The 56,332-nt window shown below is 63.9% G+C and carries 54 protein-coding genes and 2 pseudogenes (1 of these 56 cut by a window edge); 29 read left to right on the plus strand and 27 right to left on the minus strand.

Annotated elements, in window-relative coordinates; translation table 11 throughout:
• The coding region (locus ACFRAH_RS16015) for a DUF5996 family protein (RefSeq protein WP_377991891.1) at positions 1-873 on the plus strand (873 nt) is incomplete at its 5' end.
• A 69-nt stretch (positions 874-942) separates the two neighbouring features.
• Positions 943-1,290: a UBP-type zinc finger domain-containing protein gene (locus ACFRAH_RS16020; protein WP_377991892.1), complete on the plus strand. Its 348-nt coding sequence runs from the start codon at positions 943-945 to the stop codon at positions 1,288-1,290.
• 36 nt (positions 1,291-1,326) lie between these two features.
• On the opposite strand, the gene ACFRAH_RS16025 is transcribed toward ACFRAH_RS16020, so the two are convergent.
• The 3 genes and pseudogenes from ACFRAH_RS16025 to ACFRAH_RS16035 form a co-directional block, all read right to left on the minus strand.
• Positions 1,327-2,559: a low temperature requirement protein A gene (locus tag ACFRAH_RS16025; RefSeq protein ID WP_377991893.1), complete on the minus strand. Its 1,233-nt coding sequence runs from the start codon at positions 2,557-2,559 to the stop codon at positions 1,327-1,329.
• A 70-nt stretch (positions 2,560-2,629) separates the two neighbouring features.
• Positions 2,630-2,917, minus strand: a pseudogene (locus ACFRAH_RS16030) (alpha/beta fold hydrolase); the annotation flags it as partial.
• Positions 2,918-3,443: 526 nt separating this feature from the next.
• A complete protein-coding gene (locus ACFRAH_RS16035) occupies positions 3,444-3,611 on the minus strand; it encodes a hypothetical protein (RefSeq protein WP_377991894.1) in 168 nt (55 codons plus the stop codon).
• 207 nt (positions 3,612-3,818) lie between these two features.
• Between ACFRAH_RS16035 and ACFRAH_RS16040 the strand changes: the two genes are divergently transcribed.
• Positions 3,819-5,696: a glycoside hydrolase family 15 protein gene (locus ACFRAH_RS16040; protein ID WP_377991895.1), complete on the plus strand. Its 1,878-nt coding sequence runs from the start codon at positions 3,819-3,821 to the stop codon at positions 5,694-5,696.
• 427 nt (positions 5,697-6,123) lie between these two features.
• Here ACFRAH_RS16040 and ACFRAH_RS16045 read toward each other — a convergent pair whose 3' ends face one another.
• From ACFRAH_RS16045 to ACFRAH_RS16055, 3 genes are all read right to left on the minus strand, one after another.
• Entirely contained in the window at positions 6,124-6,336 is a 213-nt protein-coding gene (locus ACFRAH_RS16045) for a hypothetical protein (protein ID WP_377991896.1), read from the minus strand.
• An 89-nt stretch (positions 6,337-6,425) separates the two neighbouring features.
• Positions 6,426-7,013: an alpha/beta fold hydrolase gene (locus ACFRAH_RS16050; RefSeq protein ID WP_377991897.1), complete on the minus strand. Its 588-nt coding sequence runs from the start codon at positions 7,011-7,013 to the stop codon at positions 6,426-6,428.
• 159 nt (positions 7,014-7,172) lie between these two features.
• Positions 7,173-7,619, minus strand: coding sequence for a hypothetical protein (locus ACFRAH_RS16055; RefSeq protein ID WP_377991898.1), 447 nt, complete (start codon positions 7,617-7,619; stop codon positions 7,173-7,175).
• A 158-nt stretch (positions 7,620-7,777) separates the two neighbouring features.
• Here ACFRAH_RS16055 and ACFRAH_RS16060 point away from each other — a divergent pair, with 158 nt between their 5' ends.
• Positions 7,778-8,341 (plus strand): TetR/AcrR family transcriptional regulator, encoded by a 564-nt coding sequence (locus ACFRAH_RS16060; RefSeq protein WP_377991899.1) that lies wholly within the window; start codon positions 7,778-7,780, stop codon positions 8,339-8,341.
• Between the two features lie 3 nt (positions 8,342-8,344).
• Here the strand turns inward: ACFRAH_RS16060 and ACFRAH_RS16065 are convergent, their stop codons facing one another.
• The 3 genes from ACFRAH_RS16065 to ACFRAH_RS16075 form a co-directional block, all read right to left on the minus strand.
• Complete coding sequence (locus tag ACFRAH_RS16065; protein ID WP_377991900.1) at positions 8,345-9,532, minus strand: FAD-dependent oxidoreductase; 1,188 nt, start codon at positions 9,530-9,532, stop codon at positions 8,345-8,347.
• A gap of 70 nt (positions 9,533-9,602) precedes the next feature.
• Positions 9,603-9,962, minus strand: coding sequence for a UBP-type zinc finger domain-containing protein (locus ACFRAH_RS16070; protein ID WP_377991901.1), 360 nt, complete (start codon positions 9,960-9,962; stop codon positions 9,603-9,605).
• 46 nt (positions 9,963-10,008) lie between these two features.
• Complete coding sequence (locus tag ACFRAH_RS16075) at positions 10,009-10,890, minus strand: MBL fold metallo-hydrolase (RefSeq protein ID WP_377991902.1); 882 nt, start codon at positions 10,888-10,890, stop codon at positions 10,009-10,011.
• Between the two features lie 809 nt (positions 10,891-11,699).
• Here ACFRAH_RS16075 and ACFRAH_RS16080 point away from each other — a divergent pair.
• Positions 11,700-11,882, plus strand: a pseudogene (locus ACFRAH_RS16080) (hypothetical protein); the annotation flags it as partial.
• Between the two features lie 444 nt (positions 11,883-12,326).
• On the opposite strand, the gene ACFRAH_RS16085 reads toward ACFRAH_RS16080, so the two are convergent.
• Together ACFRAH_RS16085 and ACFRAH_RS16090 are read right to left on the minus strand one after the other, a co-directional pair.
• Entirely contained in the window at positions 12,327-12,671 is a 345-nt protein-coding gene (locus tag ACFRAH_RS16085) for a hypothetical protein (RefSeq protein ID WP_377991903.1), read from the minus strand.
• Positions 12,672-14,273: 1,602 nt separating this feature from the next.
• The gene (locus ACFRAH_RS16090) at positions 14,274-15,137 is read right to left on the minus strand and encodes a sugar phosphate isomerase/epimerase family protein (RefSeq protein WP_377991904.1); all 864 of its coding nucleotides are present in this window, start codon (positions 15,135-15,137) and stop codon (positions 14,274-14,276) included.
• Between the two features lie 248 nt (positions 15,138-15,385).
• On the opposite strand from ACFRAH_RS16090, the gene ACFRAH_RS16095 reads away from it, so the two are divergent.
• From ACFRAH_RS16095 to ACFRAH_RS16165, 15 genes are all read left to right on the plus strand, one after another.
• Positions 15,386-16,381 (plus strand): substrate-binding domain-containing protein, encoded by a 996-nt coding sequence (locus ACFRAH_RS16095; protein ID WP_377991905.1) that lies wholly within the window; start codon positions 15,386-15,388, stop codon positions 16,379-16,381.
• Positions 16,382-16,453: 72 nt separating this feature from the next.
• Positions 16,454-17,503 carry an ABC transporter permease gene (locus ACFRAH_RS16100; RefSeq protein ID WP_377991906.1) on the plus strand — a complete coding sequence of 350 codons (1,050 nt, stop codon included), beginning with the start codon at positions 16,454-16,456 and terminating at the stop codon, positions 17,501-17,503.
• A 12-nt stretch (positions 17,504-17,515) separates the two neighbouring features.
• Complete coding sequence (locus ACFRAH_RS16105) at positions 17,516-18,451, plus strand: ATP-binding cassette domain-containing protein (RefSeq protein WP_377991907.1); 936 nt, start codon at positions 17,516-17,518, stop codon at positions 18,449-18,451.
• A gap of 31 nt (positions 18,452-18,482) precedes the next feature.
• Positions 18,483-19,913: an aldehyde dehydrogenase family protein gene (locus ACFRAH_RS16110; protein WP_377991908.1), complete on the plus strand. Its 1,431-nt coding sequence runs from the start codon at positions 18,483-18,485 to the stop codon at positions 19,911-19,913.
• A gap of 24 nt (positions 19,914-19,937) precedes the next feature.
• Positions 19,938-21,887, plus strand: a complete 1,950-nt coding sequence (gene iolD / locus ACFRAH_RS16115; protein ID WP_377991909.1) for a 3D-(3,5/4)-trihydroxycyclohexane-1,2-dione acylhydrolase (decyclizing) — start codon at positions 19,938-19,940, stop codon at positions 21,885-21,887.
• Positions 21,884-22,672 carry an HpcH/HpaI aldolase/citrate lyase family protein gene (locus ACFRAH_RS16120; RefSeq protein ID WP_377991910.1) on the plus strand — a complete coding sequence of 263 codons (789 nt, stop codon included), beginning with the start codon at positions 21,884-21,886 and terminating at the stop codon, positions 22,670-22,672. Before iolD ends, ACFRAH_RS16120 begins: the two co-directional genes overlap by 4 nt.
• Positions 22,673-22,698: 26 nt before the next feature.
• Positions 22,699-23,910, plus strand: a complete 1,212-nt coding sequence (locus ACFRAH_RS16125; protein ID WP_377991911.1) for a Gfo/Idh/MocA family protein — start codon at positions 22,699-22,701, stop codon at positions 23,908-23,910.
• Between the two features lie 2 nt (positions 23,911-23,912).
• Positions 23,913-24,938, plus strand: coding sequence for a LacI family DNA-binding transcriptional regulator (locus tag ACFRAH_RS16130; protein ID WP_377991912.1), 1,026 nt, complete (start codon positions 23,913-23,915; stop codon positions 24,936-24,938).
• 76 nt (positions 24,939-25,014) lie between these two features.
• Complete coding sequence (locus tag ACFRAH_RS16135; RefSeq protein ID WP_377991913.1) at positions 25,015-25,947, plus strand: NAD(P)-dependent oxidoreductase; 933 nt, start codon at positions 25,015-25,017, stop codon at positions 25,945-25,947.
• 84 nt (positions 25,948-26,031) lie between these two features.
• A complete protein-coding gene (iolG, locus tag ACFRAH_RS16140; protein WP_377991914.1) occupies positions 26,032-27,045 on the plus strand; it encodes an inositol 2-dehydrogenase in 1,014 nt (337 codons plus the stop codon).
• A gap of 3 nt (positions 27,046-27,048) precedes the next feature.
• A complete protein-coding gene (locus ACFRAH_RS16145) occupies positions 27,049-27,834 on the plus strand; it encodes an SDR family oxidoreductase (protein WP_377991915.1) in 786 nt (261 codons plus the stop codon).
• Positions 27,831-28,718 (plus strand): sugar phosphate isomerase/epimerase family protein, encoded by an 888-nt coding sequence (locus ACFRAH_RS16150; RefSeq protein WP_377991916.1) that lies wholly within the window; start codon positions 27,831-27,833, stop codon positions 28,716-28,718. The genes ACFRAH_RS16145 and ACFRAH_RS16150 overlap by 4 nt, the downstream gene beginning before the upstream one ends.
• Positions 28,715-29,740: a Gfo/Idh/MocA family protein gene (locus tag ACFRAH_RS16155; RefSeq protein ID WP_377991917.1), complete on the plus strand. Its 1,026-nt coding sequence runs from the start codon at positions 28,715-28,717 to the stop codon at positions 29,738-29,740. The genes ACFRAH_RS16150 and ACFRAH_RS16155 overlap by 4 nt, the downstream gene beginning before the upstream one ends.
• Positions 29,741-29,742: 2 nt before the next feature.
• Complete coding sequence (locus tag ACFRAH_RS16160) at positions 29,743-31,236, plus strand: CoA-acylating methylmalonate-semialdehyde dehydrogenase (RefSeq protein ID WP_377991918.1); 1,494 nt, start codon at positions 29,743-29,745, stop codon at positions 31,234-31,236.
• A 292-nt stretch (positions 31,237-31,528) separates the two neighbouring features.
• Positions 31,529-31,786: a hypothetical protein gene (locus tag ACFRAH_RS16165; protein ID WP_377991919.1), complete on the plus strand. Its 258-nt coding sequence runs from the start codon at positions 31,529-31,531 to the stop codon at positions 31,784-31,786.
• A 952-nt stretch (positions 31,787-32,738) separates the two neighbouring features.
• Here ACFRAH_RS16165 and ACFRAH_RS16170 read toward each other — a convergent pair.
• From ACFRAH_RS16170 to ACFRAH_RS16200, 7 genes are all read right to left on the minus strand, one after another.
• Positions 32,739-33,779 (minus strand): SIS domain-containing protein, encoded by a 1,041-nt coding sequence (locus tag ACFRAH_RS16170; RefSeq protein WP_377991920.1) that lies wholly within the window; start codon positions 33,777-33,779, stop codon positions 32,739-32,741.
• Positions 33,780-33,811: 32 nt separating this feature from the next.
• Entirely contained in the window at positions 33,812-34,594 is a 783-nt protein-coding gene (locus tag ACFRAH_RS16175; protein WP_377991921.1) for an ATP-binding cassette domain-containing protein, read from the minus strand.
• A 24-nt stretch (positions 34,595-34,618) separates the two neighbouring features.
• On the minus strand, positions 34,619-35,824 hold the full coding sequence (locus tag ACFRAH_RS16180) for an alanine racemase (RefSeq protein WP_377991922.1): 1,206 nt from the start codon (positions 35,822-35,824) through the stop codon (positions 34,619-34,621).
• Between the two features lie 13 nt (positions 35,825-35,837).
• Positions 35,838-36,812 carry an ABC transporter permease gene (locus tag ACFRAH_RS16185; protein WP_377991923.1) on the minus strand — a complete coding sequence of 325 codons (975 nt, stop codon included), beginning with the start codon at positions 36,810-36,812 and terminating at the stop codon, positions 35,838-35,840.
• Positions 36,809-37,810, minus strand: coding sequence for an ROK family protein (locus ACFRAH_RS16190; RefSeq protein WP_377991924.1), 1,002 nt, complete (start codon positions 37,808-37,810; stop codon positions 36,809-36,811). The genes ACFRAH_RS16185 and ACFRAH_RS16190 overlap by 4 nt, the downstream gene beginning before the upstream one ends.
• The gene (locus ACFRAH_RS16195; protein WP_377991925.1) at positions 37,807-38,880 is read right to left on the minus strand and encodes a phosphotriesterase; all 1,074 of its coding nucleotides are present in this window, start codon (positions 38,878-38,880) and stop codon (positions 37,807-37,809) included. Before ACFRAH_RS16195 ends, ACFRAH_RS16190 begins: the two co-directional genes overlap by 4 nt.
• Positions 38,881-39,007: 127 nt before the next feature.
• A complete protein-coding gene (locus tag ACFRAH_RS16200; RefSeq protein WP_377991926.1) occupies positions 39,008-40,147 on the minus strand; it encodes a substrate-binding domain-containing protein in 1,140 nt (379 codons plus the stop codon).
• Between the two features lie 226 nt (positions 40,148-40,373).
• On the opposite strand from ACFRAH_RS16200, the gene ACFRAH_RS16205 reads away from it, so the two are divergent.
• Entirely contained in the window at positions 40,374-41,597 is a 1,224-nt protein-coding gene (locus ACFRAH_RS16205; protein WP_377991927.1) for an ROK family transcriptional regulator, read from the plus strand.
• 734 nt (positions 41,598-42,331) lie between these two features.
• Here the strand turns inward: ACFRAH_RS16205 and ACFRAH_RS16210 are convergent.
• Positions 42,332-42,490, minus strand: a complete 159-nt coding sequence (locus tag ACFRAH_RS16210; RefSeq protein WP_377991928.1) for a hypothetical protein — start codon at positions 42,488-42,490, stop codon at positions 42,332-42,334.
• A 351-nt stretch (positions 42,491-42,841) separates the two neighbouring features.
• Between ACFRAH_RS16210 and ACFRAH_RS16215 the strand changes: the two genes are divergently transcribed.
• Positions 42,842-43,348 carry a ribbon-helix-helix domain-containing protein gene (locus ACFRAH_RS16215; protein WP_377991929.1) on the plus strand — a complete coding sequence of 169 codons (507 nt, stop codon included), beginning with the start codon at positions 42,842-42,844 and terminating at the stop codon, positions 43,346-43,348.
• A gap of 178 nt (positions 43,349-43,526) precedes the next feature.
• On the opposite strand, the gene ACFRAH_RS16220 is transcribed toward ACFRAH_RS16215, so the two are convergent.
• From ACFRAH_RS16220 to ACFRAH_RS16230, 3 genes are all read right to left on the minus strand, one after another.
• On the minus strand, positions 43,527-43,868 hold the full coding sequence (locus tag ACFRAH_RS16220; protein ID WP_377991930.1) for an EthD domain-containing protein: 342 nt from the start codon (positions 43,866-43,868) through the stop codon (positions 43,527-43,529).
• 9 nt (positions 43,869-43,877) lie between these two features.
• Positions 43,878-44,576 carry an arginase family protein gene (locus ACFRAH_RS16225; protein WP_377991931.1) on the minus strand — a complete coding sequence of 233 codons (699 nt, stop codon included), beginning with the start codon at positions 44,574-44,576 and terminating at the stop codon, positions 43,878-43,880.
• 191 nt (positions 44,577-44,767) lie between these two features.
• The gene (locus ACFRAH_RS16230) at positions 44,768-46,237 is read right to left on the minus strand and encodes a purine-cytosine permease family protein (RefSeq protein WP_377991932.1); all 1,470 of its coding nucleotides are present in this window, start codon (positions 46,235-46,237) and stop codon (positions 44,768-44,770) included.
• A gap of 231 nt (positions 46,238-46,468) precedes the next feature.
• On the opposite strand from ACFRAH_RS16230, the gene ACFRAH_RS16235 reads away from it, so the two are divergent.
• The 5 genes from ACFRAH_RS16235 to ACFRAH_RS16255 all read left to right on the plus strand — a co-directional run bounded on the left by ACFRAH_RS16235 (position 46,469) and on the right by ACFRAH_RS16255 (position 50,899).
• Positions 46,469-47,428, plus strand: a complete 960-nt coding sequence (locus ACFRAH_RS16235) for a helix-turn-helix domain-containing protein (protein WP_377991933.1) — start codon at positions 46,469-46,471, stop codon at positions 47,426-47,428.
• Positions 47,429-47,550: 122 nt separating this feature from the next.
• Positions 47,551-48,297: an SDR family NAD(P)-dependent oxidoreductase gene (locus tag ACFRAH_RS16240; RefSeq protein WP_377991934.1), complete on the plus strand. Its 747-nt coding sequence runs from the start codon at positions 47,551-47,553 to the stop codon at positions 48,295-48,297.
• A gap of 5 nt (positions 48,298-48,302) precedes the next feature.
• Positions 48,303-49,343 carry an NADH:flavin oxidoreductase/NADH oxidase gene (locus ACFRAH_RS16245; protein WP_377991935.1) on the plus strand — a complete coding sequence of 347 codons (1,041 nt, stop codon included), beginning with the start codon at positions 48,303-48,305 and terminating at the stop codon, positions 49,341-49,343.
• Between the two features lie 329 nt (positions 49,344-49,672).
• The gene (locus ACFRAH_RS16250; protein WP_377992000.1) at positions 49,673-50,200 is read left to right on the plus strand and encodes a nuclear transport factor 2 family protein; all 528 of its coding nucleotides are present in this window, start codon (positions 49,673-49,675) and stop codon (positions 50,198-50,200) included.
• A gap of 48 nt (positions 50,201-50,248) precedes the next feature.
• Positions 50,249-50,899 carry an NAD(P)-dependent oxidoreductase gene (locus ACFRAH_RS16255; protein WP_377991936.1) on the plus strand — a complete coding sequence of 217 codons (651 nt, stop codon included), beginning with the start codon at positions 50,249-50,251 and terminating at the stop codon, positions 50,897-50,899.
• A gap of 64 nt (positions 50,900-50,963) precedes the next feature.
• On the opposite strand, the gene ACFRAH_RS16260 is transcribed toward ACFRAH_RS16255, so the two are convergent.
• Positions 50,964-51,902: a helix-turn-helix domain-containing protein gene (locus ACFRAH_RS16260; protein WP_377991937.1), complete on the minus strand. Its 939-nt coding sequence runs from the start codon at positions 51,900-51,902 to the stop codon at positions 50,964-50,966.
• Positions 51,903-52,064: 162 nt separating this feature from the next.
• Here ACFRAH_RS16260 and ACFRAH_RS16265 point away from each other — a divergent pair, with 162 nt between their 5' ends.
• Entirely contained in the window at positions 52,065-52,394 is a 330-nt protein-coding gene (locus ACFRAH_RS16265; RefSeq protein ID WP_377991938.1) for a hypothetical protein, read from the plus strand.
• 2 nt (positions 52,395-52,396) lie between these two features.
• Here ACFRAH_RS16265 and ACFRAH_RS16270 read toward each other — a convergent pair whose 3' ends face one another.
• The 4 genes from ACFRAH_RS16270 to ACFRAH_RS16285 all read right to left on the minus strand — a co-directional run bounded on the left by ACFRAH_RS16270 (position 52,397) and on the right by ACFRAH_RS16285 (position 55,749).
• Complete coding sequence (locus ACFRAH_RS16270; RefSeq protein WP_377991939.1) at positions 52,397-52,933, minus strand: MarR family winged helix-turn-helix transcriptional regulator; 537 nt, start codon at positions 52,931-52,933, stop codon at positions 52,397-52,399.
• A 326-nt stretch (positions 52,934-53,259) separates the two neighbouring features.
• Complete coding sequence (locus tag ACFRAH_RS16275) at positions 53,260-53,928, minus strand: NAD(P)-dependent oxidoreductase (protein ID WP_377991940.1); 669 nt, start codon at positions 53,926-53,928, stop codon at positions 53,260-53,262.
• Entirely contained in the window at positions 53,915-55,036 is a 1,122-nt protein-coding gene (locus ACFRAH_RS16280; RefSeq protein ID WP_377991941.1) for an NADH:flavin oxidoreductase/NADH oxidase, read from the minus strand. The genes ACFRAH_RS16275 and ACFRAH_RS16280 overlap by 14 nt, the downstream gene beginning before the upstream one ends.
• 170 nt (positions 55,037-55,206) lie before the next feature.
• A complete protein-coding gene (locus tag ACFRAH_RS16285) occupies positions 55,207-55,749 on the minus strand; it encodes a MarR family winged helix-turn-helix transcriptional regulator (protein ID WP_377991942.1) in 543 nt (180 codons plus the stop codon).
• A gap of 193 nt (positions 55,750-55,942) precedes the next feature.
• Here ACFRAH_RS16285 and ACFRAH_RS16290 point away from each other — a divergent pair, with 193 nt between their 5' ends.
• Positions 55,943-56,332, plus strand: the 5' portion of a protein-coding gene (locus tag ACFRAH_RS16290) for a nuclear transport factor 2 family protein (RefSeq protein ID WP_377991943.1). 120 nt of this gene lie beyond the right edge of the window; 390 of the gene's 510 nt are visible here — the first part of the coding sequence; its start codon is at positions 55,943-55,945; the stop codon falls past the right edge of the window.

A 56,332-nucleotide genomic window follows, 5' to 3' on the forward strand; every position in this document is an offset into this window, starting at 1 on the left:
ATCGTTGGCAAGATCCGCATGGCTCATGCGCCGATGCTCAACCATTGGTGGCATGTGACGCTGTACGTCAGCCCGCGCGGGCTGACGACGTCCACCATTCCCTACAGCAATGGTGCTTTCGACATGGAGTTCGATTTCCACGAGCACGTCCTGCGGATCCGGACCAGCAACGGCAGTGGTGCCGGCATCAGACTGGGCCCGAAGCCGGTGGCTGAATTCCATGCCGAGACCTTCGATGCCCTGGACCGGCTCGGGATTGCCACCGTCATCCGGGCGGTGCCTAACGAGGTCGATTCGGCCATACCGTTCGCCGAGGATTACCTGCACGCCTCCTACGACCAAGAAGCGGTGCGCCTCTACTGGGGCCAACTGATCCAGGCGGACCGCCTGATCAACGTGTTCAGGTCATCCTTCCGGGGCAAGGTGAGTCCCGTGCAGTTCTTCTGGGGAGGAATGGACCTGGCCTGCGCGAGATTCTCCGGCCGCCCGGTCCCCAGGCACCCCGGAGGGATCCCGAACTGTGCCGACTGGGTCATGGCGGAGGGCTACTCCCACGAGGTCAGCAGTTGCGGTTTTTGGCCCGGCGGCGGCGACGAAGGCGCATTCTATTCCTACGCCTACCCCGAGCCCGAGGGGTTTACCGGATCAACGGTCGAACCCTCGGACGCAGCCTACGACCATGATTTGGGGCTCTATCTGCTGCCCTATGAGGCGGTGCGCCGCGCACCCGACCCCGACCGGCACGTGCTGCGGTTCCTGCAGTCCACCTACACCGCCGCGGCGGTGGCGGGGCGATGGGAACGTACCGCGCTGGAGACCGATCCAGCCAGGCTGCGGCATCGAGCGAACCGGGATCCTGAGCCCCCGTTGTAGCTCCCCGGGCCTGTCCGGCCGGGCGTAAAGTTAGCCTTGTTCCGCGCGTATCCGAGCGAGGAGGCGGTCATGGCCGAGACCCCAGGGATCGATGTTTCGGTGCCGCCCAGCGGTCCGGGCTGTGTTGAATGCGACGCCGCCGGCGGCTGGTGGCTGCACCTGCGCCGCTGTGCCCAGTGCGGCCACATCGGCTGCTGTGACAATTCCCCCGCCCGGCACGCCACCGCCCACGCCGACTCCACCGGGCACCCGTTCATCCGCAGCTTCGAACCGGGCGAGGACTGGTTCTGGGACTACCGCAGCTCCACCTACTTCCGCGGCCCGGAACTGCCGCCTCCGGCACATCACCCTAAAGACCAGCCCGTTCCCGGCCCGGCCTCACGCGTCCCCGACGACTGGGAACAACGCCTGCAATGACACCCGCCCCGGGACCTTGCATCCGCCCGATCCGTCTCAGGCTCCGGCCTGTTTCAGGGCCTGTTCCGCGTGCCGGTAGCCCACCGTTTCGTATTCGACGATGACGAGGGCGGGCGAGGCGGCGACGATGAGCAGTGTGGTGCCCACGCTCGCACCCAGACCCACCGCGACCACGGCGAACGCAAGGACGACTCCGGCCCCGCTGAACACCCAGATATGCAAGCGGTCGGCATTGCGCAGCAGGTAGGAGTAGATCGTCACGAGCGCCAGCTCGAAGAGAAACACCGGGATAACAACCGTGAGCACCGTCGCCGTGGCGCCGATGTGGCTCTCGCCGGAAATGAACACGGCCGCGGCATGAAGGCCGGCGCCGGTGGCGACGACCGTTGCGAAGACAATGATGTGTCCGTAGCTCCAACCGAACGTGCGGCGGCGGTGAACCGCCAGCACACGCCCGGCCGGAACGGTGAAGTACAGCCACCACATCGCGAAGGCCAGGGCAGTGCCGCCCGAAGCGACGAGCACAACCTCCGCCGACCATCCCGAGCGATCAACGACAGCCGTAATGGCCAGGACCGTACCGAGGATCACCTCGCCGAGGGTGATGATCACGAGCAGCGAGTACCGTTCGGCGATGTGGTGCGGATGCCAGGGAGTGCCTCCCTCCTTGCGTTCGGCGAGGACGGGGCCCGCCAGTTCGACCCCGGTGAAGGCCGCGATGATCCATGCCGTTGCCCCGATCGGGAGCGAGGCGAGGATGAGCAGCACCCATCCGATCTGCGCCACCGAGATGGTGACTGCGTAGGCCAGGCAGGCCCGTCGGTGCTCGGGATCGTGCCGTGCCGCGCGGAGCCAGAGGGCGACCGCGGCGACGCGCATGATCACATACCCGCTCACCATGATGCCGTTGTCGACATGACGGCCCTCGTCGATAGAGCGGAAGAAGGGAGGCAGGCCCAGGGCTATCACCAGCACCCCAATCATCTCGATGAGTGTGGCGATGCGGAAGAAGACGTCGTCGTTGTCGTACGCGGAGGCCAGCCATGCGTAGTTCACCCACGGCCAGCCGATCGCGAAAACTCCAAGGCCGAACCCGGTGACCGCCGCAGGCCAGTGCCCGAGCTCCAGGAGCAGCGCCGTCTGCGTAGAGACCGCGCTGAAGCCCACGACAAACGTCAGGTCGAAGAGCAGCTCGAGCGGGGTTGAGGCGCGGTGTTGCTCGGACGGATCACGCCCCGACATGCGTGCGAGCCGATGGGGAAGGCTCATGTACGAAGGCTACTCCGAGATGAACCAGCCCGGGAGGCGGGATACGGCAGCCGCCCGCCTCCCGGTGACGCTAGCCGCGCGCCGTGGCCGCCTCCTTGATCAGCGCGGCCACGGCCTCGGGCTGTGAGACGTACACGGCATGGCTCGCGGCGACTTCAGTGACCGTTGAACCGGCCCGTTGGGACATCGCCTGCTGCGCGGGCGGAGGGATCATCCGGTCATCGGTGGCGATCAGATACCAGCTGGGCACGTCCTGCCAGTCGGGTTTGGTGACTGTCCCTTGCGGGCGGGGACGCCCCATGGGACCTGCGAATCGGCCATGAACGCCGCCTGTTGCGGTGGCACGTCGGCGGCGAAGAAATCGGCGACCTTTCCCGGTCCAGGAACAGGAAACGGTCCCAGGCCGGCAGGATCGGCGGGCCCCGGGGCGCCAGGGCGCGGATCGGCGATGAGGCTGTTCACGCGCATGCTAGACCCGGAAGCCTGCACGCCGCCAGTGCTAAAAAGCTTTACCCGCTGCCGCTGCCGCTGCCGCTGTCGTGGTCCGGCGATGTGCCCTGGCACCACGGCACCGCTAGTGCAGGCCTTCCTTTCGTGATCACGGTGTCGGAGGTCTTTCTACCGCCCCTGGCCGGGTGCGTCGGGTGGCGTCAGCCGAAGGTGCAGTCGACGCTGACTTTCCTGAGGGCGGTCTCGAGAACCCAGTTCCTGATCGTCGAGACGCTCCACGGACAGCCTCGACACTCCACGGACATGGACCGGGACCGCTTCCTCAAGCCGCGCGACACCGGCGCCGGTCAACGCGACAACCACGCCGGGCCCGTCGCCGGCGACCTTCGCCCGACGTACCAGGCCCTCATCAACCAGCCCCGCGACGCGGCGCGTCAATCCCGAGCGCGAAATGAGGACGCGGTCACAGCGAGGTCAGTCATTTGGAGCTCGCCGCCCGCTGCGGTCAGCTGCGCCAGGACATCGAAGTCTGCCAGGCGCAGCCCGGAAGACTCCCTGAGGTCGATGTCGAGCTGGCGCATGAGGGTCGCGTGGGCACGCAATAACGCGCCCCATGCCGTCACCCCCTGCTGGCCCGGAAGCGACTCTTCCGAAGGGAACGAGGCTGCTCCCCTGTATTCCACGCCTGGCGGATCAGGTTCTGGGTTGCTGCGGGCAGGGAGTCAGGACTCCCTCCCACCGGGGAGCATACTGGTGTGGTGAGGATCGACTCCGGGTCCGGGGCTCAGAGGCGGCGGGTGGGGGCAGGAGTGAGTCCGTACCCGCCGATAGCTGACTATGCGTTCCTGTCCGACTGTGAAGCAAACTGCCTGATCGCACCCAGCGGTCAGGTGGAGTGGATGTGCGTGCCGCGTCATGACTCGCCGAGCGTGTTCTCCGCCATGCTTGACCGCACCGCAGGCGCCTTCAAGGTGGCGCCCTACGGCGTGCGGGTGCCCACTGCGCGCCGATATCTGCCCGGCAGCCTGATCCTTGAGACCACGTGGCAGACAAGGACGGGCTGGCTGATCGTGAGGGACGCCCTCGTGATGGGCCCGTGGCACCATACCGAAGAGAGAGCCGGCCGATACCGGCGCCCGCCGACGAACTTTGAGGCTGAGCATTGCCTGCTGCGCACCGTCCGGTGCGTCAACGGTACCGTGGAACTGGCTGTGATGTGCGATCCGGTTTTCGGCTACGGCCGGCGCAGGGCCCGGTGGGAGTTCGCCGGTCCCGGTTACGGGGAGGTTCTGACCGTCAGCCGGGACGACGCAGATCCTGTGCTCCGGCTGACCACCGACCGCCGGCTGGGTATCGAGGACTCCACCGCGGTGATCCGCACCCGGATGACCGAAGGCGAACAGGCGTTTATCGCGCTCTCCTGGGGGTCGCTGCCCCCGCCGCGGGCATGGGAGCAGGCTACGCAGCGGCAGTGGCAGACCACCGAGTTCTGGAGGCAGTGGATCACCGGCGGCGAGTTTCCGGACCACCCGTGGCGGGAGGAGCTGCAGCGCAGTGCTTTGACGTTGAAAGGCCTCACCTACGCGCCGACCGGCGCCCTGGTTGCAGCGCCGACCACATCACTCCCCGAGACGCCCGGGGGGGAGCGGAACTGGGACTACCGGTACACCTGGGTTCGCGATTCCACGTTCGCACTGTGGGCGCTCTACACCCTCGGACTGGACCGCGAGGCCGACGACTTCTTCGCATTTATCCGCGACGTCGCCGCAGAGGACGACCTGCAGATCATGTACGGAATCGACGGCGAGCGGGACCTTCCCGAGGCCATACTCGAGGAGCTCAACGGCTACGACGGCGCCCGGCCCGTGCGGACCGGCAACGCCGCCGTCCACCAACGGCAACTCGATGTCTGGGGTGCCATGCTGGACTCGGTGTACATTCACGCCAAGTCCAGGGACCAGCTTCCCGAGCCGCTCTGGCCAGTCCTGCTCCGGCAGGTGGAGCAGGCCGCCGTCCACTGGCGGGACCCGGACCACGGCATCTGGGAGGTCCGTGGCGAACCAAAGCACTTCACCTCCTCAAAGCTCATGTGCTGGGTCGCCCTCGACCGTGGCGCCCGGCTTGCCCGGCTGCACGGCCAGCCTGATTACGCGCGGAAGTGGGACACCGTCGCGGAGGAGATCCACGAGGACATTTGCCGCAACGGTGTTGACGACCGAGGTGTGTTCGTCCAGTCCTACGGCACGATGAACCTTGATGCCTCCCTGCTCCTTATTCCCCTGGTTCGGTTCCTGCCGGCGAACGATCCGCGCGTGCGCGCGACAGTCCTTGCCATCGCCGATGAGCTCACCCGGGACGGGCTGGTCCTGCGCTACCGCCCCGAGCAGACCGATGACGGGCTCACGGGTGACGAGGGGACGTTCACGACGTGCTCGTTCTGGCTCGTCTCGGCCCTGGTGGAGATCGGAGAAGTGGTACGCGCCAAGGCGCTGTGCGAGCATCTGCTGTCCCTGGCCAGCCCCTTGGGACTTTACGCCGAGGAGTTGGATCCTGTGAACGGCCGCCACCTCGGCAACTTCCCCCAGGCGTTCACCCACCTGGCCCTCATTAACGCGCTCGTGCACCTTATCCGCGCCGAAGAAAGGAACCGCGCGGCGCAGTTCGCCCCGGCACACCGCCACACCTGAAAGCCGCCCCAGTCTCTCTGTTGGGCTGGGCGTAAGTGGAGCCTGCTTCTATCGCCGTGGGTTAACGCCGGTGATAGAGACCCCGTCAAGCTCGACGCAGTTGTCAGGTTGGGGTGTCGCTCATTTGGCGAGCTGCCTCCCGGGACTGATGCATTGTGAGCGGCTCCATAGCTGGACCTGTGAGGGGCCGCTTTCTAGAAGATGAATTCCTCTTGGTGTAGTTGGCGGGCGGGAGTCCTGCCTCTGTGAGTGCTGTTCTGACGGCTGCCGAGAATTTGGGGGAGGCGCAGATGTTGACGTCCCGGGTTGTCAGGTCTGGAACCATGTGGGCAGTTTCGGGCTGTCACGGCGTTCGCCGGGTCCGAGGACGGTCCCACAAGGAAGATGGGCAGGTCGCTGATGTCACTGTTAATGCGGATGCTCCCCTTCACCGTGCCTGCGGTGGCGGCGGTGTCTCGAACACGAAGCGGTCATCAAGCGGCCCCGTCATCTGGATCACCTGGCCCGAAGCGGGGTGGGTCTCCTGGAGCCGGGGCAGCTCAGGTTTCCCTGAGGCGGTCGAAAGCTCCGGGAAGGAGGTCTGGAGGAGGAGGACGGGGCCGACCCGGAAGAGGTAATAAGGAACTTGCACGGCAGGCACGCCACGGAGTCCATGAAAAAGCATGACCCGCATGCCTACGTGCAGATAGCAGACCCCGAAAGGCACTTTTCTACTGTGGGGGCGGAGATTCAGGACCGGATGCCCCACTCGCAGACAGCGGCGTATTGGTGGTTGCGCGTCCCCTGGGCATCCCGGTCTTCCGTGCGCGCATACATGCGGCCGAGAGCCTGCATGCCGGCGGTCTTGCTTGTTTCCGAAGGGGCGAAGAACACTTCGACGTACTCCTCGGGCGTCGTGTTCGGAGTTCCGACGCCACCAATCACGTCAGGCGCCCACCCGTGCACCCCTGCAGCGCCGCGCGGTGCGGAGCTGGCCAGGACAACTCGGCCCAGGCTGTCGGGAACGGTGACGAGGAACTCTTGAGCGAGGAAGCTGCCGATCGAAAATCCAAGCACGTCCAAGTGGTCCAACCCCATCGCGTCGATGGTCGAAGGGGTGACGCCGTCGGATCCGCCCACGCCGGCGTTGTCGAACGCAATCACCCGCCGTCCATTGGCGAGGGCGTCGGCGAGGGCGGGATCCCAGTTGTCCAGGTTGCCGCGGAAGTGCTGCAGCAGGAGCAGAGGGCCGCCGGCTGGGTCGCCAACCTCACGGTAGGCGAACGTCCGGCCGTCGGCGAGCGTGACTTTCAAGTTCGGGGCGTCTCCGTATCCCATGGTGTTCCTCGATTGGGTTCGGTTCTGATCAGGGATCTACGGGGTCACCGATGAGGGCACCCCGGTTGAGTTCGAAGGCGAGCGGGTCCGCCGCGGTGCGCTGGCCGATGCTCGCCTTGCGGTCGGTGTCAGCGGCGACGCGCGAACCTGCTCACCGTATTAGGCCTCTCCGGCTGCTTTGGCTTGCAGCGAGGCGATCTCGGAACGCGCGGCGGTGACGAGCTCCTCATTCGTCTGCGCGTGCCCCCAAAGGCCCCAGCCGCCGCCCGTCGCCTCGGTCAGCAGCACCCAGGTGCGGGCACGCAGCGCCTCGTTCCTGGACGCGGTGACCACGAGGTCGGTCAGCTGCGCGACCACGGCGAGCTGCTTGTCGCGATCCAGGGCGCCGGCGTTGGTGATCACCTGCACGCGGACATGGTCGCTCGCGCCTTCTGCGTCGGCGATGTTGGATGCCGGCAGCTCGTGAACGAACCCGGCGGTGTTCTGCCTGAACATCGGGATGTCGGGCACGGCCTCGGCGGTCTTGACGATGATGGCCGCGTCCTGGGCGACCTGGTGCGGGTCGGCGAACGTTCCGGCCGGTGCGTAGATGTCAATCATCGGCATGGTGAAGCTCCTTTGGGTTCCCCAGGGGCCGGGGCGGTCCCCCGGGCCAGTATCCACTATGCCATCCCTCATATTCAAGAGGATGCCGCATCGGCCTGACTGTTCCGGTATGATTCCGAGCATAAACATAGAGCCCGGCCGGAGCTAGGAGGTGCCCGATGGCTCGCGCCACACGCGAAAAGATGATCGAGGGAGCGGTGGAGCTCCTCGCCACGAAGGGTCTCCACGGGACGTCGCTGGGGGATGTGATCGACGCGACGGGCGCGCCGCGTGGATCCATCTACCATCACTTTCCTGGCGGAAAGGACGAGCTGATCGCCGCCGCGGTGGACGCGACCGGAGACGAGTACGTGCGGTGGATGGAGAAGTTCGTCGGCGCGTCGCCCGATATGGTCGCTGGCGGATTCCTGCAGTTCTGGCGGCACACGCTGTTGCGTTCAGACATGAAGGCTGGGTGCCCAGTGCTCGCCGTAACGGTGTCGACCGACGTTGACGATCTCATCGATCATGCGCGGGATGTCTTTCGCAACTCGCGCGCCAAGCTCGCGGAGCTGATGGCGGCCGCTGGTGTCGAGGAGGAGGCCGCTGCGCGGTTCGCGACGATCGCCGTCGCTGGAGCGGAGGGTGCAGTCGTGTTGGCGCGCGCGGAGCGGAGCATCACGCCGTTCGACGAAGTCGCGGATAACCTCGTGTCCCAGGTCGCAGCGTTGCCGCGAGCCTGATCACTATTCACCGGCGAGGAAGCGGTGCACGTAGCTGACAGCGAGAGCGCCTTCGCCGACTGCCGATGCTACGCGTTTGATCGATCCGTGCCGGACGTCGCCGACCGCGAAGAACCCGGGAATGCTGGTCTCGAGGGTGAAGGGGCGACGCTCGCGTGTCCAGACGCCGTCGAGCATCTGGTCGGTGAGGTCGGGTCCAGTCAGCAGCAGACCGTGGTTGTCGCGGGCGAGGTCCGTGCCGGCTGCCCATTCCGTGTTGGCATCTCCGCCGATGCAGATGAACACGCGGGTGGCGAACAGGGAGTTGTCGTCCCCCGCGTCGGTTCGGGTCTCCACCCCGGTGATCCGTTCGTCGCCGAGCAGTCGGGTGACCTGGGTGTTCGGCAGGATGGTGACCGCCGGATGGTGGGTAAGCCGGTCCACGAGATAGGCGGACATGTTCTTTGACAGTGACGGGCTGCGTACGAGGACGGTGACCGACGCGGCGTGCTGAGCGAGATTCATCGCTGCCTGCCCCGCAGAGTTCGCGCCGCCAACGACGACTACGTGCTCGCCGGCGCATTGAGGCGCTTCCCCGGCGCCGGCACCATAGTAGAGCCCGGCGCCGAAGTATCGTTCCTCCTCGTGGAGGCCAAGCCGCCGCCATCGGACTCCGGTGGCGCAGATGTTGGCGCGTGAGGTCATCAGCGACCCGTTGGACAGGGCGACGCGCAAGTGTCCGTCGACCATGCCGCCGTCGCCACCTTCACGCATGAGCAGCAGCTCGGCACCGAACTTCACCGCCTGTTGTCGTGCGCGTTCGGCAAGCTCGGCTCCTGGGATCCCCTGTGGGAAGCCGAGGTAGTTCTCGATGAGACTGCTCGAGCCCGCTTGTCCGCCCACCGCGTCGCGTTCGATCACCGCGACCCGCACGCCCTCGGACGCCGCGTAGACCGCAGCGGACAGCCCGGCAGGCCCGGCGCCGTAGATCGACAAGTCGTAGACACGGGCCGACGCCTCGGCGACCCAGCCCAGGCGGCGGGCAAGCGTCGTCGGGTCTGGCGCCTCGAGCAGGTCCCCGTCTGGGAGTATGACGATCGGGAACTGGAGGGCGGACAACGGTCGCCCCAGAGCGCGGATGCTCGCGTCGTCGTCGGCAAGTTCCGTCCACGAATACTGGGCGACTGTGCGGCTCAGGAAGTCGCGCAACACATAAGCGGCCGGTCCATCCCGCGCCCGTACATGCGCAGGATGCCGGTACCCGGGACCGGAGGGACGATGCTCATCGCCGGTACGCGAGCTGGCTCTGCCAATCCGCGGGTACCCGACCCGTGGGGCCAGGGACGGTCTGGGACAGCGGGTGATGGGCCGGGGGCGGAAGCGGTATTCCGGTGACCGGCTTTTCGTCGCGGTAGTCCCAGAACCAGTCCTCCCCGGGCTCGAAACTGCGGATGTACCGGTGCCCAGTGGCCTCGAAGTGTCGCCGTGCGTGCTGTTCGAGAGAGTCGTCGCAGCAGCCGATGTGCCCGCACTGAATGCACCGGCGCAGATGGAACCACCACCCGCCGGTCTCATCGCACTCGACGCAACCTGTACCGGAGGGAGGGGGTGCCGTGAACCGGCGTGGTGCTTCGTCGACCATGAGTCTATTCTATGAGGATCCACATAATGTTGCACAACGCCGGTCGCTACGACATCAACGTGTAGGCAGCGAGCCAGACCGTATACGGGTTTCCGAACTCCGGGTATGCGGCCTCCATCCGGGCGACGAGTTCCGGAGGAGTCGTGCTGGCTGCCAAAGCGGCTTCAAAGTCGAGGATGTACTGGCGCGACTCGTCGATCTGTCGATTCGCGTCATCGTCCGGGGCCTGCGGGTGGCGGTGCCCGGCAATCAGAGTCGTCGCCCCGATCGTCTGCACGGCGTCGAGGGCCCGCAGCCATTCGGCTCTCGATTCAGGCGTCGACTGGAACATCCACATGTGCACCCGGTTGTAGACGACGTCTCCCGGCACAGCGAGACCCAGCTCGGGTACAAACACCACGCTCGAATGCACGGTGTCGCTTCCACCGACGGGCACCAGTTGCGCAGAGGCGTCGCCAATCCCGATCTCGGTGCCCACGAGCGGGTCGGGGATCACAGGCCGGTCGGTGAGCTGACCGGGAAAGAAGCTGCCCCAGACCTCGAGGAAAGCGGGGTCCGTCTGACCTCGCATGTCCTCGATGGAGTCCGCCAGGGCGACCGCTCGCGCGTCCGGGTACGCATCCAGGATCGCCGGCAGGCCCAGCAAGTGGTCGCCGTGAGGGTGCGTGATGTACACGTTCGTCAATGGGCCGCTGTGGCCCTTGACCCAGCTGGCGAGGCGGCCCGCCTCGGGCAGAGTGATCAGCGTGTCGACGAGGAGCCCTCCACGATCGTCCCAGATATAGGTGGACGTGGAGGGCGGCCACGTAGCGGAACCGTGTGCTTCCTCGAACCCCGGGATCTGGCTCGGGATCGGCTTCGGGTCCACCTGGAAGAAGTCGAATTGCAGCGACATCGCGGCCTCCGATCGGGTTATGTCGATCACCATAGCCCTATACCACACGTCACCACAAGGCACGCATATTCGGCCGATCACCATGCGAGAAGTGGTAAGCAAGGGCCGGTGCCGGAACGTGCAATATCGTCGTGTCCTTTGTGTCGGTCCAACCAACCTCGAGCGCCTCCAACACGTGTCCTTCCAAGTGGATGCGGTTCTCGTGCAAGGGTGCCGCTTCCACCTGTGCCGTTGGAATCTGTCCGGGAAAGAGCCGATCCCAGGCCTGGGCACGCCGGGCGACCTGACGGAGCGTCAGCTTGATCGTTCCCGGAGTCGCGACAACTCGGGCGCCGATTGCGAGACGCGAACCAGTGGTCGCCGCGCCCATAGGCGACACAGATGTGCGTCAGATTTCTGCCACTGCTCTCGATCCAGTTCTGCACCTAACGGGCCTGGTCACTTGTGAACGGAGGATCTACAAGGACGGCGTCTGCCGCTCCGTAGATGAGGACGCTGAGCTGCGGCGACCACATGAAGCGGTCACCGTTTAGAACCCGCGTCTTTGACATCTTGCGGGATGGGACCACTAATGAAGACCACGTATCCAAGCCCGCCGTCCACGATGTTCCCCACGAACTCGCGGCTGCTTGCGGTCATGGCTGCTGCAGGTCCACCTGCGGACCATGACTACCCAGTGCTCGATGCAGCGCCCATCGGCGACACGGAACAGGTCATGGAAGATGTACGGCTAACCGGTTCGTGGACATCGTCGCGCAACTCCAGGCGCCGCGTAGTGTCCTCTCGAATCGACTGACGCGGCTCCTCGACCCGGGGCTCGTTGGAACCACCGATACAGCGCCCGGCCGCCACGAGACGACTACCTCCTGACTGACGCGGGGCGCGGTCTCGCGCCCACACTGCTTGCTCTCAAGCAGTGGGCGATCGTTGGTGCCGTGACGGAGTTAAGACCGCAGAGTTCGCGCACAGTTGCGGAGCTCAACTCCAAGTCGACAGCGTATGCCGTTCCTGCGGCGAGGTCGTAAGGTTCCGAGACCTCGAGGTCAGCGGTGGGACCACCCCTCCACACATCGTCCGCGACGGTGATGGCTGACGCGTGGCGCTGACACCAGCACGACGGACAATCGGCACCTCCGAGCCCATCCAGGCTTCCGGCGTCCTCAGAGCATGCCGGACAAGGCGTCGTTCATGATCTGCGCGGTAACAGAATCAACCATCTCGGCAGACAACGTAGCTGGCGCCGGTGACCTGCTCGTTCGCGTGGCCAAGTAGTCGTGATGCGAGGTGATCCCAGCCCTCTGCTCAACGAGTGTGGCCGCAGTTGCGACGGAATATGTGCGTCGTGAACTCCCCTGCGTCAATGCCGGCCGTTCGCAGCTGCCGCTCATAGTTGCTGACACTCAACGGCCTCTACTTCTTACTCGTCCTACTTAAGCGCCGATAATGGAGATTCGGTCAAGCTGGTTTGCTTATTCGGAACCTTCAGTGACGGCTGCGGAGCGCCTTCGATCTGCGGTGTTCAAGGCTGGCCAATGAGCCTTGTCTTCGTCTAAGTGGAATTCATGTGCATTCAGGTTCAGTGAGGCCAACTCTTCCAGCGCTAACGATCCAGCCTTTACTTTGGCATCATCCCAGCTGTCGATCTTGTCTCCCGGGGCCGTCCGTTTCACCCCGTTGAGTTCCATCCACGGTACGAAGCCGGCATTGTCATGGTCTGCATCCCACTGAAGAACGTCCCCGCAGGCAGTGCTGACGTAGCGTTCAACGGCGTCGTCCCCGCTAAAGCTAGAAACACGAGGGTTGCTGCCAGCCATGCCAACGACGGATGCTTGAACACTGGGGTTCCGGTCCACTACAGTTACGGGAGGTTAGGCACATTGCCAGCAAAGAAGTGTCGAGCTGCGAGATCTGTGGCGGGGAATGAGTATCCGAAGAGGGTCACACTCGAAGCATTTCGTAGGGCCTCCCTGGCTTTCCGCATTGTGCCCGCAGGCCCGAACTGGAGTAGTAGAGATTTTTCGTCCCGGTCGGGGGCACGATCATCGGTTTCAAGTCATCATATAAACCCTCGTGTCGGGGCAACGAAGTCCTTATCTGGTTGGGCTCGGACCATCGCACGTCGCTGTCCATGAGGTAATTGGCGTCTCCGGTCGTGGTGTTCATCCCGGCATAATCCCAGTTCGTTGATCCGTGCAGCTTGAGCAACCTCAGGACAGACCCTGGGGGAGTGGCGCGTGCGAACATTCCGCCTGAGCGGAAGCTGGTAGATCTGTCTGCCAATGGCATCCGGTAGAGGTCGGCCCATGAGTGGGTCATCCCGAGTTCCGTGGTGATCCGTTCGATGAGAAGGTCGTAGTTGAACGTGACAACTGTGGCTCCCTCTGCGCACCAACGAGATGACGAGGCGCTTTAGCCAGGCCGGATACGGTCGGGCCAGCCCTCCCGTCTCCGACTGATCGATAGCCCCTTTGACGGCTGAACTCGCGCGCAGGAAAAGGGATCTGTTGTTGAGGTTCTCAAAGTCATCAAGCCATGGCTGGTCCGTGGACAGAAAGGAGAGCCACTGTTCGAGGTCGCCGGCGAAGGGTTGGAGGACGTTGGGATCCAGCTGTAGTCGCTGAAGAACCATGCTTGAGAGTTCGGCCAATGTGGGCATTCCCGAAAACACCCCTTTTGAAAAGCCGGAGCCCAACAGCACAAATGGCTTAGAGCTTGGAACCGACGAGCATGTGTGGCCATAAGACAAAGGTAGCCAAGACCAGCCTCCGATCTGAACAGCGAGTGGCCGGAGCCGACACCAACCCGGCGTCAGGTTGGGGTGTACTTCAATGGGGATTGAAGCAGAGTCGGGCCTGTCTGCTGACGACCCATGCCCTTGCGTATGGGTGAGCGGAGCAAGCTGTCATGACATCCCCCGGCCGGTGCTTGCGTTTAGGGCTTTTTCTTGTTCAGTTCGTCGTTGCACTGGCTAACACTTATGGCCTTTGCTCGTGGTTGAGGCCCTTCGTGACTTCGTAGTGGAAGCCCGCGCGATCCTCTGTTGCCCATGCCTCATAAGACTCGGCTTTCTCGAACAGTCTTCGGTTCTGCGCTATCGGTCGCAGCCACAGGATGGTTCCGTCGTCAGTGACGGCATCAACCTGTCCGGTGCAGACAGGACTACCCTGCTGCCGGATCTCGATTCTGGCCCCGGTGAGTAGTGTCCAGTCTGTGATGCGTCTCAGGTCCACGGTTCCGTCGTCCTTTCGGATTGGAGGGGTTGACGTCTCTTGGCTGTCTGCGCACGCGGGTTGAGGGCGGGGGAGACGGCATTTTGCTGGATCTATCCAGACGGTCCATCCCCCAGCCGGCAAGAGTTTCTCCTCTGTGCCGGCCACGGTTTCAGCTTCTCAGGTGGGATTCTTGGAAGCATGGATCTAGTCCGTCGGGAAGCAGTCCGATGTTGTGAAATGGGCCGTCAGCAGGGCCTCCTTGACGGGAAGCGCGCGGTGTTCGTTGGACAGGATTTCCACGCCCCAGGGACCATTGAAGCCGAGGGTTTTCAGGGCGCGGATGAACCCGGTGACGTTTTGGTCGCCTTGTCCGCACAGGCGGCGGTTGTCCCGTGTGTCTTCGAAGAGAGTGCCCTGGACTTCCGCCGCCGCGTCATTGAGTTCGACGCCGAAAATCTGCTCTGCCTCGAGGCTTGCTGACAGTTCGTCCAGCGTTGTTCCTGCTCGGAAGACGTGCCAGTAGTCCACCACCAGCCCGCACCCGGGCATGTCCACCTTCCGCATGAGGTCGGCGGCATCCGGCACGCTGCCGACCATCGAAAACGGCATCGGCTCAAGAGCAATGCGCGTACCACGCAGTGCGGCCTCCGCCGTCAGGCCCCGGAGGGGTTCCACCAGGAAGTCGAGGTCGTCCAATGGTTCGCCGATGGATGTTCCCACCTTGATGAACCGTGCACCGAGCGTCTCCGCTGCCTCGAGGAGCAGATCGAACTTAGGGCGCCAGTCCGGGGCGAGGCTCTCGTCCCACCAGTCGGTAAGAAGCTCAACTTCTACGTAGCGCAGGCCGGCGTCGTCAATGAGGCCCCGCAATGCCGGAAAGCCCAGGGTAGCCCGGGCCTCGGCCAGATCGTCATGTGCCAGTCCGAAACCTGACCATCCGGTGGAGGCAATGGCCTCGAGGCGCTCTGCAATGGGCACAGGGCTGGTCTCGGGATTTTGCAGCGGCGCCGCATTGCCTGCGCTGGTCCAGCAGGATGCGACGAGTTCCGGGGTGCTGGTGGTGGTCATTGTTCTCCTTTGAAGCGCATGGGGGCCGGCCCGCCATGCAGTTGGCGGCGTGAAATCATCAAATCACACATCGTTGGAACGGTCTATTGACTTCTGTAATCCCTTCATTCTAAGGTTGGACCGTTCCACAAAGCGATGTGGATCACAATCGTTCAACACCGGCGACCTCCGCATCCCAGCCCACGCAACGGCGTGGGCCTGAAGCGTTCACGACGGTCGAAAATGGCGCGAATCAAAGGAGATTTCACGTGGCAAAATTCACTTGGCACCGGGGCGTTATGGCTCTCGCCGTCGTTCCGCTTCTGGCGCTGGCGGCATGCTCAAGCGGCGGAAAGACCGAATCGGCAAGCGCCGGGGCCGCCGCCGGCGGGTCGGTAGCCGACACACCGCCCCTCAAGATCGCGATGATCACCCACGCCGCAGCCGGGGACACGTTCTGGGACATCGTGCGCAAGGGCGCCGAAACCGCCGCAAAGAAGGACAACGTAGAGCTGCTCTACAGCGGAGACGGGGATGCCGGCCGCCAAGCACAGCTTGTGCAGCAGGCGATCGACCAGAAGGTGGACGGCATCGCAGTGACGCTGGCGAAGCCGGATGCGTTGAAGGATGTCGTCAAGAAGGCTCTCGCTGCTGGGATTCCTGTGGTGAGCTTCAACGCGGGCGAGGACCAGTACAAAGCACTGGGAGTCATGGCCCACTTCGGACAGAGCGATAAGCTCGCCGGCGTTACGGTGGGCAAGCGCCTGGCCTCCGAGGGCGTCAAACACCCGATCTGTGTGATCCAGGAGCAGGGCCACGTGGGGCTTGAGAACCGTTGCGCCGGCATCAAGGAGAACGTGCCCGGTACGGAAATCGTATACGTCAACGGTGCTGACATGACGTCCGTGTCCTCGACGGTTACGGCCAAGCTGCAGTCGACTCCGGATGCCGACGCGATCGTCGGTCTCGGCGCTCCGTTCACGTTGACCATTGTCAAGGCCGTCAAGGAGACGGGCAGCAAGGTCAAGGTTGCATCCTTTGACCTGAATGCCGATCTGGCCAAGGCGGTCGTGGACGGAAGCGTGGACTTCACCGTCGACCAGCAGCCCTACCTTCAGGGCTACGGCACGGTTGACGCCATCTGGGCGCAGAAAGTCGGCGGCTTCACGGTCGGCGGCGGGCAGCAGGTCTACACCGGCCCCGCCGTCGTGGACAAGACCAACGCAGCGGACGTCTCCAAATTCGCTCAGGCCGGCATCCGCTAGGTCACAGGCATACCTGGCTGCGGGAAGACCGGTCCCGGTTCTCCCGCAGCCAGAACAACAAGGAGTTTTTGTATGACACAGACGTTAGCAAAGCCGGCACCGCTGGCCGCCGATGAGCGGATTGGGCGCCGGAGCCCTCTTCAAAATCTGCTGGGACGACCGGAAGTTGGCGCCCTGGTCGGTGCCGTTGTCCTGTTCGTTTTCTTCTCACTCGTATCTACTACCTTTATCCAGCCGAACGCTTTCGCCACTGTCCTGTATGGCAGTTCCACGATCGGGATCATGGCTGTGGGGGTGTCGTTGCTGATGATCGGCGGCGAGTTTGACCTTTCCACCGGCGTGGCCGTGATCAGCTCGGCGCTGACAGCGTCAATGTTCAGCTGGTTCCTCAGCGTGAACGTCTGGGTGGGCGTGTTCCTGGCGCTGGCCATGTCCCTGGCCATCGGTTTCATCAACGGCTGGATCTTGATGAAGACCAAGCTGCCCAGCTTCATCGTCACGCTGGCGACCTTCCTGATGCTCACAGGCCTGAACCTGGGCCTGACCCGTCTGATCGGCGGCGGGGTCTCCTCCCCGTCAATCTCCGCCATGGACGGGTACAAGTCCGCGCAGGCCGTTTTCTCCTCCTCCGTGAACATCGGTGGTGTGGAGGTGAAGAACACCGTCTTCATCTGGATCGCTCTGGTGGCCGTCGCGTCGTGGGTGCTGCTGCGCACCAAAGTGGGCAACTGGATCTTCGCCGTCGGCGGGGATGAGAACGCGGCCCGCGCTGTGGGTGTCCCTGTCAAAGCCACGAAGATCGGCCTGTTTATGGGCGTTGGCTTCTGCGGCTGGATTCTTGGCATGCACAACCTGTTCGCATTCGACGCGGTGCAGTCCGGCGAGGGCGTGGGCAACGAGTTCCTCTACATCATCGCCGCGGTCATCGGCGGGTGCCTCCTCACCGGCGGCTACGGTTCGGCCGTGGGCGGCGCGATCGGTGCCTTCATCTTTGGCATGGCCAACAAGGGCATCGTCTACGCCCAGTGGAACCCGGACTGGTTCAAGTTCTTCCTGGGCCTGATGCTCCTCCTGGCCACCATCGTCAACCTCATCGTCAAGCGCCGCGCAGAGCTCAAGTAAGGGGCGGAGAAAATGAATGCCAAAATGATCGACCAACAGACCCTGCTCAAGGATGAAAAAGACCCTCTGACCCACACCCCTGTCCATCTGCTCTCCCTTGAAGGCGTGGGCAAGCACTACGGCAACATCGTGGCGCTCAGCGACGTCACCATGGCCGTGGACAACGGTCGCGTCACCTGCGTGCTGGGCGACAACGGAGCGGGCAAATCCACCCTGATCAAGATCATCGCCGGCCTGCACCAGCACGACGCCGGGATCCTGGACATCATGGGCGAGGAACGGAAGTTCAGCTCCCCCCGCGACGCCCTCGACGCCGGCATCGCCACCGTCTACCAGGACCTCGCCGTGGTGCCCCTGATGCCGATCTGGCGGAACTTCTTCCTCGGCTCAGAACTGACCACCGGCTTCGGTCCCTTCAAAAGCCTGGATGTCCAGCAGATGAAGGACATCACCAAGAAGGAACTCGCCGAGATGGGCATCGACCTGCGCGACGTCGAGCAGCCCATCGGCCAGCTCTCCGGCGGTGAACGCCAGTGCGTGGCGATCGCCCGTGCCGTGTACTTCGGGGCCAAGGTCCTGATCCTGGACGAGCCGACGGCCGCGCTCGGCGTGAAGCAGTCCGGCGTCGTGCTGCGCTATATCCTCCAGGCCCGCGATCGCGGCCTCGGCGTCATCTTCATCACGCACAACCCGCACCACGCGTTCCCCGTCGGCGACCGGTTCCTGCTGCTCAAGCGCGGCAAATCGATCGGCTACTACGACAAGAAGGACATCACCCTCGACGAACTCACGGCCCAGATGGCCGGCGGCGCCGAACTCGCCGAGCTCGCCCACGAGCTCGAACAGCTCGGCGGCCACAACGAGGCTCTCAAGGAAGTCCAAGCCGAAGTCGCCGAAGTCGCCGAAGTCGCCGACGCAGCCCACGAAAGCACCACCAGGCGCCACTGAGCGCCACCGTATACAACCAGATGGAGCAACGATGCAGATGTTAATCGCCGGAACCTGGCGCGGCGCCGCCGACGGCAGGACCGAGGACGTCCGGTCACCCTTTGACGGCCGGATCATTGACACGGTTCCCGTCGCCACGGTCCAGGACGCCCAGGCCGCCCTCGACCGGGCAGAGATCGGCGCCCACGTCCAGCGGTCCACGCCGGCGCACGTGCGGGTGGACATCCTCCTGCGCGCTGCTGCCCTGGCCGATGAGCGTGCAGAAGACATCGCCCAGGCAATCAGCGCCGAAACCGGGAAGCCGATCACGGAGGCCCGGGGAGAGGCCAGCAGGTCAGGAAACATCATCCGCCTTGCCGCCTACGAGGGAAGCCAGCTCTACGGGTCCACTCTTCCGCTGGATGCCAACGCCGGCACCGGGCTGGACAAGATCGGCTTCACCCTGCGGCAGCCCGTGGGCATCGTTGTCGCCATCACACCGTTCAACTACCCCGCCCTGCTGGTGCTGCACAAAATCGCGCCGGCGCTGGCAGCCGGGAACGCCGTCGTGCTTAAACCCGCCCGGGCCACGCCGCTGACGGCATTGAAGCTGGCGGAATGCTTTGTCGACGCCGGCCTGCCGCCGGAAGCGCTGTCCGTGCTGACCGGGCCCGGCAGCACCCTGGGCGATGTGCTCGTCACCGATCCCCGGGTGCGGAAAGTCTCCTTCACCGGGTCCACCGCCACAGGCACGCGGATCAGCTCGATTGCCGGGGTCAAGAAACTGTCCCTGGAGCTCGGCGCCTCGTGCCCCGTGATTATCCTGCCGGACGCGGACCTGGAACTCGCTTCCAGCGCCGTGGCGGCGGGCGGCTTCATCAACGCCGGCCAGGTCTGCATCTCGGTGCAGCGGGTCATCGTGGACCGCCGCGTCGAAGCGGACTTCCTGGACGCGCTTGTGCCGAAGGTGGAGGCCATCGCTGTGGGCAATCCGAAGGAGGCCGACACCCGGCTCGGGTCATTGATTTCCGAGGAGGAAGCGATCCGTGTCCATTCCTCGATCGGTGAGGCGCGGCACTCCGGTGCCAAAGTGCTTACCGGAGGGGACCGCGACGGTGCCGTTGTCACCCCGGCCGTCGTGGCCGGCGTCGACCCCCGCTCCCCGCTGAGCCGCAACGAACTGTTCGGGCCCGCCGTCGCCGTTTCCTCTGCAACGGACATCGAATCAGCGATTGCCATGGCCAACGACAACGATTACGGGCTCGGCGCCGGGATCTTCACCAGCGATGTCGCCGGCAGCATCCGGGCCATGCGGCAGATCGACGCCGGCAACATCCACATCAACTGGACGCCGCTGTGGCGGGCCGACCTGATGCCCTACGGCGGACTCAAGGGCAGCGGCATCGGCAAGGAAGGCGTCCGTTCCGCAGTGAATGAAATGACCGAGGAAAAAACCGTCGTTCTGCACGGACGCCCCTGGTAACCCACCACCTACTGGAATAAGGCAATGACCACTAACTTACAGACCATCAGGCTCACCACATCCCAGGCCGTCATCAAATACCTGTCGGTCCAGCACTCCGTCGCGGACGGCGTCCGGCGCCGCCTCGTTCCTGCCGCACTGGGGATCTTCGGACACGGCAACGTCGCCGGCCTGGGCCAGGCCTTTGACCAGCAGGCCGATGATATGCCGTTCATCCAGGGCCGGCACGAGCAGTACATCGCCCACATATCGACCGCCTTCGCCAAGGCGAGCCGGCGCCAGGCCGTCCTCGCCGTAACCGCATCCATCGGCCCGGGCGCCCTCAACCTCGTCACCGCCGCCGGCCTTGCCACAGTGAACAGGCTTCCCCTGCTCCTCCTGCCCGGAGACACGTATGCAACGCGGCACCAGGGCCCGGTCCTGCAGCAGCTGGAACACCCCATCGAGGCTGATGCCACCGTCAACGACGCGTTCCGGCCCGTTTCGCGCTTCTTCGACAGGATTACCCGCCCGGAGCAGCTCCTGACCGCCCTGCCGCAGGCCATGCGCGTGCTGACCAGCCCCACCGATACCGGTGCCGTGGTCATTTCGCTGCCGCAGGACGTGCAGTCCCACGCCTATGACTTCCCGGCTGAATTCTTCGAACCGCGGGACTGGAAGATCCGGCGGCCGCTGCCGGACCCGGAAGAGGTCGACGACGTGGCCCGGCTCATCCGCTCGGCCCGCCGTCCGGTGATCATCGCCGGCGGCGGCATCCACTACTCGGATGCCCACGCTGCACTCGAGGCCCTGGCCGGGCAGGTCGGAATTCCCGTGGTGGAGACTTTTGGCGGCAAGGGCGCCGTGACCAAGGACGAGTGGTGGCAGGTGGGCGGTGTGGGCCTAGAGGGCAACTTCGCCTCCAACACCCTCGTCAAGCAGGCTGACCTGGTCCTGAACGTCGGCACCCGCCTCACCGACTTCGCCACCGGTTCGCAGTCCATCTTCGAGAACCCGGATGTGCGGTTTGCGTCCTTGAACATCGTGGACGCCGATACCCGCAAGCAGGGTGCCACCGGGATCCTGGCCGACGCCCGTCTCGGACTCGAAGCCCTCGCCCGGGCACTGGAGGGCCACAGCACCAGCGAAGCCTGGCAGGACACGGTCCAGGCCGAGAAGGCCGGCTGGGCGCCCATCCGGCTCAAGTGGCTCGATGCCGACACCGCCTATAACCCTGCAGACCACCCCGACGCGCCCGTCACCGAAGCCGTCCTCACCCAGCCGCAGCTGATCGGGCTCATGCAGGAGCATGCACGCTCCGGTGATACGGTTATCGCCGCTGCCGGCGGGGCCCCCGGGGACCTGCAAAAGGTGTGGGACGCGACCGGTAACCGGCACTGCCACCTGGAATTCGGGTTCTCCTGCATGGGCTACGAAATCGCGGCCGGCATGGGCGTCCGGCTGGCCGAAGGCAACAACGACAACCGGGTGGTCACCTTCATCGGTGACGGCACGTTCCTGATGGCACCCACCGAGATCCTCACCGCGGCGCAGGAAGGGCTGAACGTCACGATCATCGTTTCCGAGAACCACGGCTACCAGGTCATCCACCGCCTGCAGATGAACCGGACCGGCAAGGAATTCGGAAACGAGTTCCGCTACCGCACCACCGGGGGCAGCGTCGCGGCCGCCGATGCCCCCAAGGCCCGGCTCGACGGCGACTACCTCAAGGTGGACCTGCGGCAGATCGCCGAAGGCCTCGGCGCGCTGGCCATCCGCGCCACCTCGGCGGCCGAGGTCCGGGAGGCACTGTCCTCGACCAGGGACACCCAGGGCCCGGTAGTCATCGTGGTGCCCACGGTGCCCCACGTTGACCTGCCCGGCGGCGATGTCTGGTGGGACGTCGCACCCGCAGAGGTTTCCGACCAGGAATGGGTTCGCACCCTCCGCGCAGATTACGAGAAGGCACGCGGCAGCCAGCGGTGGTTCGGATGAGCGCCGGACTTATGTATTCAGGACCACTGAACGCAGGTCAACTGCGCCGGCGGCTTGCCGGGGGCGATGTCACGATCGGCACCTTCGTAGGATTGTCATCGGCAACTGCGGCCGAGGTCTGCGCAGCAGCCGGAGCCGACTGGATCCTGATCGACCTTGAACACGGCTCCGGAGGCGAGGAAACAGTCCGCGACGGCGTCATTGCCGCCGGCAGCTACGGCGTCCCCACCATCGTCCGGGTCGAGTCCGGAGACCGCATCCGCATCGGCCGGGTCCTTGACCAGGGAGCCGCCGGGATCATGGTTCCCCGGTTGAACAGCGTTGACCAGGCCGCCGAATCGGTCCGGCACATGCTGTATCCGCCCCATGGAGACCGGGGTGTGGCCACCTACAACCGATCCTGCCGCTGGGGCATGGACCGCCGGACGCTCACCGAACCGGACCAGGAAACCCTGGGAGTCATCCAGATCGAAACCCTGGAGGCGCTGGAGTCCGTCGAGGACATCGCCGCCCAGGACGGCGTCGACGTCCTCTTCGTCGGGCCCCTGGATCTTTCCTACGCCCTCGGCGTCCCGCTCCAGCTGGACAGCAACGTCTTCCAGGAAGCCCTGCAGCGCGTTGTAGCCGCGGCCCAGCTGCACAACAAGGCCGCCGGGATACTCGCCGTGGACGGCATGGGAGCTGCCAAGTACGTCCGCCAGGGCTTCCGGTTCGTGGCCATCGGCTCGGACTCCACCATCATGGCCGCGGCCTTCCGCGACGCCTTTGATACCGCCCGAAATTGACTAGAAAACAAGGGAAAGACAAGAACGTGAACGCAGAATCTCGCACCATCGGCGTCGGTCTCATCAGCGTCGGATGGATGGGAAAGCTCCACTCCAGGGCTTACCAGACCGTCCCATATGCCTACCCGGACCTTGGACTAAGGACAAAACTCGTCATTGCCGCCGACACGGCACCCGACCGCGTCGAGTATGCCCGCGATGTCCTGGGCTTCGCGGAGGGCACCACCGACTACCACGATGTCCTGAACCACCCTGACGTGGACGTCGTCTCCATCTGCGCCCCGAATTTCCTGCACGCGGAGATCGGCATCGCTGCCGCCAAAGCCGGAAAGCATTTCTGGATCGAAAAGCCTGTTGGACGCGGCTACCAGGAAACCGCCGCCGTGCAGGAAGCCGCCGTGGAGGCCGGCGTCATCACGTCCATCGGCTACAACTACCGCCACGCCCCGGCCGTGGAGCACGCGCGGAAGCTGATTGCCGAGGGCCGCCTTGGCAGGATCACCAACGTCCGCGCCGTGTTTTTCTCCGGGTACGCCTCCGAGCCCAACGGCGCCCTTTCATGGCGCTTCGACCGAAAACTCGCCGGGACCGGCGTCCTGGCGGACCTGTTCAGCCATGCAACGGACCTGTGCCAGTATGTAGTCGGACCCATCGCTGAGGTGACCGCGCTGACCAGCACCGTCTACACGCAGCGGCCCAAGCTGGCGATGGGATCCGGCACGCACTTCGCAGTGATTGAAAACGGTGAAATGGGGGAGGTCGAGAATGAAGACTACGCTGCAGCGCTGGTCCGCTTCGGCCCGTCCGCTGTCGGCGCAGGCGCCGTCGGCACCATCGAATCGTCCCGCGTTGCCGTGGGCCCCGAGTGCGGTTACCAGATTGAGGTCTACGGCACTGAAGGCTCCCTCAAGTGGGACTTTGAGCGCATGAACGAGCTCAAAGTCTGCCTGGGGCGCAACAACGAGGAGCAGGGCTACACCACGGTGAACGCAAGCCCGCGCCACGGCGACTACGCTTACTTCCAGCCCGGACCCGGCAACAGCATGGGTTTTGACGACCTCAAGGTGATCGAGGCGAAGAAGTTCCTTGTCGCTGTCGCGGGCGGAGCCCGGGACAACTCCAACATCCACGATGCCGCCTCCGCGGCCGCGATCGTCAGTGCCGCCGAAACATCCTCGTCGTCCGGCCAGTGGCAGAAGATCGAGGAAATCCACGGCACCACGGCAGCACGGGTGTAGCAATGACCACTGCATCCGCCCGTCGGCCCACAATCAAGGACGTCGCCGAACGCGCCGGCGTCTCCAAGTCCTTGGTTTCCCTCGTCCTGCGCGATTCACCGCGCGTCAGCGACGAACGCCGTAAGCGGGTGCTCGAAGTTGTCGAGGAGATGGGTTATGAGCTGAACCTCGCAGCCCGGTCCCTGGCTACCCGGGACAACGGAACCATCGGCGTCCTGGTCAGCGACATGCACAACCCGTGGGCGTTCGACGTGGCCGACGCCGCCCGGACCGTGCTCGAAGAAGCCGGACACACCGTCCTCTTCAGTGCGGTCACGGCCGCCGGCAGGGGAGTGGACCAGTCCATCCTCCAGGCCTTCAGGGATTTGCGCGTAGCCGGTCTGCTGGTCGTGGGGACGGTACCCGACAAGGCGCCGTTCAACCGGGCGGTTTCGGGCGGCGCGGTCGTCTTTGCCGGCGGCGGACCGGACTACATCGACACCGCCGATGTCGTCCGCAGCGACGATACCCTCGGCATGAGCATGGTCGTTGAACACCTGATCGCCCAGGGACACGAGAACATTGCCCATCTGGGCGGGCTGGGCGGCTCGGTGGGCCGGGCGCGCGTGGACGGATATTCCGCCGCCATGGAAGAACACGGACTGGCGCGCCACATCCACATTGTCGAAGCCGACTTCTTCCAGGAATCCGGCTACGTCGCCGCCCAACGGGCGCTGGGCGGTTCGCGGTCCAGGCACCAGCGGCCCACGGCGCTGGCGTGCATCAACGACCTCGCCGCCTTCGGCGCCATGACTGCTGCCGATGAACGCGGCGTCGAAGTGGCCATCACCGGGTACGACAACATCGCGTTGGGTGCCATGCCCCGTCTGGGACTGACCACCGTCGACCCGGACAGTTCCGGCATCGGCGTCGCCGGGGCCAAAACGCTCCTGGAACGAATCCAGGACCGTGACTTTGATGGCGGCTTCGTCCATCAGCCGATCGTCCCTGAACTGGTCATCCGCAAGTCCAGCCTGCTCGGCCTTTAACCTCCCACCCAAACCGTCACTCCGCGGGCTTCCTTAGCCCTTCCGGGAGTGCACCCCCACATCATCAAGGATGACGATGGCTTCTATAACCACACCCCAAATACTCGTAGCCCTAGGCGGCGTCGAGGCCGGACTGGTGGAACCGGAACTTGCTCCGCACCAGCAAATCATCCACAACCCCACCGAGGCGGACCTTGCCCGGGCCGACGCCGCCATTGTCCGGGCGGCCTACCGTGTGGACCGTGAACTCCTTGACCGCATGCCCGCGCTGAAGGTCATCGCCAGAACCGGCGTCGGTACCGACCTCGTGGACGTCGCGGAGGCGAACCGCCGCGGAATTCCCGTGGTCATCACGCCCGGGAGCAACACGGCCTCCGTCGCCGAAGGCGTGTTTTCCCACCTGCTGGCACTGGTCAAGAAGCTGTCGGCTTTGACGTCGCTCGTGCGGGACGGCCGCTGGGAGGAACGCTCCGGGGTGGCCGTCGGGGACCTGGAGGGCTTCACCCTGGGCATCATCGGCTACGGGCGCATCGGGCGCCGCGTGGCCCGGATCGCGGAGGCCTTTGACCTCAAGGTCCTGGCCTTCGATCCGTTCGCAGACGTCCCCGCCGGGATCCGCTGCGAAACCGTCGGGGAACTGCTGGGCCGCAGCGACTTCGTCACCCTGCATGTGCCGTTGACGCCGGAAAACCACAACCTCATCAACGCTGAACGCCTCGCGCTGATGCCCCCGGGGGCCATTCTCATCAATTGCAGCAGGGGCGGACTCGTGGACCTGGACGCCGCCCACCAAGCCCTTCTCTCCGGGCAGCTGGGCGGCCTCGGTTTGGACGTCTACGATCCTGAGCCGCCAGCGCACCACGCGGTCTTTGACCACGGCAACGTCGTCCTGACGCCCCACCTGATGGGGTTCACCCGGCAGGGTATGGCCCACACGGTCCGCGACGCCGCCAAAGGCGCCGTCGACGTCCTCGCCGGGCGCTCCCCGGCGGCAGTGGCCGCCCCGTGACGAACAGCCCCACCGATCTCAATGAAGCTCAACTAACCGCAGGCGACTCATCCGCCGGTGGGAAACAGGAAAGGACCCATCCCCATGTCCAGTGAACGACCGCTCAAGGTTGCACTCTTCGGATCCGGCCGCATCGGCCAGGTTCACGCCCGGAACATCGCCGATCACCCTGACCTGGAACTGGCTTGGATCGCTGACCCGTTTATCAAGGGCGCGCAGGCCCTGGCCGCCACCACAGGGGCGTTGGCCGTCGAAACCGCCGATGAGGTTTTCGCCAACTCTGACCTGGACGCCATCATCATCGGTTCGCCAACGAGCACGCACGTGGACCTGATCTCCCGGGCAGCGGCCGCCGGCGTCGCGGCCCTCTGCGAAAAGCCCATCGACCTGGACATCGACCGGGTCCGCGAATGCCGGGACCAGATCCGCGGAACCACCAGCCCGCTGATGCTCGGTTTCAACCGCCGCTTCGACCCGAACTTCGCCTCGCTCCGCTCACGGGTTGATGCCGGCGAAATCGGGCGCCTGGAGCAGCTGACCATCATCAGCCGGGACCCGGCCCCCGCGCCCAAGGCTTACATCGAAACGTCCGGCGGGATCTTCCGCGACCAAAGCATCCACGACCTGGACATGGCCCGGTTCTTCGTCCCCGACATCGTCGAAGTCTCGGCCACCGGTTCGAACCTGTTCTGCGACTACATCGAAGAGGCCGGCGACTTCGACTCCGTGGTCATCAACCTGCGCGGACGCGGCGGCGAGCAGATCACTATCATCAATTCCCGCCACAGCGCCTACGGCCACGACCAGCGGCTGGAAGCCTTCGGCAGCGAGGGCCTGCTGACCGCCGGCAACATGGCCCCCACCACCGTGCGAAAGTACAGCGCCGCGGGTACCGAAGAATCCGACGCCTACCTGCCGTTCTTCCTGGAACGCTACGGCCAGGCCTACCGGAACGAACTGGACAGCTTCGTCACGGCCATCCGGGGCGGGACCAGCTGCAGCCCCGGCTTCGACGACGGCGTGATGGCCCTCGTCCTGGCCAACGCCGCCGAGGAATCCGCCAGGTCCGGCCGCGTCGTCACCATCGGAAAGGAGTAGGAAATGAACAGCCCGCTCCTGGCAGACAAGGTGGTCCTGGTCAGCGGAGGCACCCAGGGCCTGGGCGCCGGCATTGCCCGCCGGGCGGCGGCCGAAGGCGCCGCCGGAGTGGCCATCACCGGCCGCAACGCCGGCTCCGGCGAGAGGCTCGCCGCCGAACTGGAGGAAACCGGAGTTAAGGCCCGCTTCATCAAAACCGACCTCGCCGATGTGGACCAGGCCAGGAACTCCGTACTGGAAACCATCTCCGTATTCGGGCAGCTCGACTGCGCCGTGAACGCCGCCGGCCTGACCACGCGGGGAACCATGCTGGACACCACACCGGAACTCTTCGATGCGCACATCGCCGTCAACCTGAAGTCGCCGTTCTTCATCATGGCCGAAACCATCAGACACCTCCGGGAGCGCGGAGCTCCCGGCAGCATCCTGAACATCATTTCCATCGCCGAGCTCGGCGGCCAGCCCTACCTCGCGCCCTACGTGGCGGCGAAGGCCGGGCTGTCCGGGGCCACCCGGAACGCCGCCCACGCGCACCGCTGGGACAAGATCAGGATCAACGGCCTGGACATCGGCTGGACTGCCACCGACGGAGAAGAAGCGACCCAAAGGAAATTCCATGGCGCAGGAGACGACTGGCTGGAAAAAGCCAATGCCTCCGTACCCATGGGCAAGCTCGGACAAGTGGACGAGATCGCCGAATTCGCAGTTTTTCTCCTCTCCAGCAGGAGCGGAGTGGTCACCGGCTCGGTCATTGACTGGGATCAGAACGTACTTGGAGGATCAGATTGAGCATCATCACCAGCCGCCTTGCCGCCGCCCCCATCTCCTGGGGCGTGTGCGAAGTCCCCGGATGGGGGCACCAACTTGAAGCGGACCGCGTCCTGTCCGAGATGACAGCCCTGGGCATCACCGCCACCGAATTCGGCCCGGCAGGCTTCCTGCCCGAGGAAGCAACTGCGCGCGCCGAAGTGCTGCAGAGGCACAACCTGCAGGCCATCGGCGGATTTTTCCCGATCATCCTGCACGATGCCTCCAAAGACCCGCTCAAAGCGGTTTCGGCGGAACTGAACGCCTACCAGGCAGCAGGGGCCAGCATCATGGTGCTCGCCGCGGAAACCGGCGTCGCCGGGTACGACCAGCGCCACGAGCTCGACGCCGATGGCTGGCACCTGTTCGGCCGGAACCTGGACACCATCGTCAAGGCAGCCGCCGATCACGGCATTCAGGCAGTGGTGCACCCACACGTGGGCACCATGATCGAAACGACGTCGGACGTCAACCGCGTCCTGAACGACACCGCCGCGAACCTCTGCCTGGACACCGGCCACCTTCTCATCGGCGGCACGGACCCCGGCCAGCTCGCCCGGGACTACGCCGCACGCGTCGGCCACACGCACCTCAAAGACGTGCGCAAGGCCGTCGCCGAGCGGGTCCAGAAGGGTGAAATCTCCTACACCGACGGCGTCAAGACCGGGATGTACGTCCCGCTCGGCCAAGGGGACGCCGGAATCGCCGACATCGTCCTGCACCTGATAGAGGCTGGTTACGGCGGTTGGTTCACGATGGAACAGGACACCATCCTGGACGCCGCACCGGCAGGGGACGGCCCCGTCCGGGACGTGCGGCAGTCGGTGGCGTTCCTCCGGGACCTGGAAGCCGGGCTCGCCCAATGAGTGCGGTGCGCTGGGGCGTTCTCACCACTGCCCGCATCGCCCAGGACCGGTTCCTGCCGGCCATGCAGAAGGCCCGTAACGCCACCGCCTCGGCGATCAGCAGCCCCAACGGGCGAGCCGCCGAGGTCGCTGCCCGCTTCGGCATCCCAGCCGTCTATTCATCGCATGAGGAACTGCTGGCGGATCCGGCCATCGAGGCCGTCTACCTGCCATTTCCCAACGGCCTGCACGCCGAATGGATCATCGCGGCGGCCGAGGCCGGCAAAGACATTCTGTGCGAGAAGCCGCTGGTGGGCAGCCTCGAAGACTATGCCCGCGTCGTCGAGGCCTGCGGGCGGAACGGGGTGAGCCTGATGGAAGCGTTCATGTACCGGTTCCACCCGCAACACCAAAAGGTCCGGGAGTTCATCGACGCCGGCCGTATCGGACAGATTGTCTCGATGCATGCGCGCTTCCACTTTGTGATGGACCGCAGCCCGGGCGAGGTCCGGCTGCAGACGGGACTGGAGGGAGGCGCGGTCAATGATGTGGGATGCTACGCCGTCGACATCATGAACATGGTGATGGGACGCACCCCCGCCACCGTCTACGCCAAGGGGACCAGCCCGGCGGACCCGGTGGAGACCAGCGTCGCCGCGATCCTGGATTACGACGGCGTCATCGGAACCCTGGACTGCGGCTTCGAAGGTCCCCGCGTGAACACGTTCCAGATCATCGGTACAAAGGGGCAGATCACTCTGGACAACGCCTTTGACCCGATTCCGGGGGAGGCGGCCCGCGTGACCGTTTCGCTCCGGGACGGCAGCTCCGAGGTCTTCGATGTCATCGAGGACCCGTTCAAGGTCGAAATTGAACGGTTCAGCGTCTGGGCCCGCAGCGCCGGGCAAGAGGTTGTCCATCAGGAACTGACCGAGCAAAACCTGGCCGTCCGCCTCGCCCTTCATGAATCCCTCGCCGCAGGACTCCCACGGAACGTCGAACCGGTCCACGCCGTGGAACACCACTTACTACAGGAGCAGTAACCATGACTTTCATTAACCATTTCATCAGCGGATCCGAGGTCGCAGGGTCCGGAACCGACACCAAGCCTGTCTACAACCCGGCCACCGGCGCCGTCACCGCAGAGCTGCGGCTGGCCAACCGGGCGGACCTTGAGGCGACCGTCGCGGCCGCCAAGGCCGCCGCCCTTACATGGGGCGATATTTCCCTGGCTAAGCGCACCGCGGTGCTGTTCAAGTTCCGCGAACTGGTCGCCGCCCACGTGGACGAGCTCGCGCAGCTGATCACCGCCGAGCACGGAAAGGTCCTCTCCGACGCGAAGGGCGAGATCGGCCGCGGGCTGGAGGTCATCGAGTTCGCGTGCGGCATCCCGCAGCTGCTCAAAGGGGAATACTCGGACCAGGTCTCCACCGGGATCGACGTGTTCTCCTTCCGGGAGCCGATCGGCGTGGTTGCCGGCATCACCCCATTCAACTTCCCCGTCATGGTGCCGCTGTGGATGGCACCGATGGCCATCGCCACAGGCAACGCTTTCATCCTCAAGCCCTCCCACCGGGTCCCGTCCGCGGCAATGCTGCTGGCTGACCTCTTCAAGCAGGCGGGACTGCCGGACGGCGTGTTCCAGGTCCTGCACGGCGACCGTGAAGTGGTCTCCGGCCTCCTCACCCACCCGGATGTGGACGGCATCTCCTTCGTGGGCTCCACCCCGGTGGCCAGGCACATCAACGAGGTGGCAACGGCGCACGGCAAGCGGGTCCAGGCCCTGGGCGGGGCGAAGAACCACGCCATCGTGCTGCCCGACGCCGACCTCGACAACGCCGCCGACCACCTCGCCGCCGCCGCGTTCGGCTCGGCAGGCCAGCGCTGCATGGCGATCTCAGTCGCGGTCGCCGTCGGAGACGCCGCCGACCTGCTGGTCAAGAAGGTCGAGGAGCGCGCCGTGGCCGTCAAGGTCAAGAACGGCACGGAACCGGACGCCGACATGGGCCCGGTCATCAGTGCGGACTCCAAGAACTTCATCGTCAAGACCATCAGCGAAGCGGAAGCCGCGGGAGCTGCGATGGTAGTGGACGGCCGCGACCTGGTGGTCCCGGGCCATGAGGAAGGTTTCTGGGTTGGTCCCACGGTTATCGACCACGTCAAGACCGAGATGAGCGCCTATACCGAGGAGATCTTCGGACCGGTTCTCGTAGTGGTCCGCGTCGAGGACCTCGACGCCGGGATCGCCCTCATCAACGCCAACCCCTACGGCAACGGCACCGCCATCTTCACCTCCTCCGGCGCCGCAGCCCGAAAGTTCCAGCGCTCCGTGGACGTCGGAATGGTCGGCATCAACGTGCCACTGCCGGTCCCGGTCGCCTACTACTCCTTCGGCGGCTGGAAGGCTTCCCTGTTCGGCGACAAGCACATCTACGGTCCCGAAGGCGTCTCCTTCTACACCCGCGGCAAGGTCATCACCTCCCGCTGGCCCGAAACCCACCACGCCTCCGGCGCTTCGTACAACTTCCCCTCCAACTGAACGTCTCCCGCTACGGGCAGCCCTCACCGAGGCGGCGAAGGACCGGCTGCGCTGATAGTCAACGCAGCCGGTCCCGTCTCGCCAATGGCCAGCGGTGAGGGTCCGGTCCAGCGCGACCGCTAGTCCTTTCGCTGGCTCGCAGAAGGCCAGAGTTAAGGAATGCTCATGCGTTAGCCCGACCTGACATGGCGTCGCCGCGCCTACTGACACGGCACCGCTCTCCCTATAGATTTCTGGGTACCGGCGGCCCGAAGGGGCCTCGCTCAGGAGACGTTGATGAAAGAGGGCCCCTATGAGTCAATCCCACTTTGAAGGATTCCTCACCCAGGCGGTCTTTGAGGAACACGACAACGATGCAGGCCTCAGCCTTGATGAGCTTTACGGGGTTTACACCAGCTGGTGCTTGCTGAACGAAGAGCAACCGCAGGATCCAGCCGCCCTGTGGCAGGCGCTGAAAGCCCACCGAATTCGGCCGGAGCACAACCACCTTGTCATGAAAGGCCCGGCAGCAGCGGACTACATTATTTCCAGCTCACCTGACGAGATCTGACCGGCCAAGTGCCCATGCCGGAGATCCCGACTCGACCAATCATGGAGCCCGTCAACAAGTGCAGGCAACCGGGCCGGCCCACTCCATTGGCGAAACTCCGGTCAAGTTGAGGAAACTGAGCTACGCCCACCACAAGGCGCTCGGACAGCGTCGCGCTGATCCCGTAGTCACGGGCAAAGACGGCTTCCGGAACACCCGCCATCGGGAGTGCTGGACCAGACCGGCCTCCAAGGCGTGTACCCAGAAGAAAGTCAGGACATGTAGCCGACGTTCGTCAGGTTTGGGTGTAGCCCAGCGTGACGATGATTGAACTGCAGTCCTACAAGCTGAGGGTTGGTCGAGGGGTCAGCTTCGGTGTACGGGGGCAACGAGAACCGGGTCGGGGGGTGGCATCGGCTTCGACGGACCGCCGTCGCTGGCCTCAACCATGGACGGCAGTTACACGACCCGGAAGTACATCGGAGGGGCCGGAGTGGCCCAACGATGAGCATTCCGAAGTCCTGTGGTATCGGCACTTGCGACAGCTGCACACCGCCCGGCTAGCTTCGGGCTCTTCGACGCTAGCTGGGGACAATGGAGTGGTTCCACGATGCCCGCGTCGTCAGAAGCCCGAAACCCCAATGGGGCGAGGGGAGCGGCTCGCCGCCAGGTCCAAGGCTGCGCGGATGTCCGATGTTGCCGGGCTCGCCGGGGTATCCCAGCAGACGGTGTTACGGGTTGTCAGGGGGCAACCACGCACCTCGTCGCGGCCCTGGAATGGGCCGAGCCGGACATGAGCAGAGCGACTCAAGAAGTCGGGGTAGGAAGCCGCGCCGAGGTGGGCGCGTGCCGCCGGGTGGACGCGTCGCGTCATGCTGTTTCCTCGATATCGAAGGTGCCTGAAATCGGCGCAATTTATCGCTCTAGCCACTAGGAGGAGTTACCGGAGCCAACGGAAGTCCGGCGCGACCCTTCACACGGTTTTTGTCACCTTTTTGAGTCCCGCGGGGCGGTCTGGGTCCATTCCCCGGCGCAAGGCCAGGCACAACGCCAGTTGCTGGAGAGGGATGATCTCCATCAGAGGCAGCAGCGCCGGATCGAGCGCGGACCCAGCCGCAGCCTGAATTTCAAGGTTTTCCGCATCATCAGTTCCGCGTGGCCCGATGACAATGAGTCGGCCACCAAGAGCGCGGGCCGCCTCGGCAAAGGCGTGAACGGATTCTCGCCCTCCAGGGCTGGATGTGAAGGCAATGACCGGCGTGCCGGGCTCCACTTGTCCGAGGGGTCCGTGGGTCGCGTCGGCGGCGCTCCAGCCCGAGGCGGCTATGGAGTTGGTCTCCATGAGCTTAAGTGCGCCTTCTTTTGCCGTGGACATTGAGTAGCCGCGGCCGACCAGCAGGACCTTGTTAGTGTCCTGGAGCGTCTCTGCAAGCTGCTCGGCCCATGAGGTGGCCCTGTCGATCACCCGGGTTGCGGTTTCGATGGCTCCGTTCGCCCGTGTTTGGATCTCGCTCCAGGAGCCGCCTGCGGCGAGCCTCAGCACGACATACAGTGCGAGCAGTTCGGCGGTGTAGGTCTTGGTGGCTGCCACTGAAAGTTCAGGCCCTGCCATGAGGCTGACATGCACGTCACTCAAGGCTGCGAGTGTGCTGGACTCGTGGTTGGTCAGGGCAATCACGGGGACTCCGCCCCGCTTTGCGGCTTTGACCGTATCGAGGAGGTCCGGTGATTCGCCCGACTGCGACACCGCCAGCATGATGGACGTCGGATACCGCAACTCGGTGCCGAACGCGGTGACCGTGCTGGGGGTCGATAGCAGGGCGGGAATACCGAGGAGGTTGTGTGCCAGGTACTGTCCGTACATTGCGGCATGATCGCTTGACCCGCGCGCGGCGAAGACCAGTAGCTCCGGGTTGACCGTGCGGAACAGTTCGGCAGCCTTGAGGAAGGCGGGCTGTTGCTGACTGATGAGATCCTGCCAGCGTGCTGGCTGTTCGGCGATCTCGGCCCGCATGTGACCCCCTGGCGAGGGCTGCCCTTCGATGGTCATGAGCTCAGTCCCGTAATCATGGCGACGACCTCGTTGTGGGACGTTTCGGCCAGCCTCTTGGTGCCGACCTGGGTTCCGCGGCGGAGTACCGAGACGCGGTCGGCGATGCGGAACACCTGGTCCATGTTGTGGCTGACGATAAGAACAGCAGCACCCCTGGAGCGGAGCTTGAGGATGACTTCCTCGACCTTCGCAGTCTCGGCGACGCCAAGCGCCGCCGTGGGTTCGTCCATGAGCACCAGGCTGCTGGCCCAGTGCGTGGCGCGGCAGATGGCGACGCCCTGCCGCTGCCCGCCGGACAGGTCGCTCAGCGTGGCCTTAGCGGAGGGAATGCGGACGTCCAGGGTGTCCACGAGCTCCTGCGTCTGCCTGGCCATGGCCTTCCTGTCCAGGATGCCCAACGGCCCCTTGGTCAGTTCCCGGCCGAGGAACATGTTCATGTAGACCGGCTGGTCCTCCACGAGGGCGAGGTCCTGGTAAACGACCTCGACGCCCTTGGTCCGTGCGTCGGAGGCGTCCCGGAAGCTGACCCGTTCGCCGTTCAGCCAGATCTCCCCGTCGCTTGGCTGGTACAGCCCGGAGATGATCTTGACCAGGGTTGATTTGCCGGCGCCGTTATCGCCGACCAGGGCCACGATCTCGCCTGCCTTTACTTCCAGGTCAAAGTGCTTGATGGCTACGACGCCGCCGAAGTTTTTGTGTATGCCCTTCAGCCGGAGGGGCGGAGCCGGAGCGGATTCAGGGGTGGCAGCCTCGGCTGCCGAAGATGAGAGTGTCATGATGTGTCCTATCTGTCTGGGGTGTCAGGGTCGGGCCGGGGCGAGCGGTGCGGAGCCGTCGGAGGCCCAGATGCCCTCCACCCGGGGAGTGCCTGTGGAGATGCCGGAGATGGCCGCTGTCAGGGCGCGGGTGACAAACACCTGCGGACGGAATCCGAAGATCACTGTGTCGCCTTCCGCGACCGGGGTGGTGTGGTCCAACGGGATGGTGGCGTAGTAGTCGATGGCCTGTGCTGCGGGCATTTCCACAGGAAGCGCCGGCGCGGCGGAGACGTCCGAGGCGCCGGGAACGACGATCGCGCGCGTGGCGCCTTCACCGAGGACCGGGTCGACGTAGAAGCCTCCGCCGAAGACGTAGGCCCTGTCATTCCACAGATGGGACACTTCCGTGACGTACGCGATGGCAGGTTCTTCGGCCAGATCCGCCACGGCGTGCAGGGGGGTGGTTCCCGTTAGTCCGTGGCCTGGCTCCACCTGGGTGGCTCCGTCGCGGGCGAGCCCCTCCAGTACCGAAATTGATGTCGTTCCGGGCGCGTTCACCGCGAATCCGGTCCGTCCGCTGGCTTCGAGGAGCGCCGCTGCACGGGCGAGGCTGCGTCGGTTCGGGGTTGCCTCTGCCGTCCCTGTCGCCGGGTTGAAGAGGGTGGCCGGGAATGTGGTGATGCCGGCGAAGCACACGCCAGGGAGGGCGTCGACTGCGTCGGCCGCCTGAACGATTCCTTCCAAGGGGAAGCCGCCCTCGTGGCCGGTGTAGAAGCGGTCATCGGGGGCAATTACGCGGAGTAGGACATCCTGGACGCGGCCGCGCTTTAGTGCCGCGGCACCAGCCTCCCGGGCCTTGGTCTCGCTGAAGACCGTCCAGTACAACGGTTCCAGGGACGCGGCCAGATCGGCCTCGTGCCGAGGTATCTGAACGAGGTGGCCAAGGTGCCCCACGCGGAGGCCTCCGGAAGCCGCTGCCACCGCGCACTGCAGGTCAACGCCGACGGCGTGCGTGATGCCTGAGCGCACGAGTGCCTTGGAGACGTCCGGGTTGCGGCCGATCTGCTTGGTCATGGCGAACGGTGTCAGCCCGAGACGGGCCGCTTCCGCGGCGAACGCGACGGCATTGCGTTCAACGGCGTCGAGGTCGATTGCGTAGCAGTTGACGGGCAGCTCGCCGGCTCTGTGCAGGTCGGCAATTGCCGAGAGGAAGCGGGGGTTTCGTCGTCGAAGCAGGTCGAGGAACATCGTGATCCTTCCTCTAGCTCTTCTTGCCGCGGAGGGAGAAGGAGACCGCCACCAGAATGATCAGGCCGCGGACGATCATCTGCTGGGAGACATTGAGTCCGGCGAGGATGAGTCCGTTGTTGATCATGCTCATCAGGAGGCTGCCGATCAGGGCACCGATCACGGTCCCCTTGCCGCCAAACAGGCTGGTGCCGCCCACGATGGCTGCCGCGATAACCGTCATCAGGTCGGTTTCGCCCAGGGTGTAGCGTGCACCGTGCAGGCGGCCGGCGTACAGGAGACCGGCGAGGGCGGCGGCCATGGCGCTGCCGACGAAGACCATCAGCCGGATGCGGTTGACCTTGATGCCGCTAACCCGGGCTGCCGAGGCGCTGTTGCCCACGGCCAGAACGTGGGCGCCATACCGGCGCTGCCGCAGCAGGTGCCAGCCAACAAGCACCGCCAAGGCGGTCCACCACAGCATGATCGGCAACCCTAGAAGATCACCGCCGCCGAAGAGCCAGACGAAGGCGCCGTCGGTCACGGGTACCGATTGCAGGTCGGTCAACTGTCGGGCGAGGCCGGCGATCAGGCCCATCGTGGCCAGAGTCACCAGGAATGAGGGAAGACGCACCATCGTGATGAAGAAGCCGTTAACGAGCCCGACAATGATGCCCACCCCCAGCCCGGCCAGAGCGCCGATCCAAAACTGCCCGGTTCCTTGAAGGACTACGCCGGTTGTCAACGCAGACAGTGCTACGGTCGAGCCGATAGAGAGGTCGATTTCGCCTGTACTCAGCACGAAGACCATTCCGATCGCCATGATCGTGATCGGGGCTGCCTGGATCACGATGTTGAGCAGATTGGTCGTGTTGAGGAAGTACGCCGTCTGTGTGACCGCAAAGAACAGGAACACGAGCGCGAATCCGATGTAGACAACGTAGTTGCTCCAGTTCACCTCCTTGACGTGGGTCAGGAAGTTTGGTTTCGCTAGGGTTGTGGTGCTCACGGTGTGTGTCCTTTCTGAGCAGGTGCGGCCGGTGCGGAGAGCGTGGCGGTAGGGGTGGGCAACCCGGGTTTGGCTGCCGCGAGAGCGAGCCGGACCGCTCCGGCTACTGGTGCGCGGTGGCCGAGCTCGCTTATACGGATATCGAGTGAAGAAGCCCCATGGCGGGCCAGCCAGGTGTGGAGGTGGGGCAACATCTCCTTCCTACTGCCGATGCCGCCGCCGATCACGAAGACTTCCGGGTCGAGGACCGCGTGGACTGCCACGAGGGCCGCAGCGAGCCAGCGGGCTTCGTCGTCGATGGCTGACCGAGCGTCCGCGTCACCGTCCTGCACTTTCGTAAAGATCTCCCGTGCGGAGATTTGGTCCCCTGTGGCCATTTCGTAACGGCGTACCAGAGCGTCGCCTGCAACCGCTTCCTCCAGGGGGCCTCGCACGTGGTTTTCCGGGGTCAGCGGGTCCGTTCCGAAGGGGAGATAGCCGATTTCCCCTGCGGCCCCCCTGGCACCCCGTATCAGCTGGCCGTCCGCCACGATCCCCATGCCGATCCCGGTACCGACGGAGACGAAGACGAAGTCCGAGTGACCCAGTCCGAGGCCATAGTGCAATTCTCCGAGAGCGGCGACGTTGACGTCATTCTCGATGATCACGGGATGCCCGAGCCTTTGCATAAGATCCTGCGCAAAAGGCACGTCCCGCAGTCCTGAGAGGTTGGGAGCCTGATCGAAGTTCTCTCCGGAGCTGTCTGGAACTCCCGCGCCACCAATGCCTGTCGCCGCGACCTGCTCGGTGCCGGCGCCGACAACTGCACACAACTCACTGACGAGGGCGACAATCTGTTCAACAATGCTGGCGCCGCCGGCGTTTGTTGGCACCTTCCGGTCAGCCAGGATGGTCCCGGTTTCGCTGGCGATGCCGGCCCTGATCTTTGTCCCCCCGAGATCAACGCCGACCACGTAGTAGGCCGCATCTGCGACGGCACGGTCCGGGCCAGCGTTCACAGCCCCTCCTGGGCCAGGAGGCGGAGGGGATTGTCCCGCAGCATCAGATCGGCCTGGGCCTTTGTCAGGCCGATTTCGGCCACCATCGGGATGAATACCGCGCCAAGGTAGTTGTAGCCCCACTGTCCGTGGGTTCCGGGGTTGAGGTATACCTCGGCACCGGTCAGATCCTGGGAGAGCAGGATTTGCCCTGCGTAGCCCCGGTCGGCCAGTTCGGCCAAGTTCCGCGCCCTGCTCGCGTCAGAGCGGTAGTAGGCCCGTTTGGAAAATTCACCTTCCGCCGGCTGGGCGGGGCCGGGCTCCAGGACGAAGTCCCAGAACTCCTTGCCGATGGTGTCGAAGGCGATGTTGGCTCCGGTGTCCAGGACCTTGAGCAGGTACCCGAACTCGGGCTGAATGTCCATATGTCCGATGACGACACGGCTGAGATCAGCCCCCTCCTCGTTCAATATCTGAATCTGCTCCAGGGCCATCGTCCCGTGCGTTGTGTGTGTCACCAGCGACACTCCCGTGGCTAGGTGGGCGCGAGCCGCAGCACGCAGGCACTTCTCTTCGTGGGCCGTGATTTCGTTCAGTCCAGTGGCCTGTTCACCCAGGACGCCGGCTTTGATTGACGTGGAACCGATCCCCGTGGTGACGTCCCCGGTGAACCGCTCCGTCATCTCCTCCAGAGACGCCTCGGCAGTCCAGGCCGGGCTGTAAGGTTCCAAATAGACGGAGCTTCCCGCCACGATGTGCACCCCAGACTGCTCGGAGACCCGCTGCAGGAGGTGCAGGTTTTCACCGAGCGCCGTGCGGCCGACGACACTGTAGGGGCTGAGGTCCACCACGGTGTCGAAGCCCAAGTCCTTGAGTCCGCTAAGGGCGCCGACGGCTTGGGACACCTGGTCGTCCACATAGGCGGGGTCCGTTGGCGGGACCACCAGCGTGTGCGGGTCAGCGAGCGTCTCCGGACGTCCACCCGAGAGCCACGGTCCGGGGACCAGAGACGTCAGGTGTTCGTGATGGAGGATTTTTCCAAGTGTGGCCGGGTCAACCGGACCGAGTACGGTCTGCACAAATTGTGCCATGGGAAGTTCCTTTAGAATGTGCCCGTGGGTTGGGCTTTAGAGATGGGGGTCGTGACGCGTCAAAGGGCTGTAATGCCCCTGTTCTGATTCCGGACCCAGCGTCGCCGGGCCCGGAATCAGTGCCCGCTCACTTGCCTGTGACGCTCGACGGTGGTTCGGTGCCGTAATCGTCCTTCCAGCCCTGGGCCAGGTTGTCCTTAGTGATCCCCGTCGGCGTCGTGGCCACGAGCGCAGGTGCCTTCTTCTTCAGCACGCCGTAGGCGGAGGCAGTGGCCAGTCCCTTGCCGATGGAGATGGAACTGTTGCCCACCAAGCCAACCGCGTTGCCGCCGCGGGCCATGTCGGCTGCGAGCGTGGCGTCCAGGTCGTTGGTGACTACCTTGACGTCGGAGCGGCCGGCGTCGCGAAGGGCGGCGAGCACACCTTGGGCGGCAGTTGCCCACGGGACGTAGATGCCCTTCAGATCCGGGTGGCGCGCTATCATCGCCGCCGCGATCTCCTGGGTCTTGGCCTCGTCCGTGAAGCCCTCCTCAGCGACGATCTTCTCGTTCGGGTACAGGTAGGAAGTCCAAGCCTTGAAAGCCTTGTCGCGCTGGTTGGTGAACCAGAAGTCGGCATCGTGGTACATATAGCCGATGTCTCCTTGGCCGCCGAGTGCGTCCCCAAGGATTTTGGCGTTAAGCTTTCCGGCTTCCGTGAGCGATTCGGTCACGATGGAAACGAACTGCTGCCCTGCCTTGTAGTGAGCTGGCGGCGTGGTCATGATGACGAGCTTGATTCCCTTCTCGACTGCCGGCTTGAATGTCGCTTCCGCCGAGACCGGGTCCACTGCGATGGTCACGATAATGTCAGGGTTCAGCGCCAGCACCGTCTGAAGGTTGTTGGCCTGGGTGGCAGCGTCGAAGCCAGCTTGTGTACTCGCTACGACTTTGATCCCCAGATCCCTAAACTGCTCACGCGCGCCCTTTTCGACCGCGGAAACGAACTCCGAGGATGTGTGCCAAACGAATGCTGCGGTGTAATTGCCGCTCTTGACTTTGGCCTTCTCTCCATCGGTCAACGCAAGTTCATCGAGCTTGCCGGGCTTTTCGCCGTTTGGACCAGCGAATTCAAGGCTGGGCTGTGTTGCCGGCGAGGCCGGAGCTCCTGACCCGGATGCTCCGGATGTCCCTGGCCCGGCGCAGCCGGCGAGCGAGAGTGCCAGCGCCATCGCGCCGGCGATAAGCCATCGCGCATTGCGTCGTCCTACGAGCGTGGGTGTTTCCATCGGTTCCCTGACCTTCCTTGAGCTGCTTGTCAAGGGACGATGCCGCCGCACCGTGGGGAGCCCGGGAGAGTCGCCCTTGACGTGTTGCATCCATTTTGATTTCAGGATGCAACCAAAGTCAAGAGCTTTCGGAGAATACGGGCAATATTTGTTTCGAGGACTGTAGAAATGGCGCCGCGTCCGGTATCTTTTACTTCATGCTGAATCTAAAGCTGAGAGGATCTCGATGGTTCAAAGCACGAGGATGATGAATCGTGGCGCGGTGCTCGCAGAGGTCTTCCGACTGGCCCCGGCGAGCAGGAAACAAATCGCTGAAGCCACGGGCATTTCCACCGCAACTGTCACTCGGGCGGTCGACTCCCTGATTGAAGAGGGGCTGCTGCTCGAAGGCTCGGAAATCGTGTCCGAAAACAGAGGTCGCCGAGCCGTGCTTCTGGACGTCGTCGCGGGCCGGTCATATGTCCTAGGGATAGATCTGGGAGCCTCCAACACCCGGATCATTGTCGCGGATCTTCTGGCCAACCCGATCCTGGCGCTAGACGAGCCAACCCCCTCGGACCTGAACGCCCCGGAACTCGCTGAATGGCTGGCGACGGAGGTGCGGTCGGCCGCCGGCAGCAACTGGCCGCTCGTGGGCGCCGTCTGCCTTGGCCTCCCGGGAGCAGTCAACAGGACCAACAGGTCTATCTCCAACGCGCATCACCTGACGCAGGTGGAAGACAGCCGGTTTCTGCAAAGGTTCCAAGCAGCCGTTCAGAAGGTCGTCATGATAGACAACGATGCAAACCTTGCCCTCCTTGGCGAGCAAAGATTCGGGGCCGCGCGGACATCGCCAACTGCAGCCATCCTGACCCTCGGAACCGGGCTCGGTGCAGGGATCGCAATCGAAGGCAAGGTGCTCCAGGGGGAACGGGGCCTTGTAGGAGAATTTGGACAACTCCCCGTGGGTCCGCTCGGGACCAAACTCGAGCACATGCTCACGGGTCCGGGAATACTACGCCGGGCCGCTGAAGCAGGAGTTGAATTGCACAGTCCCGCAGAGCTCTTCGCCGAAAACGACAAGGGCGGGATAGAAACCCTGCGTGCACACTTCGACCATGCTCTCCTCATTGCCCTGACAGCCATCACCGTCTCCTGCGAACCCAACATCATCGTGCTTGGCGGCGGCATCGCCAAATCGCTGACCTCGAGCCTTCACCGATACGAGAGCGCCCTTGAACACAACCTGCGAATGTCCCCGAGACTGCTACCTGCAGCCCTAGGAGACTTTTCCGGTGCTTTGGGGGCAGTCGTAGCCAGTCTTCACGCTGTCTACTCAGATCTCGGAATGCAGCAGGAGTCACTGGCGGACCTGCCCGTCTCGCAAACACTGACTCCTGAAGCTATCAGGCGGGTCCAAGGCGGGCGTTCCGCCCCCCGCCCGTTCCAACCTGAACCAATAATTCGTTAGATGTAGGCGGCTACTCCACGCCCGGCAGGAGCAGACGGGTTAGCTACCGCCCCGAACCGTGTGCCTGGCACGGTTGGCAACAGGCTACCGAGGGCAGGGTTCCCGGCCAACGGTCGCCCATCCACCCTCGCCGCGCGCTCAATACAGCAAAATCGGCAGCAATTCTTTCCCTTATTGAGAGCCGGACCAAACGGCCGATAATCGTGATTTCGTCAGTGCTGGAAAACGCGCTGGCCTTTTGGCTCTCCAGCGCTCTCTGTGGGGCGAGGCTGGGGTCATGCCCTCTCGGGATGTGGCGCCCATGAGAAGTTCAAAGGAGGCCGCAACGGAATGACGTTCGTTGAATCCCAGCCCTTGGCTCACGTCCCGCACAGAAATGCTCGGGCAATCCCGTGCGTCGCGTTCCGGCTGATCACGGAACCATCGGCGGACGGCCGAATGGTGGAGGGCGCGGGGAATTCTCCACGCCTCCCGGACCGCGCACGTCGTTGCCTGATGCTCCAAAACGCTCAAAAAAGAGGGTGTGCACATTGTGCACACCTGGGGCTTCGGATTCGGCTGTACCGGCCTCGGATTGGGGCGGATTGGGGATGTTTTCGGGGGAGCGGCGGATTTTCAAGGGATGGCACCCGGTTCGAGTCCCATCTTGGGCACGTGTTTTCCCTGTTCAGGGGCTTTTTAGCCTCTGACTGGTGCACATGTTGTGTTGTGAAGGGCCCCTTCGGGGGCCTTTCTTATTGGCGGCTGGTGGTGTGGCCGGTTGCCTCCTTGCCTGGTTCTTGTGCTGGAGTGTTTGCTCTTTGGTAGCTGTTCATGGACGTTGTTGGGTTGGCCAACATGATCTGAGAACGTTCGGCGGAAAATTTCTTTTCTGCTCGATGTTGGTTGTTCATCTCGCTCCTCCTTTTCGGTTGTGGTGGACTGTTCTGCTCGTTCATGGTCGGCCTGGGGTAGAACTGCATGTGACCTTCAAAAGTTGCGGAACCATCTGTGGATGGTGTTGCCTGTTTCTGCCTCCACGACTGTTCATGGCAGGGCTTCCGGCTGACTGCATGACTGTCAGGGCTCTATGAGGGATGCCAAGTGGGGCTTCGTTTCCGCAGGCCGAAGCGTTCAGGATTTCGGGGGCCTAAAACCCGGTTGCCGCTGGCAGGCGACTCTGGCTGGCAAAGCATTTCCACGGTGTCATGACACCTGTAACGTGGGGAGCGGAAGGAACAGGAAGGTAGCGAGGGGAAGGCGCCATGTCAGCCGGTACAACGAGCCATACGATCCGTATCGAGGATGACTTGTGGGACCGGGCCCAGGCCAAGGCTGCCAGCGAGGGCACGACCGTTTCCGAACGCGTGCGGGCGGGACTGCGGGAGTACGTGTACGGGCCGGAGGCCCGGCACACCATTGCTGATTCCCTCGTCTACCTCGTTCCGGGTGGGCTTGAAGCTCTCAGAGGGCCGGCGTCGGGAACTGTGCAGCTGCCGGTCCATTTGGACTGGGGACCGGATAACGTCTATGACGTGGCTGATGATGGAAGCTGCGCCGTGCTGTACCAGTTGACGCTGCAGAACTCGGGGTCGGTCGATGAGATGGCCGGGATCATCAATGTCGGCCGGCTGCTGGCTTTGTGGCCCTCGATGCGGCTGCCCGACCCGTGCCGTCACCTCTGGGAGACGGCCTTCCCTCAGCTTCCCCAACACCATGAAAGCGGGGAGCATCCTTCGTGGACGACGCTCAGCGCGCAGCAACCGGGATAGCTTTGTCCGTTCTCGCTGAGGACGGCCTCATCCCTTGCCGGCGGGCACGGACTGGCCGTCAGTTTGGGTGTAGGTCAGCCGTAACCAGCTTGCCGAGCGGGAAGGTGGCGCAGGTTCGCTGGATCGCCCATGGGCTCGGATGCCGACGGGAGACCATGTCGTCTCCCGTCGGCATCCTTTACTGCGACCGTTGGTAGGTACCCAGCTCAGCCAGCGGGATCGTCAGCACGGATGGCCAGTCCATGAAACGCCCCGTGTCCTCGTTGAGTGCTTCAGCTTCGGGTGATTTCCATGATGCCGCTGCGGCTTCCTCGGTTTCGAAGGTGTACTCGGAGTACGCCGCGTAGTCGATTGCGTCCTCGCCGCGGTATCCCTCTTTGAGGATCCGTGTTTGACGGTAGGCCACCAGTCCGGGCAGCTTCTCGGCCAGCGGGCGGTGAACGTCTGTGTAGTGGGCGTAGAACTCTTCCAGGGACAGGCCGGTCTTGGGGCGCGTGAGGAAGGCGAGCGTGTAGTTCACCTGATGCTCCTATACGGGGAATTCGATGCTTGTGAGGAGGTCTTGGAGTGCCAGGACCTGGCGCGGAACGTACTCTGCAACAGTAAGCCCGACCACGTCTGCGGAGCTTTGAAGCGCTGCGATCGTTTTAGTGACGGCATCCCTTGTAAGCCCTTGGGGTTCCATGCCGAGCCCGAAGACGACGTCAGCGCTGTCGATCACATCCACATCGAGGTGAATGGCTAGTTTTGAGCACCCTGTGGTCTTGAACCATGCGAGCAGGCTGTCTGCGCCCTGGTTGAGTACTTGGGGTGCGAATGTTTTTAGTCCCCAATTGTGGACGTTCGGCAGTTCGTCCTCTGCCCAAGCATGCAGACCCGCGAGGGCCACGCGCGACGGGTCGATGGTTGCCGGCAGTGCGTCGAGGACTTCGGGGTCGCCGTGGCCGGTGAGGTGCGAGATGGCCATGGCATGGTAGCCGTCGTAGTCGCTTTCAGGGAGGGTGCAGTCTGGGTGGGCATCGAGCCAGACGACGGCGAGGTCATCGCCGTACTTTGCAGCCAGATGGCTGAATGGCGCCACACTGACCGAGCATTCACCGCCGAGCGTGGTGACCCGTTCGGGGTCGGCCTCCTGGAGGATCCCCAGTGCGGCATGGAGCTGGCTTATGACAACGTTCCTGGCGTAGATGCCCTTCTCTATTTCAGGCTCCGGGGAATCTTCGGTCACGGGGACACTCTCGGTCCTTTGGCCTGGCGCGGGTGGTACGAGCAAGTCCAGGATCCGGGTGCCGAGAGAATAGCCGGTCTGGGCGAGGCTGAGTGGTAGTTCGGGCGCGAGTGCGCTTACGACGTTGGGCGCGGCCCCTTGCCACTGGGGCCATAGAAGACGGAGCGCGCCCCCTGTTGTCGCTTGGTTCTTCATGCTGGGATGTTTCCTTCCATTGGTTCCGCCGGCGCGGGGGTGCTGGCCTGCGGGTGGCCGAGAGTGTTCAGTGGGGCAGCGCGGACGGCCTCGAACTCTGCCGAGAAGTCACGGCCCCGCATGATCAAGAGGTACGAGCCCGACGCTACGGCGAGCCCGACGACGAAGGAGATGTCGGCACCTCCCAAGCTCGTAGCAATGGGACCGGTGTAGATCGCGGTGCTGAGGAACGGGATCATGGCGATGAAGCCGATGGCGTAGCTGATCATGCCGGGCACACCCCATCGCCCGTAGATCCCCCCGTCGGACTTCATGATGTCGGTGATTGAGTACACGCCGCGGCGCACGAGGTAGTAGTCCGTGAGGTTCACGGCCGTCCACGGGATAAGGAAGTAGCCCAGGATGCTCAGGAAGGCACTGAAGACAGGGAGGAAGTCGGCCGGCAGGGAGAGAGTTGCTGTGATGACGACGATGCCGGCGGCGGCCAGGGCGATGGCGCGCACCGCTCCGGTCGACTTCAGTGGCCGGAAGGCTTCGAAGGCGCTGAGGAGTGAGACGCTTCCGCTGTAGAAGGAGAGGGAGCATGTAATCAGGCAGGACATGACGGCCACGGCCATTGATACTGTGCCGAGTCCGAACCCGAATCTGTCTCCCATGTCCCGGATTCCGGAAATGAGGTCGGCTCCTTGCGGATCAGCAAGGGCAAGTGCTGCGCCGAGGGCCTCGAGCCACACTGCGGAGAGCAGGGTACCGCCGAAGACTGCGGCAGAGACGGCACGACCGCTGGTCCGGAACGGAAGGTAACGGGTGTAGTCCGAGACCATCGGCGCGATTGCGATCTGGTATATCGCCGATGCACCGAACTGGGCCAGGAACGCGATCGGCACGAACGCGCTGCTTCCAAGGAGGGCGCCGATCGGGAGGACCGCGGCCGCGGCAACTGTGAGGAGCACGAGGTTTACCAGCGTGATGTAGGAGGCGACCTTTTCCACCCGCAGCAGGAGGCTGTATCCCACAATGGCGAGGACGACCGCGGAAGCGCCGATGACGATGTCGAAGACCGCCGTCTGGTCAACGGTGATGGCGGCAAGTGATGACGAAGCCGTTTGAATAAAGAAGATCGCAAAGCCGAGTTGGACGATGGTTACGGCAGCCAAGGGGAGCACGGCTCCCTTGGAGCCGAACTGGACGCGGGACTGGATCATTTGCGGAAGGCCCATGTGTGGACCTTGGGCCCCGTGGAAGGCCTGAAACAGCGTGCCAAAGATGCTGCCCACAATGACGGCGAGCAGCGTCCAAGTCAGTCCCAGCCCCATTGCTGGTCCGACGGCTCCGGTGAAGAGTGTAATCAGTGTGGCATTGACCATGAACCAGAACTGGACCTGGCTGCGGATGGTCCCGTGCCGTTCCGTTTCGGGTACGTGGTCGAACGAGCGCGATTCGACGATGCTGTCGCGTTGTTCCATGGAATTCTCCCTTGGGTAGGGCGCTAGGCGTGTTAGGGAATCAGAACGCTATAAGTCTTTAGGCCAGTTGAGACGGCAAAATCTGCACGGGGTTCTCGGCAATCTGCGCATTGTGCGGCAGCTCGGACGGGAGAGGATGCGGACCGCGCAGGCTGGGAGACTCGCCCGTAGCCTTTAGGCGGTAAGCGCCCGAAGGAATCTAGAAACAAGGGCGCGCGTAGAATCAACAGGGTGATTGAGTATCGCGCGCAGTCGTCCGACGCGTGGGAGGCCCTCTGTACCGAGCAGTTTCAGCTCTGCACAGTCGATTGGGCTGCCCCGTCTTTTGGGGCGGGAATCAAGGCGACCTCTGTCATCCCCGACCTTTCCCTGCACCTCCTCGCCGCGGGTCCCTTCGGAGTATCGAGAACGCCGATCCAAACGCGCCGGCACGACTCCGACGACCTGATGATCGTCTTCCAGGAAGGAGGAGGGCAGGGCCGGGTTGAGCACAAGGGAGAGCGTTCCCTGCTTGGTCCGGGGGACGCCGTCCTGATTGACACCCGGCTGCCCTACCTGTTCGACTTCACAACTCCGCTGCAGCAGACGGTAGTGAAGGTTCCTCGGGCGACCGCATCCCGCCTTGAGGCTGAGGCAGGTCGGGTGGTACACGCCCACGGGAGCCCAGTCGGCAGGGCACTGAGGGCTGTCCTCTTGGAGCTCGTCGAGCTCGACGGCACCGGATCCCCAGCCGGCGACGCCGGCCTTTCCGACGGTGGGCAGGGAGTAGCCGCCACGTCAATGGCCTCGGCGGCCCTAGATCTTCTGGCGGGCGTTTACGCCGCCGACCCGTCACGCCGGCGGGGGCTCCTCGGCCACGAGGCACTGCTCCGGGCCGCTCAGGATTTCATCCTTGCGCGGTACAGGGATCCGCTGCTCGGACCCGACCGCGTCGCAGCGCATCTGGGCATCTCGCCTCGGCTCCTTGCCAAAATCTTTTCCAATGCCGGAACTTCCCCCGCAACCTTCATCAGGGACACGAGGATGAAGGCCGCGGCGCACCTTCTTCGGGCTCCGGCCCACCGCAGCACGGCGATATTCGACATCGGACTCCGGGTCGGATTCCCCGACCCCACATCTTTCACGAGGGCGTTCAAAAGGGCTTACGGCATGGTCCCGTCCGACTTCCGGGCAGACTCCCCAGCCCCATAGCGCCTAGGCCGAACAGATAGTAAAACTCTTGACTAAATATCTGCCTCCGCCTAGTCTCCTAGAGACAACTCATTGCGGAGCGGGCCCAAGGCGTCCTCCGCCCCAGTCGAATGGAGGACGACATGTCCGAATTGAATGGCAAAGTGGCCATCGTTACAGGAGCAGCCCAAGGTATTGGCCAGGGTATCGCCACGGTCCTCGCCAGGCATGGTGCCGCGGTCGTCGTGAGTGACCTCGACGGCGAACAGGCGAAGCTGACGGCAGAACAGCTTGTTGCGGCCGGCGGAAAAGCAATCGGTGTCCAGCATGACGTCACCGATCTCGAAGCTGCCGAGGGGCTTATCGCCCGGGCTCGCCAGGAATTCGGGCAGTTCGACATCTGGGTGAACAATGCCGGCGTCGCAATGCAAAAGCCCTACGACGAGGTTACCGAGCGTGATTGGGACTTCATCAACAACATCAACGCCAAGTCCACATTCTTTGCCGCGCAGACTGCGGGCAAGGCCCTGGCGGGACAGGGCGATGGCAGGATCATTAACGTGGCTTCCTTTTGCGGCAAGCAGGCAATCGAGGAATACGCCCCCTACAACGCCTCAAAGTTCGCGGCCGTCGCCATCACCCAGACCCTCGCACTCGAGCTGGGACCCTCCGGTGTCACCGTGAACGCCGTCTGCCCCGGCGTGGTGAAGACCCGTCTGTGGGATGGACTGGACCCGGAACAGTGGGCTATGCAGGAGGCCAAGATACCGCTTCGCCGCGGCCAGACTCCCGAGGACATCGGGGAAGCCGTGGCGTTCCTCGCCTCGGACCGCGCCAGGAACATCACGGGCGCGAGCATCCCCGTCACCGGCGGACTTTCGATCTGGTGACAGGAATGAGCACGCTCTTCGAACCCCTTACCGTGAGGGGCATGACCGTCAGCAACCGCATCGCAATGTCGCCGATGCTCATGTACATGGCCGCCGAAGACGGCGTCGCCAGGGATCTGCACCTGGTGCACTACGGCGCACGGATCCTCGGCGGGGTCGGTCTCGTGATGACTGAGGTCACCGCGGTCCTCCCCGAGGGACGCATCAGCACGTCCGACCTCGGGTTGTGGAGTGATGAACACATCCCCGGCCTGGCCCGCATCGTCGACTTCGCGCACGAGCACGGCGCGAAGATGGGCCTTCAGCTGGCCCACGCGGGGCGGAAATCGAAAGCCCAAGAACAGGGCGTCGCTCCCTCCGCCATAGCCTACGAGGGGCTCCCCGTGCCCCGGGAACTAACTGCACCCGAGATCGACGACATTGTGGGCGCCTACGCGGAAGCAGCACGACGCGCTGTCGCCGCGGGCTTTGACTGCCTCGAACTCCACGTCGCCCACGGTTACCTGCTCCACGAATTCCTCTCACCAATCGCCAACGCCCGAACCGATGAGTACGGCGGATCCCTCGAAAACCGTTCACGCATTGTGCTTCGGATCGCATCGGAAATCCGCCGCATCGTTCCGGACTCAATGCCCATCTTCGTCCGCCTCTCGGCCGAAGACGTGGTCGACGGCGGAATAAGCCTTAAGGAATCCAGCTGGCTTGCCTCGCAGCTCATGGCAGAGGGCGTGGACCTCTTCGATGTCTCAACCGGGAACATTGTCCCTGGTTACGAGGCTCCTGTTTACCCGGGCTATCAGGCGAACTACGCGCTCGATCTCAAGAAGGAGCTCGGGGTCATGACCGCCGCAATGGGATCCATCAGCAGCCCCGAGCTGGCAGAATACCTCGTATCCAGCGGGGCCGCGGACCTGGTCTTTGTTGGTCGGGCGCTTCTGCGGGACCCCCACTGGGCGCTGGGCGCTGCGCGACTCGCCGGAGCCGATCCTCATCTGGCTATCCCCACCTATGCCCGTGCGACGGGCCCCTACGAGCGGGGCTTTTGAGCAGAAGCCAACGACCGGCAGGGGCCGGGGGAGTAAGAACAGTTGCTCACCCAGCCCTTTCCGGCGCCCGTAACCGCAACTGCCAGCCGACGCCTGCTGCGCGGGCTGGCAGTTGCTGACACGAGCCACTACGGACATCCCGACACCCGGGACCCAAGGTGTCACTGAAACGGGCAGTCAGGCATAACCTCCTGAATCCGCCTTTGGCCGGTAACACCCCTTCATCCATGGCCGGGCCCGGTACATGTCCCGCCACCGCTTGATCTCTCCGGCCTACCCCTCCGAAGGACCGCAGGGACGGCTAACACCAGCAGGAGCTTTATTTGACTGTGCCCCCGACTCTGAAGTTCGATGACCTTCTCGCGATCAGCGACCTCAAGGCGCGGTACTTCCGTTACGTTGATTCGAAGCGGTGGGACCTTGTCCCGGGCCTTTTCACGGACAACGCGCGGTTCACCGGATACGCGTTCAACGTCGCGGGCACAACAAAGGAATTCGTCGCCGCTCTTTCCGCCTTCCTCGATTCCGCCCGCAGCCATCACAGCGCGACAATGCCACGGTTCCAACCGATCGCTGCCGATGTGGTCCGCGCAGTATGGACCATGAACGACTATGTCACCTGGGAGCCGGACAGCCGCGTTTACAAAAACGTTCGGGTGCCGGGCATGTATGGCATTCGGGGGTACGGCCTTTACCAGGACGAGTACCTGCGGACACCCGCCGGTTGGCGCAGCTCGTTCTCCGGACTTGTCCGTACCCGGATTGATCCTCTGGTGGGGACGCCCGCCCTGGACTGCTACGAATTCCCGACCCCGGATGAGACCTGGCTCAACCCAGGAAACCCTGTCCGGGCATAAATGACCACAGGTGCGCCTGAAAGCAGGGCGCAAGGAACGGAAACCAGATTGCATAAGGCCGTAATCTTCGGAATCACCGGGTACGCGGGTGGCTACATTGCCAAGGAGCTGCTGGACCGGGGATTCGAGGTATCGGGGATTGCCCGCTCAAAGCCCGATTCGCTTGACCCCCGCATCAGGTTCGAAACCGGATCGATCCATGATTTTGATGCTGTAAAGCGCGCGGTTCACGACGTGGACGTCGTTGTACTCGCAACGCGAGCTGGGACGGTCGCCGCCGAAGGGCGCACTTTCGCGCAGGCCCTCGAACGGATCCTCCCACTCGTCGCTGAGTCGGGTGCACGCCTCGGCATCGTCGGGGGAGCGGGAAGCCTCCGCCTCCCGGGGATCGGCGTGAAGCACATGGACCGGCCGGAGTTCAATCAGTCACAGTTGCCGGAAGCCCGGTTGCATGCCGAAGCCCTCGAACTGTTGCAGAACTACGGGGGCAATCTCGACTGGTTCTACATTAGCCCGCCGGCACTGTTTGGCTCGTATGCCCCGGGAGAACGCAAGGGCACGTACCGTCTGGGCGGGGACGAGCTGCTTTTCGACGCGGAAGGCAATTCGTACATATCAGGCCAAGACTATGCGATCGCCTTCGCCGACGAGATCGGGTACCCCGCGCACAGGCGCAGCCGATTCACCGTCGCCTACTGACCACCCTGACCGGGGGCATGAAAGCCCGTGTGCACTCTGGGCCCGAAGGCACACGGCTGGGCCGCTACTCTGCGGCCTTCGGCCACCGCCCGTAAGCGCGCGCTTCGACAGGAGTCAGCCCAAACTCCCGGCGGAACGCCCGACTCAAAGTGGGATAGTGGTCGACGCCCCATCGTGAGGCAATACTGGCAGCGGTCATGCCCGCCAACCCTGGGTTGGTGAGGTCATCGAAAATCCGCTGGAGGCGCGCCTGACGGATATAAGCGCCGGGAGTCACGTTGGAGCCAAAGAGCGTGGCCAGATGCCGGGTCGAAATTTGGTGCGCCCTCGCTACGGCTTCAACGTTAAGACCAGGGTCGCCAAGGTGCCTGTGGATGTACTCCTCGACGAGCCGGCGCTGCGCTTCATGGGAGACGGCACCAACAGAGGGGGGAGAGCCGCCCAGTCGGCCGAGCGCCCCACGCAAGAGGTCGAAGCAAGCCGCCGCAAGGCCCTCCGCCTCTTCGGATGGAACGCCGTTCTCGACGATGTCAGCGGCGAGGGATGAGAGGGTTTTGGTAGCGAGAGAGTTCCCCGGGAGGAGCCGCGTGCGAACCTCAGCGATCTGGGCGCCCGCCGACCGGATCGAAGCCGCTGGAACGAGGAGCACCATCTGGTGCGAACCCTGCGTCATCTTGACTTCGTAAGGTTCGGACGGGTCCGCGATGGCGGCCGAACCGTTTTCGATAAGTACTTCGCGATCGGTCTGCCGCATGATCGCTTTTCCTGTGTGTTGGAAGAGCACGAGGACGTGCTCGGATGGCTCTGCCCTGACAAGCCGTCCGGTCCGCTTGAGGTGGTTCGCCTCTACGTCGACCTTTGAAACGCGCATCCCGCGAGGAAGGTCAACAGTGGCAATGGAGGCCTCAAAGCCGGATTGGGCATGGTTCATTACCAAGGGAAAGTATGACTGGCTGATGCGCCGTTCCCAGTCCTCCACGTTGTGGATTCGGTCGAGCTCCATTGCACAATTCTACCGGTGGTCTCGGGCGGCGGATCTGCGACGAGCGGCTTTCCAATTCCTGAACCGCTCTTGCCATTATCTGCATGAGCCTTTCTCGGGCGCCGGGTTTCTTTCAGACTCAAGGTGTCAGATTATCCGCTCCGGCTTTGGGAAGTTTGGGCCATGCACAACGTCGTCATGAATATCCCCGCTTCGTCAGGGATCGCTGCAGAGCTGGCTGAGGCTGTTTATGCGAGGGTGTTCCCATCGCTCGTCTCATGCCTGCCTTGCCTCCTGGATGCCATGCCCGGTCCGCTGCTGAGTGCCGGCGGTTCAGAGCTCCATGCTTCCTGCAACCTGTGGTTCCCCTCGGAACAGGACTTTGCCATGGCCCTCACTTCAAGAGAGTGGGTAGAGCTCCTTGATGAGACAGCGGATGTGTTCGACTGGGAAGAGGTGGAGTTCGCGTCAGGGAACCTCCCGGCGCCGCGAAGGGAGCCCGTGCTTTCCTGACCCTAGTCCCTGTGGGTCACCCATTCGGACTGCGCTGTCTGCCCGAGCTTGCTGAGGAGCCCGATGAGGGCTTGGAGATCGTCCCTGGTCAAGTTTTGCGCCCACTTCTGTTCTTGGACGTTATTCGCTTGGAGTGCATCTTCGAGTGTGGAGCGTCCGGTTGCGGTTAGGGACAGCAGGATTTTCCGCTTGTCCTGCGCATCGGAAGTCCTCTGGATGAAGCCGAGGTTGTCCAAAGTGTTCACCAGGCTGGAAACTGCTGCCCGGCTCATGCCACTCTGGGCCGCTGCGGCCTTTGACTCTAATTCCCCGCCCACCCAAATGGTGAACAGAAGTCGGAAGGCAGGCCAGCTAAGACCGCGCGGCCTATGAACCGCCGACTCCAGGTCGTAAGTGAGCACATTGGCGACCCGGTGCAGGAGCAGGACAAGATGCATGGCGTCCGCATCCGTAGCCGGGAAGCGCTCCTTTGTCCGCTGGACTGCGATGTCGGTCATCGAGAGCGAGTCGAGGGCTTCCATTCCCGCGATATGTGTCATGGGTGAACCCTAGCACCGCGAGAAGCTTCGCATGACAGGCGTACCGGCGCCGACAGAGCGGCATATCGCCGGCCCCCGATCCGGTGCGCGGCGGACGGTTTGGTGCCCCGCCAGAATCACCAGGGACACGCGCCAGCGGCGGTTCGGGCTCGCAGCCCTGCAACCGCCGCTGCACACTCTCCTTTACTGCCTCGGCGCGCCCGATGGGCTGCAGCCAACAGCTTGTACGTGGAAATCGAATAACGGCGGGGGGCAGGTGGCCCCTCGACGTGAAGGTTCCTCATACTGCGATGGAGGACAAACGAGTACACCGGCGTTGAATGCAGCTAGTAGCCAACCGTGAAACGCCTTTGGTGGTGTATGGGGAGGTCGATCTCATCGACGAACGCCAGCGCATAGTCCGCGCCGGAGATCGTCGATTTACCATCTGAGACGAGGAGCGTGTCCTTTCCCACCCGATAGCGGCCTGTCCTCTCACCCGGGAAGCGGGCGCCGAATTGCGCGGGCGGGCTGAGGTAGAACCAATCGAGGTCGGTTGGCGCCGATTCCAGGGCGTCCAAAACCTTCTTCTGCCCAGCGGCCGAAGGTTTCGCCGCGTCGGGGAACGAAGAATCCTCGGCGAGGGTGTGGTCTCCTTGCGGCATCCTGAGGCTTCCTGCTCCGCCAACCACGGCAAGCCGGCTGCATCCGGTCTCGGCTGCGGCAGACAAGAGGCCGGGCATAGCTGTATGCAGTTCCCCTCCGGCTCCGTCGGCGGTTGACGGGACTGCCACGACAATAATGTCCGCTTCCCGCACGTTCTGCTTGACCAGAGCTTCATCGAAGATTGAACCTTCGACCATCGGCGGAAGCATCTGGTCGGGATTCGCCTGCGGTATACGGCGCGCTACTCCCGTTACCGGGAAGCCACGGTGGGTAAGTTCGCGGCTGATGTGGGCGCCGGCATAGCCGGTAGCGCCGAAGACGAGAACGTTCTGCATGTTATTCGCCTCCACGTGAGGACTCTGCGAGGACGGCCGTCTGGTAGACCGCGCCCCGGTACTGCCTGGTCCAGTAGTCGATCTCTTCACCGAGTTCGTGGGCGGCACGGAGGGCGAAGTGGGGGTCCCGGATCATCTCGCGGCCAAGCATGACCGCTTCCGCGCGCCCGGAGGCCACGATCTCTTCTGCCTGGGCAGGGGTAGTGATGAGTCCGACGGCAGCGACGTCGACCTCGCCGTGGCGGCCTACGTGCTCCGCGAGTGGCACCTGGTACCCGGGCTCAACGGAAATGAAGATGCCGTTGATGATGCCGCCGCTGGAGATGTCGAAGAAGTCTGCACCGGCTTCCCGGCACCATGCGGCGACGGTGGCATTCTGGTGTTCATCCCAGCCGCCCTCAGTCCAGTCGGTGGCTGAGAAGCGCACAAAGAGCGCCATTTCCTCGCCGATGGCCTCCCGGACGGCCGCGATGATGCGGAGGAGAAGACGGGACCGGTTCTCCAAGCTGCCGCCATAGTCGTCCGTGCGCTCGTTGCTAAGGGGCGAGAGGAACTGGTGGATGAGGTATCCGTGGGCGGCGTGGATTTCCACGACGTCAAAGCCGGATTCTCTTGATCGTTGGGCCGCGGCGGCGAAGTCGTCCACGACTTTGTCGATGCCTTCCCAATCCAGTTCCTTCGGAATGTCGAAGCCAGGGTAGGCCAGCGGTGAGGGGGCGACAGTCTCCCATCCGCCCTCTGAGACGGGCTTAGTGGTTCCGCACTTGTCGGTGAAAAGCTTATAGTCGGAGCCTTTTCGACCGGCATGCGAGAGCTGGATGCCGGCCGATGCGCCTTGGGAGTGCAGGAATTTTACGACCCGCGCCCACGCCTGAGCCTGGTCCTCGTTCCATATGCCGGTATCTTCGCTCGTGATCCGGCCTTCAGGGCTCACGGCGGTGGCTTCGGTGAAGACCAGGCCGGCTCCGCCGGCGGCCGTCTGTCCGAGATTCACCAGATGCCAGTCGTGCGGCACACCGTCGTGCTCGTCGACCGAGTACTGGCACATCGGCGATACCCAAATACGATTGCGGATCGTCGTCTTGCGAATGTTCAGCGGCTTGAAAAGATGTGAATTTGGCACGTCTGGTCCCTTTGGAGAATGGGCAGGTCGGAAAAGCGCAACTGCATTATGAAGAGTTCGGTAGACCCGCGGCCCGGCATTAATCCCCCCGGAATGGCGGAATGCGGAGCGGCATGCGCTTCTGTCGAAGATAGCTTTGCCGGCGAGGATAGTCAAGAGTTTTACTTTCGTCAGCGGCGCTTGACCCAGGGGCTCCGGGCCGTGTGGTTCAGTTCGAGGAGGATGCGGATGATCGCGGCCCGGTCCTCGTCCGGCAGTTCCCCCATCCAGCTCGTCTCCCTGGAGTTGTGCTCGCGGAAGACTTCTTCAAATCGGCGGGCGCCCGTGGGGGTGAGCTTCAGAATGACGCTTCGGCCATCGAGCGGGTCGGTCCTCCTGGCAAGCAGGCCGGCCTTTTCCAGTGTCTTGGTAAGGCTGGAAACTGCGGCGCGGCTCATGCCGGAGAGTGCTGCGGCCCGCTTTGACTCCAGATTCCCTGAGATCCAGAGGGTAAACAGGAGCCGGAAGGAAGACCATGACCAGCCGGCAGGGCGGTGGACTGACGATTCGAGGTCGTACACGATGGCGCTCGTGACGCGGTGCAGGAGGAGTACCGCTCGCATCGACTCCAGGTCGGCCGAGGGGAGGCGGCCGCGGGTAACTGCCAGTGCTGCTTCCGGGAAGGACAGGAAGTCCTGATCCGAGACATCCGCGTCGTCGATGGGACAGGTCATCTTGCTTCTCCACTCGGGCGAAAGGGCCAATTCAAGGTCGTTCAAACTTTTACTACCAGATGACTGTGCCTGCTTTTCCGGGCTCGCACAAGACTTGTCGGGCACTTGAAGAGCACCTATTGCACACCCTCCGAGTGCGGTGTACCGTGATTCAGGTAACAAGTAAAAAGTTTTACTAACCAAGGAGTCGACGATGACTACTGAAGTTCAGCAGACCCCTTTCCCCGCTTGGGGAAGGTCAAACAGTTTCCTCAGCTTCGGGGATTCCCAGACACCGCTGACTCAGGCAGGCCTGGTCGACCGCCTGAACATCCTCGATGTACTCGGGCGGTACGCGTGGTCATATGACGAGCGGAACATCGCTGCCCTCGAGAGCAGTTTCAGTGAGGACGCGGTCTGGGAAGGATCGGTCGCCGGAACCTTTGCCATCGAACCAATTCGGGGGCGTCAGGCCATCTCCGACTGGCTGCAGGGACACATGGCCGCGCAGAGCGACCAGCGGCGCCACAACGCTATCAACCACATATTTGTCTCCCAGACCGAGACCGCCGCGGAGGTTCTTAGCTACCTGCTTCTGACATCG

Source organism: Arthrobacter sp. NPDC056727 (assembly GCF_042790555.1).
In the GTDB taxonomy this organism is placed as follows: domain Bacteria; phylum Actinomycetota; class Actinomycetes; order Actinomycetales; family Micrococcaceae; genus Arthrobacter.

What these genes read in the sequence shown, in the direction of transcription:
- ACFRAH_RS16020 (WP_377991892.1), top strand. Translation starts at nt 943, where the DNA reads ATGGCCGAGACCCCAGGGATCGATGTTTCGGTGCCGCCCAGCGGTCCG.
- ACFRAH_RS16025 (WP_377991893.1), bottom strand. Translation starts at nt 2,559, where the DNA reads ATGAGCCTTCCCCATCGGCTCGCACGCATGTCGGGGCGTGATCCGTCC.
- ACFRAH_RS16050 (WP_377991897.1), bottom strand. Translation starts at nt 7,013, where the DNA reads ATGGGATACGGAGACGCCCCGAACTTGAAAGTCACGCTCGCCGACGGC.
- ACFRAH_RS16055 (WP_377991898.1), bottom strand. Translation starts at nt 7,619, where the DNA reads ATGCCGATGATTGACATCTACGCACCGGCCGGAACGTTCGCCGACCCG.
- ACFRAH_RS16060 (WP_377991899.1), top strand. Translation starts at nt 7,778, where the DNA reads ATGGCTCGCGCCACACGCGAAAAGATGATCGAGGGAGCGGTGGAGCTC.
- ACFRAH_RS16070 (WP_377991901.1), bottom strand. Translation starts at nt 9,962, where the DNA reads ATGGTCGACGAAGCACCACGCCGGTTCACGGCACCCCCTCCCTCCGGT.
- ACFRAH_RS16075 (WP_377991902.1), bottom strand. Translation starts at nt 10,890, where the DNA reads ATGGTGATCGACATAACCCGATCGGAGGCCGCGATGTCGCTGCAATTC.
- ACFRAH_RS16085 (WP_377991903.1), bottom strand. Translation starts at nt 12,671, where the DNA reads ATGGCTGGCAGCAACCCTCGTGTTTCTAGCTTTAGCGGGGACGACGCC.
- ACFRAH_RS16090 (WP_377991904.1), bottom strand. Translation starts at nt 15,137, where the DNA reads ATGACCACCACCAGCACCCCGGAACTCGTCGCATCCTGCTGGACCAGC.
- ACFRAH_RS16100 (WP_377991906.1), top strand. Translation starts at nt 16,454, where the DNA reads ATGACACAGACGTTAGCAAAGCCGGCACCGCTGGCCGCCGATGAGCGG.
- ACFRAH_RS16105 (WP_377991907.1), top strand. Translation starts at nt 17,516, where the DNA reads ATGAATGCCAAAATGATCGACCAACAGACCCTGCTCAAGGATGAAAAA.
- ACFRAH_RS16110 (WP_377991908.1), top strand. Translation starts at nt 18,483, where the DNA reads ATGCAGATGTTAATCGCCGGAACCTGGCGCGGCGCCGCCGACGGCAGG.
- iolD (WP_377991909.1), top strand. Translation starts at nt 19,938, where the DNA reads ATGACCACTAACTTACAGACCATCAGGCTCACCACATCCCAGGCCGTC.
- ACFRAH_RS16120 (WP_377991910.1), top strand. Translation starts at nt 21,884, where the DNA reads ATGAGCGCCGGACTTATGTATTCAGGACCACTGAACGCAGGTCAACTG.
- ACFRAH_RS16130 (WP_377991912.1), top strand. Translation starts at nt 23,913, where the DNA reads ATGACCACTGCATCCGCCCGTCGGCCCACAATCAAGGACGTCGCCGAA.
- ACFRAH_RS16135 (WP_377991913.1), top strand. Translation starts at nt 25,015, where the DNA reads ATGGCTTCTATAACCACACCCCAAATACTCGTAGCCCTAGGCGGCGTC.
- iolG (WP_377991914.1), top strand. Translation starts at nt 26,032, where the DNA reads ATGTCCAGTGAACGACCGCTCAAGGTTGCACTCTTCGGATCCGGCCGC.
- ACFRAH_RS16145 (WP_377991915.1), top strand. Translation starts at nt 27,049, where the DNA reads ATGAACAGCCCGCTCCTGGCAGACAAGGTGGTCCTGGTCAGCGGAGGC.
- ACFRAH_RS16155 (WP_377991917.1), top strand. Translation starts at nt 28,715, where the DNA reads ATGAGTGCGGTGCGCTGGGGCGTTCTCACCACTGCCCGCATCGCCCAG.
- ACFRAH_RS16160 (WP_377991918.1), top strand. Translation starts at nt 29,743, where the DNA reads ATGACTTTCATTAACCATTTCATCAGCGGATCCGAGGTCGCAGGGTCC.
- ACFRAH_RS16165 (WP_377991919.1), top strand. Translation starts at nt 31,529, where the DNA reads ATGAGTCAATCCCACTTTGAAGGATTCCTCACCCAGGCGGTCTTTGAG.
- ACFRAH_RS16170 (WP_377991920.1), bottom strand. Translation starts at nt 33,779, where the DNA reads ATGCGGGCCGAGATCGCCGAACAGCCAGCACGCTGGCAGGATCTCATC.
- ACFRAH_RS16175 (WP_377991921.1), bottom strand. Translation starts at nt 34,594, where the DNA reads ATGACACTCTCATCTTCGGCAGCCGAGGCTGCCACCCCTGAATCCGCT.
- ACFRAH_RS16180 (WP_377991922.1), bottom strand. Translation starts at nt 35,824, where the DNA reads ATGTTCCTCGACCTGCTTCGACGACGAAACCCCCGCTTCCTCTCGGCA.
- ACFRAH_RS16195 (WP_377991925.1), bottom strand. Translation starts at nt 38,880, where the DNA reads ATGGCACAATTTGTGCAGACCGTACTCGGTCCGGTTGACCCGGCCACA.
- ACFRAH_RS16200 (WP_377991926.1), bottom strand. Translation starts at nt 40,147, where the DNA reads ATGGAAACACCCACGCTCGTAGGACGACGCAATGCGCGATGGCTTATC.
- ACFRAH_RS16205 (WP_377991927.1), top strand. Translation starts at nt 40,374, where the DNA reads ATGGTTCAAAGCACGAGGATGATGAATCGTGGCGCGGTGCTCGCAGAG.
- ACFRAH_RS16210 (WP_377991928.1), bottom strand. Translation starts at nt 42,490, where the DNA reads ATGAACAACCAACATCGAGCAGAAAAGAAATTTTCCGCCGAACGTTCT.
- ACFRAH_RS16215 (WP_377991929.1), top strand. Translation starts at nt 42,842, where the DNA reads ATGTCAGCCGGTACAACGAGCCATACGATCCGTATCGAGGATGACTTG.
- ACFRAH_RS16230 (WP_377991932.1), bottom strand. Translation starts at nt 46,237, where the DNA reads ATGGAACAACGCGACAGCATCGTCGAATCGCGCTCGTTCGACCACGTA.
- ACFRAH_RS16240 (WP_377991934.1), top strand. Translation starts at nt 47,551, where the DNA reads ATGTCCGAATTGAATGGCAAAGTGGCCATCGTTACAGGAGCAGCCCAA.
- ACFRAH_RS16245 (WP_377991935.1), top strand. Translation starts at nt 48,303, where the DNA reads ATGAGCACGCTCTTCGAACCCCTTACCGTGAGGGGCATGACCGTCAGC.
- ACFRAH_RS16260 (WP_377991937.1), bottom strand. Translation starts at nt 51,902, where the DNA reads ATGGAGCTCGACCGAATCCACAACGTGGAGGACTGGGAACGGCGCATC.
- ACFRAH_RS16265 (WP_377991938.1), top strand. Translation starts at nt 52,065, where the DNA reads ATGCACAACGTCGTCATGAATATCCCCGCTTCGTCAGGGATCGCTGCA.
- ACFRAH_RS16270 (WP_377991939.1), bottom strand. Translation starts at nt 52,933, where the DNA reads ATGACACATATCGCGGGAATGGAAGCCCTCGACTCGCTCTCGATGACC.
- ACFRAH_RS16285 (WP_377991942.1), bottom strand. Translation starts at nt 55,749, where the DNA reads ATGACCTGTCCCATCGACGACGCGGATGTCTCGGATCAGGACTTCCTG.